The organism is Cohnella suwonensis, assembly GCF_042655365.1.
In the GTDB taxonomy this organism is placed as follows: Bacteria; Bacillota; Bacilli; order Paenibacillales; family Paenibacillaceae; genus Cohnella; species Cohnella suwonensis.
Genome location: NZ_JBHSMH010000055.1, coordinates 1 through 57,671, shown reverse-complemented (window position 1 = coordinate 57,671; position 57,671 = coordinate 1). Strand labels below are relative to the sequence as shown.

The window sequence follows — 57,671 nt, the reverse complement described above, 5'->3', positions numbered from 1 at the left end:
CTGCTGCGGGAAAGAGACATAAGCTCTCTTCAGGATTACATCGATCCGGATCTCGGACTGCGGTTCTCGCCTTCCGTCCATCTCTCCGATACCGATCTCTCGTTCAAGCCGGATCAGCTCCCCGGCTTCAAGGACTCGAAGAAGCGGGTCTGGGGGACGGCGGACGGCAGCGGCGATCCGATCGAGCTCTCGTTCCGGGATTACTACGAGAAGTTCGTCTACAACAAAGATTACGCGGACGCCCCCGACGTCAACGTCGGCAAGTCGCTCGGCACCGGCAACACGACGTTCAACGTAATGGACGTCTACCCGAACGCATCCTACGTCGAGTTCTACTACCCGGGCACGGACGTCGCCGCCGAAGGCATGGACTGGCAAAGCCTGCTCCTCGCGTTCGTGCCCGCGGGAGACGATTGGAGCCTCGTCGCCGTCGTCCACGGCCAGTGGACGATCTGACGCCGATCACTGCGCGCGAAAGCAAAAAAAAGAGGCTGAGTTCAGCGTGAATGTTGCTTACAACTTAGTTGGAATATTTAACTGTAAAATGTGCATGAAAAAAGATACGTGGTAAGGCCTTTGCATGAATTATATGCAAAAGGTGCACTTCATTTTGCGGATTTCAACTGATGCAGGATGAATCTGGTGAATTTAATGTATGTATTACATCTATTTCACCAGATATCTGATTTTTAGCCGAAATAACTGCATGTTTTACAGTTCATTTGTCTGTCATTAAGCCACAACAGAGTGGAACACAGCCAAAAAAAGAGGGTGAACCGAGGACTTCCAAGTCCCTCCCGGTTCAACCTCTTTTTCGTTACGCAGTCGCTTCGGCGGACGCCTTAATGCCGCCCGATTTCCCGAACGTCCTCCGGTAGGAGAGGACGTAGAACGCGACGGACAACAGCGCGAACGCCGCGATGTAGATAAGCAGCATGCCCGCGTCCGACCACATGTCCGAGTAGCGGCCGCTGGAGATGATCGCCCGGAATCCGTCGATCGTATGGGTCATCGGCAGCCAAGCGCTTATGTTCTGCAGCCATTCCGGCGTCAATTCCAGCGGGAACGTCCCCCCGGAGCTCGTCAGCTGGAAGATCAGCAGGATGATCGCGAGGAACCGGCCCGGATTCTGCATCGACGCGGAGAGGAACTGAATGATCGCCATGAACGTTATGCTCGTCAGCACGCTGAACATGAACAGCAGAGGCACGCTTCGGACTTCGAGTCCGATGCCGAGCAGCAGGATCGTATCCGCGATGACGGCTTGAATCGTGCCGACCGTCACCATCGTCAGCAGCTTGCCCGCGAACCAGCTCCAGCCGCTCTTCGGCGTCGCCGCCGGTTCCCTCGTGGAGTACACGACGGTAAGCAACAGCGCGCCCACGAACAAGCCCATGGAGATGAAATACGGCGCCAAGCCCGTGCCGTAGTTGGCGACGCCGCCGTCGTCGACGACGTCCAGCTTCACCGGGCTCGCGAATACGTCCGCCGCGGCGTCTCCGCCCGGAATGCTTCCCGTCTTGTCGGCCGCGTCCGCGAGCTTGCCGGACAATTCTCCCGTGCCGTCCTTCAGCTTGAGCAATCCGTCCGTCATTTGTTTGGCGCCGTCGTCCAGCTTGCCCGAACCGTCCGCTATGCCGCCGATGCCGCCCGTCAGCTCCGTCAGTCCGCCGTTCAAGCGCGACGCGCCGTCATGGAGCGACGTCGCCCCGTCCGCCAGCTTGCCCGCGCCGGCCGAAGACTGCGCCAGGCCCGATGCAAGTCCCTCCGCGCCCGTCGCGATCTTCGCGATGCCGTCTTGCAGCTTATCCGCGCCGGCGGCCAGCGCTGCTTGGCCCGCTTCGGCATCGCCCGCCCCCGCCGCAAGCTGCGCGCTAGCCGCAATCAATTGCTTCAATGCCGCGTCTTCGGCCAATTCGGGATGGGCTTCCGCGTACTGCTTCAACCCCGCCGCAAGCGCTTGGGCGCCTTCGTCGAGCTTAACCGCGCCCGCCGAAGACTGCGCCAGGCCCGACGCGAGCCTTTCCGCCCCGCCTTTGGCTTCCGCGGCGCCTTGCTTCAACGCTTCTCCTCCGGCGTTCAGTCGGTCTAGCCCGCCGACGAGCGATTCGGCGCCCGCCTGCAGTTCCGCGGCGCCTTGATCGAGGGCTTGCGCCCCGCCAGTCAGCGTCCTCGCGCCAGCGTTCAGCGATGCCGCACCGTCCGCCAGCTTGCGCAGATTCTCCTCGATGCGCCGAGCGCCGCTCGTCGCGTCGACGGCTCCTTGAGCAAGCTTGCCCGCGCCGTCGCTCGCTTGGCCGAGTCCGTCCGCCAGCGTCTTGAACTGTCCGAGCACCGCTTGCGCGTAAGCCCGCGTCACTTCTCCGCCCAGCTCGGTTCTCATCTTCTCCACGGCGTTCTTGCCGATCTGAGAAGCAAGGTAGTTGGAGCTGGCGTTCGGCAGGAAGACGATTTCGGCTTGCGTCGGCTTGGCAGACGTTAACGTCGCCGTCTTCTCCGAGAAATCGGCGGGGATCTCGATCGCCATGTAATACGTATGATCCTCCAACCCTTGACGCGCTTCCTCGACGCTCACGAAGCTATATTCGAAGGCCGCGTCCTCCTTCAGCTTCTTCGCGAAATCCGCTCCGATATGAATCGCCTTCCCGTTCGATTCCGCTCCCCGGTCGGAATCGACGACCGCGACCGGCAACCGGTCCAGGTGGCCGTACGGATTCCAGAACGCTCCGAGGAACATCCCGCTGTACATGACCGGAATCATCAGCATGGCGATCATCGGAACGAGCAGCTTCGGATTGCGACCGATCGCCGCCAATTCTTTGGCGTATTGTTTGAGTCCATTCATTTCCCAACACCCCCTGTACGTTATGACTATTTTGTTCATTTGGTCATTCAAGGACGAAAAAAACGCGGAATCCCCTTCCGGGATCTACTCCGCGGCTAGCCCGTTCATTAAATACAACTGGATCAACACGGCGACCCGTTCCTTCGGTAGCGGCGTCCGGTCGGACCGGTCCGCCCATTCCGTCGCGAGCGCCAAGTACAGCTTGATCATGACGAAAGCGGTTATTTCCGGATCGCACGGCTTCAGCTCGCCCTTGTCGATACCGATCTGTACCTTCGTCCGAATGTAGCCGACGAGCGCCGACTCCAGCTTGCGCAACCCTTCCAAAGCCATCGGCGTTCCCATGTCGCGCACCTCATGCGCCATCTTGACCGCTAACTGGTGTCTCTCCCGGTATTCGAGAAGACGATGGAGGATCCGGTTCAGATTGTCAAAGAAAGGCCGGTCCGAATCGTATTCCGCGTCGGCCACGAGCTTCATGTCCCGGATCAGGTTGCCCATGATCTCGTCGAACAGCTCTTCCTTGTTCGAGAAGAACGTGTAGATCGTCCCCTTGCCCACGTTGGCCAGCTTGGCGACTTGATCCATCGTCGTCGCCTTGTAGCCGAACAGCGCGAACGACTGTCCCGCGGCTTCGACGATCTGCTTTCTCCTGTCGACGGACATTCGCGGCAACTCCCTTATCGAAATAGAATTGACCAAAATTCATTTTCGGTCACTCGGTCATTTTCGATTATACGCCCGCTCCCTACTTTCCGCAATACCCGATTTGCTTATGCGCGCCAAGACGCAAAAAACCGCGATCCGTTCCGCTGGGAACGCGACCGCGGTTTATGCCGTTTTTACAGGTGGCTTTGAATTTTCGCTTGCAGAGCGGCTTTGCTTTGCAGGCCGACCAATTTGTCGACGGGTTGACCGTCTTTGAACAGGATCAGCGTCGGAATGCTCATGACGCCGAATTGGCTTGCGAGCTCGGGCTCTTCGTCGACGTTCACTTTCGCGATCGTCGCCGTGCCTTTCAATTCGTCGGAAAGCTCTTCGACGATAGGAAGCTGCATTTTGCAAGGTCCGCACCAAGGTGCCCAGAAATCAAGCAAGGATACGCCTTGCGCTACGTTTTCCGTAAAGTTTTCTTTCGTAATCGCGACTGCCATCTTTACATCTCTCCTATCCGAATGTGGATTCATGAATAAAACCCTATGATGATCGAGCGCTCGGGAGCGCCCGCTCCATCCTCTAGCTTGCCCGGCGAAGGACCGCCTAAGCCTTCGCCTTCGCGGCGATTCTCGACAGCATCTGGCCGATCGTGATCGACTCCAGATACATCTCCAATTGCTGGTCCGCTCCGCAGAATACGGCGTTCATGACGTCCCCCATATTCGAGCCGACCATGCAATCCGACTGAGGATCCCCGCTGCACCAGCTCGGCGCCAGCGAACCGGCGGCGAGCGCCCGGTAGATGTCCGCCAGCGTCACGCCATCCGGTTCTCGGGACAACCGGTAACCGCCTCCCGAGCCTTCCCGCGTGTCGACGAAGCCGTTCTTGCGCAAACAGCTCATCACCTTGCGCACGCGAACCGGATTCGTGCACACGTTGGACGCGATTTCCTCGCTCGACGCCATCCCGTCTGGACGGTGCGCGAGCAAGACGAGGCTATGGACGGCGATGATGAATTCACTGTTCACGACTTCGCCTCCCCGGTGATTACTGTAATAATATCAGTTACAGTTGAGGCTGTCAAGGGGACATCGCCTTGGAATAGTATTTCAGCCCTCAGATCGACCTATTCTTCAAGTCAACGTTTAAAAAGACCGGTTTTCAGCACCGAGAAGGTTGAAAGAAGCTAGGGAATGAGGAGCGGAGCGTAGGCAAAACCTACGTGAGCACCGGAATTCCCGGCTGAAATCAAGATTCGACGCCGAATTAGCCCCCTCGAAATCGCTTCGTGATGAAAAGCGGTCTTTTTAAACCTCCTCTAAAAATCGACGTGATCGGGGTCCGCGCCGAACCTATGATTGGCGTTCAAAGCGTCGATGCGAACGATGTCCTCCGGCTCCAGCCGAAAGTCGTACAAGTCCGCGTTCTCCCGGATTCGCGCCTCGCGGACGGACTTAGGAATCGTGACGACGCCAAGCTGCAAGTGCCAACGGAGCACGATTTGCGCAGGCGTCTTGCCGTATTTGGCCGCAAGCTCCGCGAGCAGCGGCAAGTCAAGCCTCCCTTGCATGAGCGGCCGCCAAGACTGCAACTGAATGCCCTCCTTGCGGCAGAACGCGAACAGCTTCTTCTGCGTGTGGAGCGGATGAAGCTCCGCTTGGTTGACCATCGGCTTGATCCGGCAAGATCCCATCAAATCTTCCAAGTGATGAATATTGAAGTTACTCACGCCGATCGACCGAACAAGCCCTTGATCGTACAACGCCTCGATCGCGCGATACGTTTCCTTATACTTGCCGACGACCGGCCAGTGTACGAGATACAAATCCGCATAGTTCGTGCCGAGACTTTTCAGGCTAGCGTTAAACGCTTTGATCGTTGCGTCGTAGCCTTGTTGATCGTTCCACACTTTGGTCGTGACGAAGATTTTCTCTCGAGGCACGCCCGAAGCCCGCATCGCCCGACCTACGCTTTGCTCGTTCTTATAGATCGACGCCGTGTCGATCAGGCGATAGCCCGCCCGCAAAGCGGCCGCCACCGCGTCCTCCGTCTCCCGGCCGTCCGCCGCTCTCCAGACGCCCAGTCCGAGACGAGGCATCTCCTCGCCGTTCAGCAGCTCAACCGTCGAATCGATTGTCCATTCCATCGCCAGTCCCCCCGACTTTTCCCGATTTTCGCTTTCCTCATTTTAGCACGGCCGATTCCGATCCGCACATTGTATGCCGCCCTCTTATCTGTCATAATGTAAGGCACAGTTTACGAAAAAATCATTCGAGGTGAATCCGATGAAAATCGATGTCTATTCCGATATGGTCTGCCCTTGGTGCCGAATCGGCAAGAAGAACATGAACGACGCGATCGAAGCATGGAGCGGCCAATCCGATCAATCGGTCGAAGTCAGCTATCACGCATACCAGCTAGACCCTTCTCTTCCGGTCGAAGGCTTGCCGTTCGACAGCGTCATGGAGAAAAAGATGGGCGGCAAGGAACGGTTGCGTCCGATGCTCCAGCGCGTCACGGACGCGGGCGCGGCCGTCGGCGTCACGTTTAATTTCGATAACGTCAAGAGAATGCCGAACACCGTGCTAGCTCATCGGATCACGGCGTTGCTGCCGCAAGAAGACGAAGAGCATTGGATCGAAGCCGTCATGAAGGCTTATTTCGAGGACGGACGGGATATCGCCCGGCTCGACGTGCTACTGGAAATCGCCGGCGAACTCGGATTGGACCCCGCCGAAGCGAAAGCGTTACTCGAAAAGGGCGAAGGCCTCGACGCCGTGGAACGCGACCAGCAGTCCGCGCAAACGATCGGCATCACGGGCGTGCCCTTCTTCATCATCAACAACAAGTTCGCGCTGTCCGGCGCTTATCCGTCCGCGCAATTCCTGGAAGCGTTCAAGAAAATCGGCCAGGAAGCCTAAGCTTCGCGATCCGGAGACAGCATCGCCGAGGAAGCTTCGCGCAGCACGTCCAAGAACGCCTCTATCGCGCGGGTCCGAAGATCGCCTTCGCGCGTGAGCACGTGGAAGCTTCGCCTGAACGGCAAGCCTTCTATATCGAGCACTTTCAGGAAGCCGAGCCCGAGTTCCTTGCGTAGCGCCCAGCGCGATTGCAAGGTAACGCCGAGCCCGGCTTCCACCGTTTCTTTGATCGATTGCGTGCTCCCCATCTCCATCAGCCTGGCGGGCCGGAGCGACAATCGCGCGAACAGCTTGTCCGCCGCCGCCCTCGTTCCCGATCCCGGTTCCCGGACGAGCCACGTCTCGGCCGCCAGCAGGGCGGGACCGACCCGCTCCAGCTTGGCGAGCGGATGCCGGGCGCCCGTCGCCACGACCATCTCGTCCTCCGCCAGCTTCTCCACGTCCAATCCCGGCCCGATCTCTTCCCCTTCCACGATGCCGACGTCGAGCTCCCGCCCGCGCACCCGATCCGCGATTTCCGCCGTATTGCCGATCACGACCGATGGACGAATATTCGGATAAGCCTCGTTCAGCCTGGCTAGAGACAAGGGCAGCACGTATTCCCCGAACGTATAGCTCGCGCCCACGGCGATCGGACCGCCCGCGTAATGAAGAAGCTCCTCCAATTTCTCGTCCAGCTTGCGGTAAGAGCTCGCGATTTCCTTGGCATAGTGCAGCGCGATCTCGCCTGCCTTCGTCAGCGAGACGGACTTGTTGTTCCTCTCCAGCAGCTTTGTCTTCAACCGCTCCTCGAGCGAACGGACGTGCTGGCTGACGGCGGGCTGCGTCATGTGCAGCTTCTCGGCCGCCCTGGAGAAGCTCCGGGCCTCGGCCGCTTCCGCGAAAACGATCAGTGATTGGTCCATGCGACGTCATCTCCTCAAGAAAACGGAATACCATAAGTATTTCATTATTATATAGATAATTATAATTAATTTTTCTTATTCATGATAGAGGCGTATGCTGATCTTAACTTCTCCCGTATCGCATCATCGGAGGTGCTCCGCTTACATGTTCACGAAGCCGCTGGCCATCGCCTCTTCCTCAGCGCCGACCCTGCCGTTGCCCAGAATCGCCGGCATTTCGTTCGCCCTGCTTATCGCCTTGTCCGGTTGGGGCTTATCGTATATGCCCGGATTGAACCGGATCGGGCCGCTCGCTTGCGCGTTATTCCTCGCCGCCGCGTACCGTCATCGGTTCGGTTATCCGAGCGCGCTCGCCCAGGGCATCCGCTTCTCTTCCGGCACCCTGCTTCGCTCCGCGATCGTTCTGTACGGCCTCAAGCTGAACGTCGGCGACTTGCTGCATCATGGGTTGCCCCTGCTTGCGCGAGGCGCCGGAACGGTCGCCTTTTCCTTGGCTGCCGTCCTGCTGCTCGGCCGCTGGCTGCGCGCGGACGCGAAGCTGACGGCGCTTCTGGCCGTCGGCACGGCCATCTGCGGCGCCGCCGCCATCGCCGCGGTATCGCCGCTGCTGAAGTCGCGAGACGAAGACACGGCCGTGAGCGCCGGCCTGATCGCGTTAATCGGCACCGGCTTCGCCGCCTTGTACGCCCTGCTTCTGCCTTGGTTGCCTATGAATGCCTCCGCGTACGGTATCTGGTCGGGCTTGACGCTGCACGAGATCGCGCACGTCGCCATGGCAGCCGCGCCGGCGGGTCAGGACGCGCTGGCGGACGGCTTGCTCGCCAAGCTGTGCCGCGTCGCCTTGCTCGTGCCGACTTGCCTCGCCATCGTCGCCTTCCCCGCCGTTCGCGCGCGGTTCCGGCGGAAAGCTTCCGCGGAGTCGGGCGAGCCGGCGAAGGAGAGCCGCTCTCCTTCGGGCAAGAATGCTCGAACGGCGACGTTCCCTTTCCCTTGGTTTCTGTTCGGCTTCGCGGCCGCGAGCCCATTCGGCAGTTACGCGCTTCCCGCGCTCGTCGATTCCACGGATGCCGCGACGTTGCTGCACGGCGTATCGATCGCAACGACGCTGCTCCTCGCCATGGCGATGGCCGGCCTCGGCCTTAACGTCAGCCTGCGCGACTTCCGCAGCCGCGCCCTGCGTCCGTTCGCGGCGATGCTGATCGCCTCGCTGCTGCTGTCGGCGTTGACGTACGTCTCTTTATAACCGAAGAATCCCTTAGCAGAAGCACTCCGGTTCCGAGGGACCCCTCGGGACGTTCCGCTCTTCTGCCTTTTCGGCTGCGGCGCCCTCGAACGAGAGCAACGCATGGGTCGCATGGCTTAGAATCGCGCCCGCCCGAGTCGACGCGGCGACGAGAACCGCCTCCATGATCTCTTCCATCGTTCCTCCTAGCGCTTTGTATTTCCCGACATGCACGTCGATGCAGTAAGGGCATCCGGTTACGTGCGCGACTGCGACGGCAATCAGCTCTTTCGTCTTCCCGGATATCGCGCTTTCTTCGCCGGCTTGATAGACAACTTTCTCGAAATTCAAATACGCCGCCGATGCTTGCGGAGCCAATCGCACCAGGTCGGGAATTAGCTTCAAGTTCTCGCGATCGTAATAACGGGACATCTCTTGATCTCTCCTATCGTTGGAATATCTATTGCCATTCCAGATTAGGGAAGATCTCGCGCGTTGTCCGTGACTTTGTCACGCGAACCGGTCGACGATGTTCCGGAGCGCGTCCCGATCCGCGATTGCGATGCGCCCTCTGCCGATATGGACGACCCCGGACGACGCCATATCCCGAAGCACGCGAGTGACGACCTCCCGGGACGTTCCGATTTCGACGGCGAGACGTTCGTGGGTGACGGAAATCGTATCGTTCGGCGAAGAAGACGCGATCAAATAAGCCGCGATCCGCACCGAAATCGGACGATACGCGACATTCTCGAGCAAATCGGCCAGTTTCGCGAATCGTTCGACGATTTGTTTATACACGAACCGGCCGACCGGTTGGTAAGCGGCCATCCAACCGTTGAACTCCGGCGCGGGAACGAGCAGCAATTCGGTATCCGCTTCTATCGAGACCGATGCCTCGTATTCCACGCCGCCGAGCACGCTCGCCATCATGAGCGGGCAGCATTGCCCGCCGCGCACGCGATATAAGGTGATTTCTTTGCCTGTCGGGCCGTTCCTGTATACTCTAATCGTTCCAGAGACGATAAACATCGCATGCCGGAACAGATGGCCTTCGCGTATCGAATGCGGGGTGTCCGGCGTGGCCGCGACGAGCTCGGCGGTCTGCCAAGCCTCGTGCGGAATTTCGCCGAAACACGGAAATGATTCGAGCAAGCGCCGAAGCTGTACGTCCGTCAATCCTATCATCGCCATGCCCCTTTCGCTCCGTTCGTCTTCGATACGTATTCTGCGCGACGACTCTCTTCCCTTCCTTCTTGAGCATCGTTATCGGAGAAGGACGCGAAAAGACGACCCTCGTCGCCGCGGGTCGCCTTCGCTCCATGTCCTTAAGATTTCTTCCGCTCCGCGACCGTGCGAGCGATCCATACGCCCGCCGCGCCCGCCTGCGCCAATCCGCGGGTCACGCCCGCCCCGTCGCCGCCGCAATAGAGCCCGGCGATCTCCGTCTCCAGTCGCTCGGTCAGCTTCGGCCGCGCGGAGTAGAACTTCGCTTCGACGCCGTAGAACAGCGTGTGCTCGCTTGCCAAGCCCGGCGACACTTTGTCGAGCGCCTCGACCATCTCGATCAGGCTCTTCATCGTGTTGTACGGCAACACGAGCCCGAGATCGCCCGGCACCGCTTCCTTCAGCGTCGGCTCGATGAAGCCTTCCTTTATCCGCCCTTCCGTCGAACGGCGTCCGCGGATGATATCCCCGTACTTCTGCACGATGACCCCGCCGCTCGACAAGTCGTTCGCCCGCTTGCAAATTTCCCGGGCGTACTCGTTCGGCTTGTCGAACGGATCGGTGAACTTATGCGAGACGAGCAGCGCGAAGTTCGTGTTGGCCGACCCGAGCGCCGGATCCTTGAACGCGTGGCCGTTCGCCGCCATGACGCCGCTGTGGTTCTCGACGACGACGTGACCCGATGGATTGCTGCAGAACGTGCGAACCCGGGTGCCTACCGAAGTATTAAACACGAACTTTCCTTCGTACAGATGCTCGTTGATCTCCCGCATGACGACGTCCGACGTCTCGACGCGTACGCCGACGTCCACTTGGTTGTTGACCATCTTGAGCCGGCGCTTCTTGAGCACCTCGGTGAGCCAACCGGAGCCGTCGCGGCCCGGAGACACGATGACCGTATCGGCTTCGATCTCTTCGCCGTTCTTCAGCGCGATGCCCTTCACGCGATGCTCGCCGTTGTCTTTGACCGTGAGCAGGTCCGCGACTTCGGTCTTGAACCGCATGTCGATGCGACTGTCCAGATATTCGCGGATCGACTTCAGAATCTCCAAGTTCTGCTCCGTCCCCAGATGCCGCACTTGCGCGCGCAGCAGCTTCAGGCCCGCCGCGTAGCCGCGATGCTCGATGTCCCGGACGAAATCGGTCGTCGGATCGGTCACGTTCGTCGTCGCCCCGTGTTCGAGGTTGATCTCGTCGACGTAACGGATCAACGAGAGCACTTGCGACGGCGGCAGATAATCGGTCAACCAGCCTCCGAACTCCGTCGTAATGTTGAATTTCCCGTCGCTGTACGCGCCCGCGCCGCCGAAACCGGCCGTGATCGAGCAAGCGGGCAGGCAGCCCGCGAATTCCTTCTTCCCGGCGGGCGGCGGGCAGAGCTCGATTTTATTTTCGAGAATCGGACAATGCCGTTGCTTGATGTCGTGGCCTTTGTCGACGAGCAGCAATTTGAGATGCGGGGACGTTCTCGTCAGTTCGTAACAAGTAAAAATACCCGCGGGTCCCGCGCCCACGACAATGACGTCATAATGGCTCATTCCTTGTTTCCTCCTCGTATGCCCATAACCGCCGGAATGCGCAAAAAATCCCGACTAACGATGGGTGTGGGTGTCCCACATCCGCCGTAGTCAGGAATTTGAGGTTCCTGGTAGAGACCCTGGCCCGTATCGCCGGGATATACGAATGGATGATTGCTGCGTTGATTGGTTCGTTTCCATTACGTAGATTATCGCATTTAGACGTACAAGTCAATGGGAGTCGGTTGTGATCATTCGTGAATTGTATGACCGATTATTTTAAAGATGGATAACCCGTCCAGAATGGAGGTCAAAATCCGAACATTAAACCCCGATGCAGCCTTTACCGCTTCTTTATCCTCCCGAACCGATCGCCTCAGCCCGTCTCCGCCAGCCGCACGTCCACGGTCACCTGAAGCGACTGGCCGGACGTGCCGCGGTAGATCCCTTTCACCGGCACGATATCCGTATAGTCCCTGCCGTGGCCGAGCTTCACGTAACGCCAATCGATCAGGTTGTTGTTCGTCGGATCGATGCCTTGCCAGCCGACCCCCGGAATGTACGCCTCCACCCAAGCGTGAGACGCTTGCTCGAAGTCCGCGTCCCGCCCCTGCAAATCGCCGACGAAGTGGTAGCCGCTGACGTAACGGGCCGGAACGCCGCGCAGTCTGCACACCGCGATCAGCAAGTGGGCGAAGTCTTGGCAGACGCCGGAGCCGATGCCGACGAGCTCTTCCGCGGTCGTGTTCACGCCGGTCGAGAATGGCTTGTACTCAAAATCGCCGTAGATCGCGCTCGCCGCGTTGCGAAGGAAGCCGAACACCCCTTCGTCCTCCCCGCGTATGCCGAAGGCGTAAGACTCCACCGGCGCCGAGAAGCTCACGTAAGGCGTCTGCAACAAATATTCGGCGTTGTTGTCGATGAAATCTTCGCTTCTCAGCCGGTTCCACGCTTCCTCCGGCCCCCACGCGGACTTCCAGACGACGTCTCTGTCCCTCGTCACGACGGTCGAATGGGAGGTGATCGTCAGCTCCTTGTGCGGCGCGAACGCCGTAAACGAATGAACCCGATTGCCGAAATAATCCTCGTAAGACTGAAGCTGCACGTTCGGCTCGACGATGAGCCGGTGCTGGTAACAGGCTTGCCGTTCGTCCGTGCGCGGCGAAAGCCGGATTTCATTGACACTGTCCGTCACCTGCGAGTCGTAGCGGTAACGGGTTACGTGGCAGATGTCTAGTTTCATGCCATAACCTCCCGTCCGGGTGAAAAAAAGGTGCGGGCCACCGCTTCCCCGAGCTGTATATTCGTATGGAGCAGCTGTTGCAGCACGCCCGAGAGCGAATCGAACGTAATGTCTCCCCGGTCGAGCCAACCGAGCTCCGAGCGGGCTTTGCCCGCGAGCCGGATCATCCGTTCGAGAGACGTGCCCGTCTGATCTGCGTGTCCTCGCATCGCCTTCAGATGCTGTTCGAAGCCCGCGAGGGAGAAATGGATCGACCGCGGAAACGTCTCCTGCAGCACGAGAAACCGCGCGACATCTTCGAGGGTAATATCCTCCGGATCCAATCTACGGAACGCCTCGAAGCCGCCTGCGGACTTCAGCAGCGCGATCGTATAGGAGTAGGACGCTTTCGGTTGTCCCGGAGCGATCCGGCTGATCGATTGAAGCAGGCGGATGACGTTCTCCGAGCGTTCCAAGTATCTGCCGGATTCGAGCATATGCCAAGACTCGTCGCGCGGGGCGATCGACACCGCCGTACCCTGGAACGCCGCGAGCCCTTCTTTCAATCGTTGGAAAAACCGATGAGGCGACATCTGCATGATCTCGTCTACTTGTACCGTCTTCAGCCATAGATAGTAGCCGTTAAGCAGATTCCACAGCTCCGCGGGCAACTGCTCGCGGATTTTCTTCAGGTTGTCGCGGGCGAGCGCGACGCACGTAAGAATCGAATTCGACTGCGTGGCGTCCAGCGTCAAAAAGTGCAGCACCTCGCGTTCGCTATACGCTTCGTGACGCTCCTCGTAAGAAGCGCAATCCCCGATCGCCTCCGTGATTCTGCGCCACGTTTTCTCCGAATCCCCTTCCGCATCCTCCCGAAGATGGTAATTAACGTCCAGCAGCCGCGCGTGATTTTCCGCCCGTTCGGTATACCGTCCGATCCAGAACAACGATTCCGCGATCCGATCCAGCATGCGATCCACTCCTTCTTCTTAATTCGCGAGCACCCAAGTATCTTTGACTCCGCCGCCTTGCGAAGAGTTCACGACGAGGGAGCCTTCCTTCATCGCCACGCGGGTTAAACCGCCCGGAAGCACATGCACGTTCCTGCCGTCGGCAAGCGCGAAGACGCGGAGATCGATATGACGGTGGGTCAAGCGGCCGTCGAGGCAGATCGGGGAGGTGGATAGCTTGATCGTCGGCTGGGCAATGTAATTGTCGGGATTTTCCCGGATTTTGGTCGCGAACAGCGCCCGTTCCTCCTCGGTAGAGGCGGGACCGATGAGCATGCCGTAACCTCCGGAAAGCGAAGTTTCCTTGACGACCATCTCACCCAATCGCGCGAGCACGTGCTCCCTTTCGTCCCGCCTGCTCATCATGTACGTCGGAACATTGTTCAGGATCGGCCGCTCGTTCAAGTAGTACCGGATCATCTCGGGCACGAACGTGTAGATCGCCTTGTCGTCCGCGACGCCCGTTCCCGGAGCGTTGGCGATCGTAATGTTGCCGAAGCGGTAAGCGTTCATCAGGCCGGGAACGCCGAGCATGGAATCCGGGCGGAACGCCAGCGGATCCAGGTAATCGTCGTCGATGCGCCGGTACAGCACGTCGACTTTCTTGAGGCCCGACAGCTTGCGGATATAGATTTTATGATCGCGGCAGACGAGATCTCGTCCTTCCACGAGCTCGATGCCCATCTGTTGCGCGAGGAAAGTGTGTTCGAAATACGCGGAGTTGAAGCTCCCCGGCGTCAACAGCGCGACGACCGGCTCCGCCTTGTCCGTAGGCGCCAGGTTGCGCAGCGCCGAACGGAACTCGTGCAGAGAGCGCTCGATGCCCTTGACCGGTTGGGAGAAGTACAATTCGGGGAAATCGGTCGTCATGATCGAACGGCTCTTGAACACGTAGGAGAAGCCGGACGGCGAGCGCAGATTGTCTTCCAGCACGTAATAATCGCCTTTGTCGTCGCGGATCAGGTCGATGCCGGCCGCCGTCACGTACGTGCCGCCGGGGACGGGAAGCTTCATCATCTCCGTCCGGAAATACCGGTTCGCGACGACCATCCTGCGCGGGACGAGTCCATCCTTCAGAATGCATTGTTCGTTATAGATGTCCGCCAGGAACGCGTTCAGCGCTCGCACCCGTTGCCTCGTTCCTTGTTCGATCGTTTCCCACTCGTCTCCCGGTATGATTCGCGGAATCAGGTCGAAGGGTATCGTTCGCTCAAGCCCGTCCGGTTGATCCCCGCCGGACAAAGTGAACGTGATCCCTTCCTCCAGCAACCTGCCGTTCATCTGCTTCTGCCTCGACTGGCGTTCTTCCGCCGTCATGCGGGACAATGTCCGGTGAACTTTACCGTAATGGGCGCGCACCTGGGCTCCGCTGTACATTTCGTCGTAGAACCGGGAGGGAGGCGTCGTGACGGACGCTTCGTTCATGATTTCCATGCGGGGTGCTCCTTCTCCCTGATTGGGTTTTACTGTAATCATATGCCTCGGTTATATACATGTCAATAATGTTTACACTGATCCGCCTCATGTTTTTGTATAATTAACACATATATTACATAGTAGGTTATGTCAAAGATAGATATACTCCTTCTTGAAAATTGAATCGGTTCAGGAACATATGTTACAATAGATAAGTTATTCCTACCTGCTCACTCGAGCAAACAGAAAAGAGGGTGATTTTCACCCATGAACCCGCGTCGCGTCAGGCAAGACCATATACATTCGAAATCAAGCTTCCGGCCCTATAGCCGGAAGCTTGATTTGTTTTTTGCGCGAGGCAAACATTATTAGCAGGGGGAATCATTGTGGCGGATAAGCACACTTCCGGACTGACCGCGATATGGATCAGCTTGATCAGCAACGTTTTTCTCACCGTCATGAAGGTTACGGCCGGCCTTCTTCTATCCAGTCCCGTGCTGCTCGCCGACGGCGTGCACAACGCGGGCGACATTATCGCGACGGTAGCCGCCCTCACTTCCTCGATGGTCTCGAAGAAACCCGCGGACGACGATCATCCGTACGGACACGGCAAGGCGGAAGTCGTCGCTTCCGCGTTCGTGGCCATCGTGCTCGTCATCGCCGCCCTGTGGATCGGCTATCAATCGATCGGCGCCTTGTTCGAGCCCCCGGAAGCCGAGAATTGGTTGGCGCTCGGCGCCGCGGCGGTATCCCTCGTCTGGAAGCAGTGGCTCTACGTCTATACGCTGCGGGTGGGCAAAGCGACGAACAGCAAAAGCGTTCTGGCGACCGCCTACGATCACCTGGCCGACGTCTACGCATCTCTCGCGGCGGTCATCGGGATCGGCATCGGCTTGCTCGGCGATCAATTCGACTGGCATTGGGCCGCTTACGGCGACCCGGTGGCGGGCATTATCGTCTCGCTCCTCGTCTTGAAGCTGGCCGTGGAGATCGGGCGCGATTCCGTCGACATTCTAATGGAACGCAATGTCGCGACGGAGAAGCTGGCCCAATACGAGGCGCTTCTTATGGCTGTCGAACACGTGAAGCGTATCGACCGCGTCCGCGCCCGCGAGCACGGCCATTACGTGACGGTCGACGTACGCGTCGGCGTCCCGGGGGCGTACACGATCCAGCAAGGCCACGACATCGGCCGCATGATCAAGCAACGGATTATGGACGCCGACCCGGACGTCGTCGAAGTGATGGTTCATCTGAACCCTTGGTACGAGGGCGAAAAGTAGCCGTCGCCTTGCTCGGCAGCCCTTAGTAGCGCTGTGCTACTTACGAAACATCGGAAAAATCAAAAAAAGACGGAGGTCGGTTAGCCGACTTCCGTCTTTTTAACATGCGATATGCGATTGACGATTAACCCACCTTGTTGTACGTCATGATCCAGATCGAGCCGGCGACGATAGTCAGCACGATGATCAAGCCGAGGATAAGCACCATCAAGTTCCAACGCGGTTTGCCCTCTTCCTTCAAGTGCATGAAGTAGAACAACTGGACGACGAACTGCAGTACCGCCGCGATCAGAATGACGACCTTGGCGGCCGTACCCGTCAGCACGTCGTTCATCACGACGATCAGCGACACCGCGGTCAGGACGAGGGACAGGACGAAGCCGATGACGTAAGACTTAAGCGATCCGTGCGCTTCGTGGTTATCGTGCGCGTCATGGGCGTCGTGCGTCCCGTGAGCCGAATGCTGCGCCATCTTACATCACCCCCATCAGGTAGACGATCGTGAAGACGAAAATCCACACGACGTCGAGAAAGTGCCAGTACAAGCTGACGATGTTCACTTTGCGGCGCGTGACGGAATTAATGCCGCGCCGGCTAAGCTGCAGCATGATCGCTACCATCCACACCAAGCCGACCGATACGTGAAGTCCGTGCGTGCCGACGAGCGTATAGAAAGCGGACCAATGGGCGCTCGTGGAGATTTTCGCGCCTTCGTCGACGAGCTTCAGGAATTCCGTGATTTCGAGCGTGACGAAAGCCGCGCCAAGCAATACCGTAACGGCGAGCCATGCGATCAAGCCTTTCTTGTCTCCGCGGTTCATCGAGAACACCGCAAGTCCGCTCGTGAAGCTGCTCGTCAGGAGGATGAACGTCTCGGCGATGACGCCGGGCATTTCGAACAACTCGAATCCGGTAGGTCCGCCGGCCGTATTGCCCTCCAGTACGACGTACGTCGCGAACAGGGTGCCGAACAGAATACAGTCGGTAATCAGGAAGATCCAGAAGCCCATCATCCTGAGCGCTTCGAGATCGTGATGCCCGTCATGGGAGCCATGATCGACCGTATGCGATTGCGCCATTAGACAGCCCCCCTCGCCGCAGCTTCCGTGCGTTTGATTTCGTCGACCGGAATGTAGTAGTCCGTGTCGTAGTTAAACGAATGATACAGCATGCATCCGGCGACGCCGACGAGTCCCGGAATCGCGATGAACAGCCAGTCGAACACGAAGCCGAATCCGACCATGAACCAGCAAGCGGACATGAGGAACGGAATGGCCGAGTTTTTCGGCATGTGGATCGGCTCCAGCGCGGGCTTCGGTTTCGGCGCCCCGCCGGCGGCGATCCGTTGCTTCTCGACCCACCAGTCGTCCTTCTCTTCGACGCTCGGCGTCGTCGCGAAGTTGTACATCGGGGCCGGCGAAGGAATCGTCCATTCGAGCGTGCGTCCGTCCCACGGATCCGCGGGCGCCTTCTCCATGAACTTGATGCTGTGAAGGATTTGCCACACTTGGAACAGGAAGCCGATGCCCATCAGGAAGCCGCCGATCGTCGACGTCAGATTGAGCTCGAACCAGCCTTTATCCCAGCCGTAAGAGCTGACCCGGCGCGTCATGCCCATCAGGCCGAGCACGTATTGCGGCATGAAGCAGACGTAGAAGCCGATGTTCCAGAGCCAGAACGCCCATTTGCCGAGTTTCTCGTTCAGCTTGAAGCCGAACACTTTAGGCCACCAATAGTACAAGCCCGCGAAGTAACCGAACGCCACGCCCCCGATCAGCACTTGATGGAAGTGGGCGATCAGGAAGTAGCTGTTGTGGAACTGGAAGTCCGCCGGCGCTACCGAGAGAAGCACGCCCGTCATCCCGCCGACGACGAAGCACGGGATGAAGCCGAGCATCCAGAGCATAGGGGTCGGGAAACTGAGCCGCCCGCGGAACATCGTGAACAGCCAGTTGAACACCTTGACGCCGGTCGGTATCGCGATCAGCATCGTCGTGATCGCGAAGAAGGCGTTGACGTCGGCGCCCGAACCCATCGTGAAGAAGTGATGCGCCCAAGTGAAGAAAGAGAACAAGCTGATGCTCATGAGAGCGAACACCATGGACTTGTAGCCGAACAGCCTTTTCTTCGAGAACGTGGCCACGACCTCCGAGAAGATGCCGAACGCCGGAAGAATGACGATGTACACCTCGGGATGACCCCACATCCAGATCAAGTTGATGTACATCATCGGATTGCCGCCGCCGTCGAGTGTGAAGAAGTGAGCGCCTAGATAGCGGTCGATGAACAGAAGCGCCAGCGTCACGGTCAGAATCGGGAACGCCAGGATGATCGTCAAGCAGCTCGAGAGTACCGACCAGACGAACATCGGCATTTTCATGAGCTTCATGCCCGGCGCCCGCATTTTCAGAATCGTGACGATGAAGTTGATGCCGGTCATCAAGGAGCCGATACCGGAAATCTGAATGCCCCAGATGTAGAAGTCCTGCCCGACGCCCGGGCTATGCGACATCTCCGAGAGCGGCGGATAGGCAAGCCAGCCCGCGTCCGGCGAGCCGCCGATGACGAAGCTCATGTTGAACAGCATCGCGCCGAAGAAGAACAGCCAGAAGCTGAGCGAGTTCAGGAACGGATACGCGACGTCGCGCGCCCCGATCATGAGCGGCACGACGAGGTTAAACAAGCCGAACATGAGCGGCATCGCCATGAACAGGATCATGATGACGCCGTGCGTCGTGAAGATCGCGTTATAGTGTTCCGGCGATAGGAATTCCATATTCGGAACGGCCAGCTGCGTCCTCATGAGGAGCGCGTCCATGCCTCCGCGGAAAAGCATGAGGAGCGATGCGATAACGTACATGATGCCGATTTTCTTATGGTCGACGGACGTGATCCATTCGCTCCAGAGCCATTTCCACTTCTTGAACATCGAGAGCGCGGACACGATCGCGACGACCGTCAACACGATCGCGACGTCCGCTCCGTAGATGAGGGGATCGCCCGTGACGAAGAAGTCGGAAGCGAAATCCTTAATGTTGTCCCACATGGTTGCACCTTCCTTTCTCTATTGGTTGTTCATCATTTGTTCGTGTTCTTCCGGCGTCATCGACGACATGTCGTGCATGTCGTGCTCGCCGGAGGTCGCGGCGGCCTCGCCGGAGCTAGCGTCGTGTTGGTGCTCCGTCGATTGGGCGCCTTCGGTAGAGCCGCCGCCGTGTTCGTGGGCGCCGTATTTGTGCACGATCCGTTCGAACAAGCCTTCCGGAATCGAAGAGTACGTCGTCACTTCGGACACGCCGGGTTTGGAGAGTTCGTTATACCCTTCGTCCGTCAACGCGGGAGACGAAGCTTTGACGCTTGCGACCCAGTCGTCGAATTCCTGTCGGGACGACGCTTTCGCCGTGAAGTTCATTTTGCCGAAGTCTTTTCCGCTGAAGTTCGCGCCCATGCCCATGTAGTCGCCGGGTTCGTCCGCGATCAGATGGAGCTTCATCTCCATGCCGGACATCGTGTAGATCTGTCCGCCGAGCTGCGGAATCCAGAAGGAGTTCATCGGCGCGTCGGACGTCAGACGGAATTCGACCGGCACGTCTTCCGGGAACTGCAAGTAGTTCACCGTGGCGATGCCTTGCTCCGGATATTGGAACAGCCATTTCCAGTCAAGCGACGTCACCTGGATAACGATCGGCTTCGCTTCGTGCTCGAGCGGCTTGGACGGCTCCAGCTTGTACGAATAGTTGATCGTGACCGCGGCCAAGATGGCGATAATGACGATCGGAATGCCCCACCAGATCGTTTCCAGCTTCGTGCTGTGCTCCCACTCGGGATCGTATTTCGCCGCTTTCGCGGATTTCCTGTCGTGACGATATTTCCAAACGATATAGAAGGTCAGTACCAGTACGGGTATGAGCACGACCAAACATAATAGAGACGAGATCAAAATCAAATCCAATTGATGCTGCCCGATTTCGCCTTTCGGATTCAGCACCACGACGCCGTCGCCGTCGCAGCCCGTCAGCACCGCCGTCATCGCGATCCCGGTCGCCGCGGCCAGCATCCGCTTGAGCCCTTTCACCATGTGCATCTCCCCCATCCTCTTGCTGCGGAAACCGCCGAATTTCGTCCGAATCGCGGCCGAATGACTACGACTTGGCCGGCGCCGAATTACAGCGTTCCCTCTCATGCTTCCAACATATCAGAAAGCCGGACGAAGTTCCGCACAGTTAACAAAGGCGACAAATATCCGTTGAAATTTCGCAATAGAATGTTCACGTCTTCGACACATTGTGAAAAAAAGAACATACGTGGGTTCTTTTGCTATAGCCGAACTTCCCGTCAAAAGTAAACAAAGCCCCTATCGTCGGGGCCTTGTCTATTTTTGCGGTGACCGCGCATGTTATATTTTAAATTTTCCGATCATGGCGTGTAATTCCTGAACCAGGTGGCTCAACGAGTTCGCGGAGGAAGTAATTTCTTCCATGGACGCCAGCTGTTCCTCGGAGGCAGCGGCCACGCTTTGCGCATTATCAGATGCGTCCTGCGCGATACGGGCCAGCTGTTCGACAGTAGCCGTTACTTGCTCGCTGCCGGCGGACATTTGTTCCGAAGCGGCAGAAACCTCTTGTACTTGGTCGGCCACTTGCTCCATCTGCGTTAGAATGTCATTGAATAACTCGCCCGTTAGCTGCACGGCTTTGGTTCCTTCATGAACTTCCCTCGTTCCCTGCTGGATCGAAGATACGGCGCGCTGCATTTCGGACTGGATCGTTCCGATCATCGAGGATACCTGGTCGGCGGCTTGCAAAGTCTGCTCGGCTAATTTCCTTACTTCTCCGGCTACGACCGCAAACCCCCGTCCATGCTCTCCCGCCCTTGCCGCTTCGATCGCCGCATTGAGCGCCAGCAAATTCGTTTGCGCGCTGATTCCGCTGATGACATCGATAATCTTTCCGATTTCCTGCGATTGTTCGTCCAGCGTAACGAATATATGCGCGGAATGATCGACGGAATCACGAATGAATTCCATTTGTTTGACCGTATTTTGGATGATTTCGTTGCCCTGCTGCGTTTTGTTGGATACGATAAGCGACGATTCGGAGACGGCGGATGCGGATTCGGCGATTTTCTGGATTCCCTCGGCCATTTCCCCCATCGCCCTGGCCGCTTCCTCGGAGCTTTGCACCTGCGTCTCCGCTCCTCCCGCAACCTCCTGCATCGACGCCGTAATCATCTCGGTAGCCTTGCTTGTTTGCTCCGCGCTCGCCATCAGCTGCTCGGAGGTGGAGGCGACATTCAGGGAGTGGCCCGATACTTCGCTTAACATTTCTTTGATCCGTTGGATCATCGTATTAAATTGCTTAGCCATTTGGCCGAATTCATCCTTGCTCCCGGACGATAAGGTTTGCGTGAAATCTCCTTCGGCGAGCGTGACGGACAATGCTTTCACCTTTTTGATATTTTGCGTAATAAACCAGCTGTAAATAATAATCGTAGCAATGATTACGGCGATCCCGATCAAGCTGACGATCAACAGCGTTTTCAGTAGTTTATGCAACGGAGCATTTAACTCCTTATCCGGAATAACAAGCAGCAAGGTCCACTCCAATTGCGGTATTTTCTTATAATAGACGTGGTTTAGTCCCTTGTCGTCCGAATATGTCGCCTGTCCGGACGCGTTGCGCAACAAAGGGTCGGACAACGCGGCAAACGACGGATTGGGATCCTGATCGACTTTAAGCTTCATGATCTTATCCCGTTCCGGGCTCGCTATATAATTATTGTTACGATCGAGCAGAAGCGCCCATCCGGTGCTTCCGACCTTCGTATGCTCCACAATGTCTTGAATCGTGACTAGGTCGATATCCGCCGTCACTACGCCTAGCAATTGTTTCTTAGCGTTGTAAGCGGGAACGGCGGCTGTAGCCATCGTCACATCGGTGGTCGCGTCATAATACGGAGCCGTATACGCCGTAGCGCCGGATGCGTTCGCGCCTGTTTTATACCACTCCTGGTTCAGATAATCGTATTCCGCCGCACTGTAATCTTGCGTGAATACAATCTTGTCTTTATCTTTATATCCGTACGTAGATACATATTTCTTGCCGGCCTCGTGACGGTCGGGTTCGAAGAAAATACCTAAACCGAACGTGTCGCCATTGGATTGTAGCGCGTTCCCGATCATAGCGTCATACTGATCAAGCGAGAATTCGGAAGCAAAGTTTTCGATTGTTCTCGCGAATACTTCAGCCGTCTTGCCGTGGGCAATAAACCGATTGTCGAGCTGTTGGATCGTTCCGTTGAGCTGCTCGGCCATCGTCCTCTCTATCTGATCCTGAATCATCGTTCTTGAATTTAAATAGGATACCATTGATACGCCGATTAAGGTTAACAGCACCAGGGGTAAAATCGTTAGCATTGTTTTCATTCGAATAGTCTTCATCTGAACCCCTCCATGTAGTCAGTATACCTTTGTCGTACAAACTGCCTGATCATTGTGTGTTAGACATTATTAGACATGAATCGACATATTCCTTCAAGACTTAGTCCGATTGAACTAATTATATTTTCTGAAAACGTTGTCTTAACCTATGTTTAACATAGAAACGAAATGAATCGTAAAAGCAAACAGCTCTAGCAGAAGGAACCTTCTGCTAGAGCTGTTTTAATTTATTATCTTCGCTGCAACATTATTTACGCTGTTTCATTCGCAGGCTGAGAAGGCTCTTGGTTTCTTTGCATGAGCGGTGCGATGACGCCGAACAGCAGGATTTGGCTGCCGCCGACCAGAAATCCGATGCCGACCATCAATCCGAGGTTGCGGTCGTTGAATTGGGACAGGTTCATGATGCAGCAAATGATTCCCGCTGCGATGACGACCATCGCGACCCACTTCAGCATTCTGGACATTTCTTTGTTCATGGCGAGGGTTCCCTCTCTCTCTTGAAAGCGCTATATGTGAACATTTTAGCACAGCTATGTGTCAAAATAAAGGCAAAGTTCACCGGTTCGACAAAAATAGGCGCTTCATCTAACCTTCCACGAGAGAGCGGCCCGCATCCGCTCTCTACTCGGCCGCCTTCGGAGCTTCCGACGCCGATTCCGAGGCCGTCACCGAGCCCGACTCGACGACGGTCGTCCCGCCCGAAGCCGCCCCGCCTTCCGCTGGCTTATCGCCGTTAGCTTTGGCCGCTTTCTCCTGCGCGATCGCTTCCGTCAGCATCTGCTGTCCCTGCGATTGCAGTTCGTCCAGCGCTTCGGCTACCGTTTTCTTGCCGTCCTTGACCGCCTGCATCGACTGCTGCTGCACGCCCGAGAAATTCATGAAAAACTGCTGCGGCAGCTTGTCATAATTGGCGTAAAGCGGATTCTCGATCGGCTTCAAGCTATAGAATGCCGCCATATGGTGCGTTCCGCTTCCGTCATCGAGATATTTCGTTCGGATCGGGAAGCCTCCGTTCATCATCGACTTGGAAGTCACGCGCGCGAAGTCGTCCCCGGTCACGTAACTGAGGAAAGTCCACGCCGCCTCCGCGTTCGGCGACTTCGCGTCGATCGCTAAGATCTGGTACAGCGACATGCTCGTCGTTTCGTCCGGGCTCTGCGGATTGACCGGCACCGTGACGAGGTCCCAATTCTGGACGCCTTTGTCCTTCAGCCGGCTGTCCTTTTCCTTCAATTGTTCCATCATATAGTTGCCCTCGATCAGCATCGCCACTTTGCCCGCGATAAACGGATCTTGGAGCAAGTAATCCTCGTACGTCGCTCCGTTGGCCGCCTGGTTCGGATCCTGCGTGTAGAGGGTTCCCGACTTGATCGCTTTGTCCGCCGTTTCGAAAGCCTTTTTCCAAGAATCCGTGTTTAACGTCAGCTGTTTCGTCGTCGGATTAATGTAGGTCAATCCTTGCGACGATCCGATCATCATGCCGAAATTATACAAGTCCGTCTGATAGCCGACCTTCATCCCGTAGACGCGGTCTTTGTCCGTCCCCGTCGTCGGGAACCGTTGCGCGAGCTGCAGGATTTGTTCCCACGACATCTTGTCTTCCGGCAAAGGAACGCCGTATTTCTGGAATAAGTCCTTATTATAATAGATGGCTTGACTATAAAAACTCGGCGTGAGCCCGTACAGCTTGCCGCCCCCGACCGACTTCAAGTAATCGACGACCCCGGGCACGACGCCCTCCAGATCGTACTTATCTTTCTTCATGAACGCGTCGAGATCGTAAAGCTTGCCCTCCTCGGCTCTCTTCTTCAACGCGGTCGGATCGAGCATCAGAATATCCGGCTTCTGCTCCGCGATGAAATCTTCCTGCGCCTTCTGCATGTCTTTGCCCTCTTCGTACTGGATGCTTTGCGTCGATACGACTTGAATGTCGATATTCGGATACAAGGCCGAGAACAGCATGCCGTATTGTTGGTAAAAACCTCTTTCGTCGTAATACATGACCTTCAGCGTCGTCTTCGCGTCCTTGTCGGTCTTGTCGCTTCCCGCGCTGCAGGCCGACACCAGACTGGCGCTCATCGTAAACACGACGGCAATCGCCGCCAAACGAGGAATTTTCATAACCCCACGCCCTTCTCTTATTTTCGAATGTCCTGCCACCTACGGCCCCCAATCGCCTAAGAAAATCATTGATTTACATATCGTACCATGCAAGGATGTGAATAGTTGTTAAATTTTTCTTAAAAGTTCCTACAGACAAAAACCCCAACTTTAGTCGGGGTTCAACATGAACTCGCGTCGGTTCCTTCACTTCTCCGCGATCCGTTATGATGAAATCAACAAGTACAATTAAAGAGCAAGTTCAAAGGAGAACGCCATGAATAAGCAACAATTCATCGATAACCTGGGCCGGCATTTCTCGTCGTTGCCCGAACAAGACCAACTCGCGATCTTGCGCGACTACGAAGCCTATTACCAACAACGGCAGCAAGACGGACTGACCGAAGAGGACATCTCACGCGAACTCGGACATCCGCTTACGGTCGCCAAGGACGCGTTGTTCGCGGCGCCGCCGGCTACCTCTTGGACGGAGCCGCCGATGCCGCCTTTGCCTCCGTTTCCCGCGGCGCCTCCGGTTTATCGGACGGCCGGCGGCAAGCCGGACATCGCAAGGCTGGTCGGCGTGACGATCGCCCTCTTCTTCTTGAACGTCATCCTGGCGGTCCCGCTGATCGCATCCGTCTGGTCCGTCTTCGTCTCCTTGTGCGCGGCCGCCCTGTCGGTCATGCTGTCGCCGGTCGCGCTCGCCGTCGAAACCGCTTGGTACGGCGACTACGATTCCCACAAGCTCATGTTGGCCCTCGGCATGGTCGGCGTCGGCATGTTGCTGGCGGGGCTTGCGCTTCCTGTCGGGAAACTGCTGTACAAAGCCACGAAAGGTTACATCCGTTGGAACTATCGTACATGGAGAGGAAAATCGTAAACGATGAAAAAATTTTGGTACTTCACCGCGTTTTGTTTGATCGTCATCGGAGCGGCGGGAGCCCTTACCTATGATTGGAAATCGAGCGGAGGCGATCTGGCCGAGTTCGAGAAAGAATGGACGTTTTCGTCGAGCGATTTGCGCAAGCTGGAGATTTCGAGCGATTACGACGTGTCCGTGAAGTTCGTGAAGAGCGAGGACGGCCGCAATACGATTACGTTGAACGGCAAAGGCACGGAGAAAATGGTAGAGAATACGAAGTCGACCGAGATCGCCGACAAGTCGCTTAAGCTCGACCTTACCCGCATGCCCAAGAAATATATCAACTTCTTCGATTTCGGCTTCCGTAACGCGAAAGAAGAACTCGTCGTCGCCTTGTCCGACGACGCCTTGCTCGACTCGCTGCGAATCAAGCTCGACTCCGGCAACATTACGGTCGACGACGCTTCGCTCGTCCGCCTCGCGGAAGCGAACCTGTCCGCCGACTCCGGCAACGTCTACGTGAACCGGTTCAAGGGCGAGCGCCTGTCCGTCGACGTCGATTCCGGCAACATCACCGGCGACGAAGTGTCCGCGAACATGACGGCATCCGCCGACTCCGGCAACATCAAATTCGAGCACGCGGCCGGCATCGCCCGCCTGTCCGTCGATTCGGGCAATATCAAGCTGTATAAGCTGGATACCGCGAGCGCGGATCTCTCCGTCGATTCCGGCAACGTCTTCGTGGAAGTGCCGGCCGCCTTCACCGGTTCCTACGACTTGAGAGCCGACTCCGGCTCCGTTCGTTCCCCCGATTCGAAGAACGAGACGACCGATTACGTGAAAGTCAGAACCGACAGCGGCAACATCCGCGTCGAGCAACGTTAATCCCGCAATTATTCGGACAATGACAGGAGGTAATCGCTTGTCCTCCCTACTATCTGGCGCGACGATCGCCTTCGCCGCTTTATGCCTGGCCGTCGCTTGGATCGCCGGCAACAAAGCCTACCGGCTCGCTTACGGCGGATCACCCGAACGGCTGGAGCGCAAAGCCAGCAAGCAGCTCGCATGGGCCGCTTATTCCACGACGCCGGCACTCCCTCTCCTCGCGGCCGCGGCGTCGTTCGCCAGCGCGTCGGAGCCGATGCTCCGGGAAGAACGCGCGGCGATGATCCAATTGCCGCTGGCCGCGATCGGCCAGCTCGCGATCTGGCTGATCGCGGTGCCGGCCTTGTCGAGGCTGCGCCGGGAGGCGCGCGCGGCTTCCGGCGGGGCCATGCCGAAGGCTCTTCGTCTTCGAGCCGCACGAGCCCGCCTTTACTTGCCCTTCAGAACGGCAGCCGCATCGTCCGGCGCCATTCTTTATTTCTCGTTCTTCCAGCCGTCGTCGTTCCATGCGCCCAAGCTGATCGGTCCATTGGCGGTTGCGGCCGCAACCGTCGCTTCCTTGTGGATCATCGGTATCCGAAGGGGAAGAAGGCTGGCCGACGACGATCGGAAAGTTCAGAAACCGTTGTCCGCCGCGTATTTGCCCCAATTCGGCCGGCTCCCGTCCGAGTCGGATATCCCGTATGCCTCCGACAGGCCCCAGGACGTAAACGCTTTGCCCGACTTCTCGGCCAGCGCGGGATCGGCGGCAAGGGCGGCAAGTCCTTTAGCGAGGAAGTAGGGCGTCTCCGATTGCAGGAAATGGACGTCCTTCTTCCCGCCCTCCCGCCAGTTCATCTCCGTCACTCCGAAATGGTCGAGCATTTCTTCCGAACGCAGAAATCCGGGCGTTACCGATACCGCCGCCACGCCGTAAGGCCGCAATTCGGCCGCTTGGGCTTCCGCCAGATGGATAGCCGACACCTTCGCCAGGCTGTAAGGCAGGTTGCCGCGGTATCGATAATCGTAGCCGTCCGTCACTTCCACGATCAGCCCGCTCCGCCGCCGCGCGAGAAGCGGCGCCCCGTAATAACTCGTGATCATGTGGGAGTGTACCGCCCGCTTCTGCATCGTCAACGCTTTGTCGAGCGAACCTTCCCAGAACGGCGTGCCCCATTCAGACAGCTTCTCGCCGCCCCAGACGTCGTTGACGAGAATGTCCAACCTTCCGTTCTGTTCCCGCTCGATTCGCTCGAACAAAGCATTCACCTGCTCCGGTTCCGTATGATCGACCCGCGCCGCGATGCCGACGCCGCCCGCCAGCGTCACCCGTTCCGCCGTCTCCTCGATCGTCTCCCGCCTCCCGATATCCGAAGGCGCGCCCCTGACGCTTCTACCGGTTCCGTAGACGACGGCCCCGGCGGCGCCCAGCATCTCCGCGATCGCCCTTCCCGCTCCTCTCGTCGCCCCCGCGACGACCGCTACTTTTCCTTCTAAAGGTTTTGTCATCCGCCTCGCTCCTCCTTTGATCGCCCGCCGTTTCGTTTCCGCATGGCTAAGCTTTCCCAGTATAACCTCGCCAATATGACAACCTCTGTCTTATATCGATGGTATAATCGTAACATTCCGAACGGATCCGATCGTAGAAGGAGAAAGACGAATGAAAGCGGATCGCTTGCTGAAAATTCTAATGCTGCTGCAGAACGAAGGGAGACTGACGCTCCGGGAGCTCGCGAACCGCCTGGAAGCGTCCGAACGGACCATTCACCGCGATATGGAGGCTCTAAGCGCCGCAGGCATTCCCGTCTACGCCGAAAGGGGCTCGCGGGGAGGCTGGTTGTTGTCCGAAGGGTACCGCAGCCGGATGACGGGGATGACGACGGGAGAGATTCGTTCGTTGTTGCTCCTGCAGGCGTCCAGCGTCGTGAAGGATCTCGGCTTGACGGAAAGCGCGGACGAAGCGATGGGCAAGCTGCTGGCGGCGCTCCCCGCGACCGCCAGGCAAGACGCCGACATCGCGCGGCAGCGCATCCACGTAGACGGCGCGGGCTGGCGAAACGCGCCGGACACTTCCCTGCTCGGCGTCGCTCAGAAGGCCGTCTGGGAACAACGGCTTCTACGCATCTCCTATCGCTCGCGCGATGCCGCCGGGCTCTCGGACCGAGTCGTCCTTCCGCTCGGCCTCGTGGCCAAGTCGCGAATCTGGTACATGATCGCGCAAGCCGAACCCGATGGCGAGCTTCGCACGTTCCGGATCTCCCGGTTAGCGGGCGCGGAACTGCTGGACGAGCGATTCGATCGGCCCGAGCCGTTCGATCTCGAAGCTTATTGGGAGCAATCGACGAAACGGTTCGTCGCCGACCTTCCCCGCTATCCCGCCAAGGTGCGGATCGCCGCTTCGCGATGGGACGAATTCGTCCGGGAAGCCTACGTCAACGTGACCGGGCAGGAAGAGCGGGGACGCGAAACGGACGGACGCGCGGGCTGGGTGGAGGCGAACGCGGAGTTTCACACGGAGGAGCACGCGCAGAAAGTGCTGCTCGGTTACGGGCGCGACGCGAGGGCTTTGGCGCCCGAATCGCTGCGCGCCGGCATTCTCGAAGAACTGACCGCCGCGATCGCGGCAATGGAAGACAACCCGGAGGAGGAAACGGCATGGATCAAAGAATAGAGCCATCGGAAACGATCGAGTCGATGCTAAGAAAAGCGATGCAAGATCATTACCTCTCTTATCTCGAAAGTCTGTCGCTTCCGGAATTCTCGGTCGAGACCGTCGACGGCGCCACCATGCTCTCTTCCGCCTTCGTAACGGCGCTGAGCAACCGGGTGCTGAAGACGAGGACGTCGGAGGAAAGCTTGCCTGCCCTCCTTGCGAACGTCGTCGGACGTTACCGGTCGCGCAACGTTCCGTTCATGTGGACGGCATGGCCGGCCGACCTGCCGACCTCTCTGCCGGAGCGCTTAAAGGAACATGGATTCTCGGGAAGCGCCGCGCTACGGGGAATGGCTCTGGAGACGGGGCGGCCGAGGACCGGCGAAGAGCCTCCTTTGCCGGAAGGCTTCTCGATCGAGCGTGTCGATACGCGGGAAGACATGATGACTTTCGCCTCCGTCGCGCAGGCCGGCTACGGGTTCGACGAAGAAGCCACGAAAGGCATTTTCCATCTTTTAAGCCCGCTCGTTGCCGAAGGCGACAAGGGAAGCAACTTCGTCGGCCGAATGAACGGCATGGCCGTCGCCACGTCGAGCCTGATCCGCGTAGGCGACGTCGCGGGCATCTACTACGTGAGCACGCTGCCGGAAGCGCGCGGGCTGGGGGCGGGCATCGCGGTTACCCGGCGGGCGATCGCCGAGGCCGAAGCGCTCGGCTGCCGATGGACGATTCTGCACGCGAGCGACATGGGTTATCCCCTATACGCGAAGCTGGGCTTCTTCGACATCGGAGTGATGGAACGTTTTACGCTAAAATGATTTCCAGCCTTTTCGTCGTTTCCAGTTGCAGAACCGCCCCTTTCGAGAACCGGACGGGACGGCGGAACAGAGACCCGTCGTAGACGAACGTGTGATACTCGCCGCCTTCGCCCATCGGACATACGGCCGGTCCCAAGGCGGCGATGTCTTCGTAGAACGACTCGTCGAGCTCCCTGCCCAGCCACCGTTCGGATAAAGCCTTGTCGCTCGTCCGAATGACGATCGCGCGGTAGCCCGATTCCACGAACGTCCGCAACGCGGCCAACGTGCCGTCCGGCCTCATCCACAGCGGATACAACGCTTCGATGCCGGCGGCCGCCGCCACGCCCGTCCCCCAGTCCCTGTGCTCCGGCATGAACAAGTCTCCGAACGCGATGGCGCCGAACCCGAATTCGGACGCGAGTTCCTTCAGCCGCGCCTCGTAATCCGCCGTATACGTGTCGAACGTGCACGCGATGAAAAGGGCGGGAATGCCGAGCGCCTCGGCCTGTGCCCGGATCGCCTCCGCCCGCTCGCCATGGCCGAACGTCCTGCCGATTTCCTTCGGCACCGTCGTCAACAGGCAAGCGATCTCGTACCCGTCCCGCACGAGCTTGTCCATCGTCATGCAGCTGTCTTTGCCGCCGCTCCAGGAGAGCGCGACCTTCTTATTGACCATTCCGATCGCCCTTTCCCGGACCGCAATCCTCACGCGCTGACGTCCGAAGTGCCGCTGAACCGTTAGCGCGACGTCGCGAAAATTCAAAACCGGCTTGGCGCGTTATCCGCGCGCAAGCCGGTTTTTTGGGCCGGACCCGTTAAGAGCTTGCCCAACTGTGAATTTCGAGAAAGTACGCGATGAATTGGTCCGACGTCATCGGCCTTCCGGTATAGAAACCTTGTATCCGGTCGCATTGCAATTGCTGCAGCCGTTGAAGCTGTTGCTCCGTCTCGACGCCTTCGGCCGTTACCGACAAGCCGAGATTGTGGGACATCACGATGACCGCCTTCGCGATCGCGTCGTCGTCGGAATCCTCGATCATGTTCAGGATAAACGCCGGATCGATTTTGACGATATGCGCCGGCAGCTTCTTCAGCCACAGAAGCGAAGACTGGCCGATGCCGAAGTCGTCGATCGCGATCTTCACTCCGATGTCGATCAATTGGTGGAGCATCTTCACGCTATGCTCCATGTTCTGAACGGCCGTATGTTCGGTAATCTCCAAGCAAAGGTTATACGGCTCGATGCCCGTGCGCTCCAGCACCCGGCGCACGAGATCCGGAAAATCATCCTGTTCGAATTGAAGCGCAGAGATGTTGACCGAGATGACCAGCTGGGGCATCCCCGCGCGAATCCATCTTTTGCATTCCGCGCAAGCTTGCTCCAATACCCACTGGCCGATCGGCACGATCAGGCCGGTTTCCTCCGCGAGCGGAATGAACTCGCCGGGCTGGATCGTCTCGCCCCCCGGCGCGTTCCAGCGAAGAAGCGTTTCCGCCCCGTACACTTTGCCCGTCGAGAGCGAGATTTGCGGTTGAAAATGCAACGTGAGCTCTCCGCGCTCCTGCGCGTATCGTAATCCGTTCTCCATATTAAACCTCTCTACCCGCTTTGAACTGAGCGCCGGTTCGTAGATTTCAAATCGGTTGCCGCCGTTTTCCTTCGTATGGTACATCGCGAGATCGGCGTCGCGGATCAACGTATCCGGATTGGCTTCGGCTTCGGCGCATTCCGTCGGATACAAACTCGCGCCGATGCTCGCGGACAAATGGAAGGACTGGCCTTCCAGAATAAAAGGCTGGGCCAACGCGTCCAGCATCTTTTTCGTCACGGAAGAGACGTCGCCGACCCCTTCGATCCTCTTCAGCAGCACGATGAATTCGTCCCCGCCGAGCCTCGCGATAATATCGTCCTCGCCTACGCAATCCCGAAGCATATGCGCCGCCCGCTGAAGCAAGCAATCGCCAGACTGGTGGCCGAGCGTATCGTTGACGATCTTGAACCGGTCCAGATCGATCATCAGCACGGCCAACCGGCCGCCGTCCAGATCCCGTTCCGCCATCGCTTGCCTCAACTGATCCTTGAACCGCAACCGGTTCGGCAATCCCGTCAACGCGTCCTGGTAGGCTAGCTGCGTGATTCTCTCTTCGTTCGTCTTCTTCTCCGTCACGTCCGTGATCGAACCGATGATCCGGATCGGCATACCCGATTCGTCGTACAGGATATCTCCGGCGAGAAACAGCCATAAGTGCTGCCCGTCGGTCGTCCGGAACCTCAGTTCCACTTGGATCGGCCGATCCTTCTGGAACGGCCGCATGAATTCGAGCCGGAGCCTCAGCTGATCGTCCGGGTGAACGAGGTCGACGAACGCCTGCGGCGTGTCCAGCAGCCTTTCGGTCGCTCCGCTCATCATATGATGGGCGCGTATCGTCCACTCGATCTTGTCCGTCGTCAGGTCCCAGTCCCAGATGCCGTCGTTCGTCGTCCGAGAGACGATCTCCAGCTTCTCGGCCATCGAGCTAACTTGCTTGAACAAGAGCTCGCGCTCGAGCGCGACGGCGAGAATCGTGAAGCTATGCCGCGAAAGATCGTTCGCCACGAAATCGTCCATCGGATCGAGCGGACCGACAAGAGCGATATAGCCCCAATTCTGAAGCTCCGAGCGTACCGGATGCAGCACGACGAATTCTTCGCCGCCCGGACCCGCGCCGGGAGGCAAATACTCGACCGGAGGAAAGCGTTCCAACGGCACCTCGAGACCTGCGGGAGGCACCCGGTCGCCCCTCTTGCTGAACGTCTGCCGGACGACGAGCCGTCTTCCGCCTTTCCCGTCTTCTTCCCAGAGCGCCAGGCAGCCCCAATGAAAGACGCTCCAGAACAGCTTGGAGATGTGAATCTTCTCGTCTTTCGTCGCCACGATCAGGCCCTGGGTCATTTTATAATTGTTAACGGTTACGTTATGCAGCGCGATTCGCATCTTCGATAGATTATTCATATGGAAGTCTAAGCCTTCCTTCGAGGCGAGCGACCGGCTCTCCTCGCACCCGCAAGACTTTCGAACGACGAGCCCGGCCGGAACGAACGTCTCGGCCGCCTCCGGCTTGCGCCCCGCGATCAAGTCGAACGCTTTGGATACCGCTTTCCTGCCCATTTCCCGGAACGGTTGCCCGACCGTCGTCAACGGAGGATAGTTCAACCCGGCCTGATGAATGTCGTCGTATCCGATCACCGCGAAGTCGTCCGGTACGGAATATCCGCGCGAATTCAAGTAATCGATCGCTCCCAGCGCGTTCAAATCCGTGCCCGCCGCGACGGCCGAGAACGGAACGCCGGTCGCGAGCAGCCGCTCGGCCGCCCGCTTGCCGCTCTCCAGCAAATTATCGGCGGCGCGGACGGCGAGCCGCTCGTCCGCTTCGATGCCTCTCTCCGCAAGCGCATCCAAATATCCGTTGTATCGCTCGTGCAAATCGTATTGCTGCGTATGTCCGATGAAAGCGATGCCGCGATGCCCGTGATCGATCAAGTGCAGCACGGCTTCCTTCATGCTCTCCCGGTTCGAGACGAGCACCGACCCGCCGCGCGGGTAGGGAGAAGGGAAACCGATGCAGACGAACGGCTTCTCGCCGTTCGCGAGCATCTCGAGAAAAGCCGCGCTCGCCGAAGGCAAGATGAGAATCCATGCGTCGACGAGATCGAACGATACCGGCTCTTCGAGCGCGACCACGCCAAGCTCGTCGTCCGCCACCTGAATGGCGAACAACTCCGAATTCCTTTCTTTAACCGCTTCGTGGATATGGGGCAACAGCCGCCCGTAATACTCTCCGTCGAGATAAGGAGCGATCACTCCGATCCGGTAACCCTGAGCCATTCAGCTCCCTGCCTTCTCTATGTAGGTCGATTGTTATCATGTAAAGACAAGCTTCAACATTCCGCACCGAAAATCCTCCAGCATTCGCCGACTTTCGGTAAAAAGTCCCGTTTTCTTCGCGGCACCCTCGGTCTTATTTCCCTTATCGGAATATCTTGCTGTCGCCGAGAGTTTTCGGTCCGATTCTCTTCGTCGCGGACGGTACCGAATCCGGGGAGGAATATCCCGAAGGCATCGCTACGCGAGACGTCGCAACGGCATAACGGCGAAGCCGGATGTTGCGCGCCGGCTTTGCGTTTCGCTATGATGAGAAAACAAACCCATGGGAGAGGAGACGTGAATCGATGAAGGCGTTGATCGTAGGAGCGGGAGCGATCGGGGGATACGTCGCGGCGCGGATGCTGGAAGCCGGTGCGGAAGTGACCCTACTGGCGCGCGGGAAACGCAAAGAGCAACTGGAGGAGCATGGATTGATCGTCCGCAGTCCTAGCGGAGACTACGAGGGGCGTCCGTCCGCAATCGCTTGGGGAGAACCCGCGGGTCCATTCGACTTGGCGATCCTTGCCACCAAAGCTTACGGGCTTGACGAGGCGCTGGAAAGGCTTCGTCCTTACTTGAGCGAACGGACGGCGATCCTGCCGTTCTTGAACGGAATGAAGCATATGGAGCAGCTTGCCGAAGCGTTCCCGGAACAACCGTTGCTCGGCGGCGTCGCGCGTATCGAGATTACGCTGGACGAGGACGGCGCTGTGCGGCACTTGGCTCCCTATCACTCTTTTACATACGGAAGGTTCCGCTCGTTCGACGACGGGCATTACGCCGAATTGCGGCGGATGCTGTCCGATATCCCTCTCTTCTCGGAGAAAGAAGATATCGAAAGCGATATGTGGGAGAAATACGCCTTCATCAACGTGCTCTCCGGCCTTACGACGCTGTTCCAAGCGCCGGTCGGCGACATCCGGGACGCGGGAGCGGGCATGGAGTCGTTCCGCCGCGCATTCGCCGAGACGAACGCCGTTATCGCCGCCGCGGGCGGCCGCCTGGACGCCGGATTGCCGGACAAGCAGCTCCGGATCGTCGCGGGCATGTCGCGCGTCAGTACGACCTCGATGCTGCGCGACATGCAAAACGGACTCCCGACGGAGTCCGCTCACCTGCAAGGCTATATGATCGAGCTGGCCCGCAGCCACGGCTGCGATGTTCCGCTGCTGGAGATCATCCGGCAGCGACTCGAGATCTACGAGAGAAACAGGGCGTAGGGTTCGAGAGATTAGAGTCGGCAGGTCGTATGCACACGAAGCGAAGTAAGCGATTCACGACATCGTCCTTACGAACTTTCTCGACGACCTCGGACTCCCTCGTGGAGTCCGCTTGTCTTTCCTGCCCGCGCCCGCCTCACGTCGCCTCGTTGCCCGCCAGCAGCCGCTCCGAGTGTTCGTCTCCCCAAGCTTTCATGCTGACGATAATCGGAGCGAACGTCCGGCCGAAGTCGGTGAGCGAATATTCGACCTTCGGCGGCACCTCCATGTACACTTCGCCCGGAACGGGGAGGAAATGTTATCCGACTCGGCTTATGTTCAGCGCATGATGAAGGACGTGCAACAGTTGCCTCCCGAAGCGGCCGCAGGCAAAGAAAAGCTGTATCGCAAATTTCTCGAATCCGACTTCAAGCTGACCAGCCGGGAAGGCGCGGTCGCGGACTGGGCAGCCAAGCAGACTTACATCGCCCTCGGCAACATGATGACGGCGGCCGCGCTCATCGGCATCGATTCCTGCCCGATGGAAGGGTTCGAGCAAGACCCGATCAACCGGATTTTACGGGAAGAAGGCATTAACGACGGGGGGTCTTTCCACCTCGTCAACATGGTCGCCTTCGGATACCGCGTACGGGATCCGCGTCCGAAAACGCGTCGCGACATCGGCGACATCGTGTCCTGGGTCGTGTGAGGGAACTCGCGCGGGGGGAGGGCCGACTGACTCTCGAAGTAGCGGATAACATTACCGGGTACCGCTATTTCGCGTGATTCGGCATATTCGGGCAAGATAAGACGATGCGATAACGCTATGCCCCGGCAACTTGCGCCAATGCATCGTCTAGCGCGCGAATAGAGCGATACGATCATCTTATTTTCTATCGGGAACAGTATTCCCTGCGGATAGGATGATGCCATCACTCTATCCGACGATGAGCGTACGACCGCGAAGCAATCGCAAGACAAAAGAGCGCTCCCGATCGTCCGCGCAGGACCCTGGGAACGCTCTTTCGGTTGAATCTATCCAAACGCGGTTGTTCGGACGGCTTACTCCGGCATCCAGCCCAATTCGTCCAGCATGACCTTGCCCGGTCCGTCGTTGAAATAGAAAGTCACTTCGGACCATTCTTCCGGATCGAATTCGCCGTTCTCTTGCGCGAACCGTTCCAGCGGCAGCTCGTACGTCTGGTAGACGGCTTCTTCCGCGTCTTTGAACTTCCCGTCGGAAAGCTCCGCCTCCATGCCCGGCAACCACGTGAAGCTCGTCGCCGCTTGGGGCTCCGTATCCATGAATTCGTTCAAGGGCAGCCGAACGGCATGGCCGAGTTCGTCCTTCACCTCGACGTCGATCGATAACGGCTCTTCCGCCTTGACGCCCGCCTCGTCCGCGACGTCCTCGGCCATGTTCGCCAAGGAGAACACGAGCACGGGATCGTCCGCGATGCCGGCGGCGGCAGCGTCGCTGAGCCGCACGGCGTACCGGCCCTCACGGTCCCACGCGAGCACGACGCCGCCGTCTCCTTTGCCTTCGCCTTGACGATCCTGAGCGTCGACATGCCGCCAATCCGTCAGGTTCGAAGCTTCCGCGGTCACTCCGTAAGAAAGCTCCTCCCGGTCGGAGCCGCCGAAGTCGGCGAGACGCCGGAAACCTCCGCTCTCGTACTGGTTAAAGTACCTCGTGTCCGGCAAGAAGCCGAGCCCCGTCCGGTAATCTTGGAAAAGCCGGTCGTATGCCTCGTCGTCCGTCAACGAGGCTTGCAGGAACGCGGACACGTATGCCTTGGCGATATGCCGCTGCTGTTCCGGCTCCAGCAGCCCTTCGGGACGGATGAACAGCGCCGTCGGCAACGAGTTGTCCGATAATCCCCAATCCGTGTTGAATTGGCTATGGTTCGCATCCTCGATATAAAGGGAGGCTTTGAACGGCTCCTCTTCCTCCGCCGTAGCGCCGCCCGTGAACGAAACCCTTCCGTACTGCCGGTCCCCGTAAAAATTGACGATGTCTGCGTCTTTCGCCCCTTGCAGCGTGAGATACGATATGTCCTTCAGCTCCGAGCGCTTGCCGTCGACGAGCGTATCCGTGGGCGCGAGCTCGACGACCGCCCGCACTTTGTAGCTGTCCGCGGCGGGAAGCCCTTCGTCGTCCGGGTACCACCGCTCCCGGTCGGTCGCCATCGCCGCGGCTTGGCCTCCGCGGGAGTGGCCGAGAAGAGCCGCCCTTTCAAAGTCGATTTTCCCGTAGAAAGGAGACTCGGGATCCGCGGCGAACCGTTGAAGCTGGCCGATATGCTTCAGCAGCAGCCACGCCCGCAGTTCCATATCCCGATCCGGAATGCCGGACCATACGGAGTAATTAAAGAAGTTCTCGTCGATCGAGATCGCGACGAAGCCGCGACTCGCGAGCAGCTCGCCCAAGTACCCGTAACCCGCGTCGGAGAATTTCTCCATCAAGTGATTGCCGTGCACCATGAGGACGACGGGGAACGGTCCGGCACCGTCCGGCATCCATACTCTGCCGTTCAGCGGCAGTTCGGACTCGTCGAAGCCCCAGAACTTCTCGCGAAGCCAAGGCCAGCTATCGATGTAAGCCGACGCGTCGACGACGTCCGATATCGCCGTCGTTTTCGCGCCGTACTCCGGGCGTTGCTTGTCCGTCCCGCTTCCGTAAGTAAACGACCTCACCGCGTACTCGCCGGGCGTCGACGGATCGGAAACCGCGTCGTACCCCGCCGACAGCACGTACGCGCCGTCCTTGCCATTACCCGCGTCCGTGCCGCTCTGCATGGCTGGAAATCCCGCTAACGCGTAAGCGATCGACAGCGCCGCCAATGCCGACGCCGCGATTCGGGCGCGCGGCATGCGGGCGATCGCTCCGGCGAGCAAGCCCAAACCGAGCGCGGTCAGCGCGGCTGCAGTCGAGTAGAACGCGGCGCCTTTCCAGCCGAATTCGGAATAATACAAAATGAACCCAACGACTATACCCGTATAGACGAATCCGCCGATCGTCGCCCGCGGCGCTTTCAGGCGCGCGAGCTTGAGCAGGGCGGCAATGATCGAAGACGAGGCGGCATATGCGATCGTATGGAGCGCAACGCCTATCGTCGCGTCGGTCGCCGCGCCGAAGCCCGTCGGCATGCCGAGCGCCGCGAGCGCGACGGCCGCGCCGCCGAACAGCCATAGGGCGGCGATGGCGGCCCGCCAGACGCCCGCGTCCCGTTCGAACGTACCGGATAACCGTTTTCCGTGCCGCCATCGGCCCGATTTATTTTCGGCTTGCCGAGTAAATTCCACATGCATCGCAATCACCTCCGGCTACGCAAGCTGTCCCTTGATTATACCTCTTTCGCCCGTCGCGGAGGGACTCCAATGTTTTCGCTATTCGTTTGTTGCTTCCAGAGCGGCGCGGGACACCGTTATTCCAGTGAAACACGGGAGTTCGAGCATTTTAGCGACGTGGGACACCGTTATTTCGGCGAAACGCGGGATTTCGAGCATTTAGCGGTGTGGGACACCGTTATTCCAGCGAAACAAGGGAGTTCGAGCATTTAGCGGCGCGAGGCACCGTTATTTCGGCGGAACAAGGGAAATCGGGCGTTTAGCGGCGCGAGGCACCGTTATTTCGGCGGAGCCGAGCGGAGCGTAGCGCAAATCTACGCAAAAAAGCGACCCGGAGGCCGCTTTGCTATTCGCCTAACCCACCGCTCAATCGAGCGGCGGCGCTTCGCCGGGGGCGACCCGGCGCACGCCGTTGCCGACGCGGTGGAGCATCTCGCTCATCTCCTCGGGATGGAGGAGCTCGATCGGCGACACGCCTTTCTCGAACTGGAACGAATCCCCCTCGATCAAGACGACGTACCGGCCGTTCAGCCGCGCGATATGGATGTTGTTGCCGTAATCGTCCATATGCCCCTTAATCAGAATATCGTCGAGCCGGAACTTCAGCTCCAAGTCCGGTTGCATTTCGACGATCTGCTTCGTCGCCTCGACGACGTGGTCGTGCGTCCACTTCTCCTGCAGCTCCCGCTTCTCTCCGGCCGCCCAGACGTCGAATTGCTGCTTCTCCTGGCGCATCGCCCTGACTTCCTGCGGCGCATCGGCATACGCTTCCTCCGCGTTCTCGCCTCCGTCCGTCGAATCGAACAACGCCATCGCCGCCGCGATCGACTCCGACTCGCCCGCCTGCCATTTCGTCTCCATGTATTGGTGGACCATGTCCATCACCTGTTCGGCGACGATCTCCGGCTTCGATTTCTCGTAGCTGACGTACTTGAGGAAGTCCTCGAAATACCTCGCGTGCGACGCTTGGTGGATTTTCAGCTCCCATGGCTCTACGATGCCCTCTTCCGGCATATGCGGGTACTGGATCGACTTGATGTTCTTCGCGTTGATCGCCATCTCGACTTGGGAGATCAGGCTTTGCTCGTCCGAGACTCGCGCGATCTTCGATTCGAAGTCGCACTTGAACAGGAACAGGAACGGCTCGTCGAACAGCTCGTTCAGCTTGGCCGTCGCCAGTACGAACGCCCCGCCGCGAACCGAGTTCGTATCCATATAAATGCGAAGCACGTCGTCGGCGAAGTTGTGGAATTCCTGCTTGTTCTCCGCCGTTCTGAGCCGTTGGAACAGGTTGTAGTTCGGATTGCTGTCCAAGTCGTAGCCCGGCTCTACGAGAAAACGCCCAATCTTGGTCGGCACCTGCTCGGACGCGGGATTGATCTCGGCTTTCCGCTTGGCGATCCGCTTGAATTCCCCGTCGAGGAATGCCTTTAATTCGCTGTCCTGGTACTCTTCGTGCGTAAGCGTCTGGTAATGCTTATATTTCTTCGGGCCGTTCGGATCGGCGCCCTCGTTCTGAATGACGAAGAAAGATAAATACTGAACGGCGAATTTCATGATGGAACTTCGGCCTCCCGCGGATCGGAATAGATCGGAATATCGTGACGAAATCGATTGAAACCTATTCGAATCTTATCAGGTTCGCCCCGGCGCGACAACCTCCGAAGGCCGCCGCCCGTGTGGTATACTCTTCCTGAAAATGGAACGAGGAGTTGCCCTCATGCCGGATTGGTCTTATCAAACGCTATTTCGCCCTTTGCTGTTCCGCTTGCCTTCCCGCGCCGCGCGCAACGTCACGTTGAAGGCGATGCGCAGGGTCAGCCGCCTCCCCGGAGGCACGCTCCTCATCAAGACGCTCGGGCACATGGAGCCTTCTCCCCTGCTGGAAAGCCGCGTCGCGAACGTCCCCGTGCCGACGCCCGTCGGCTTGTCCGGCAGCGTCGATCCCGATCGAATCGCCCACCGGGCGCTCGCCCAGTTCGGCTTCGGGTTCATGGAGATCGGCCCGGTCACGTTGTTCCCCGTCGGAAACGGCGAACCGATTCGTAACGATGCGAAGCGACAACTGCTGACCTATCCGAACGAATACGAGAACGAAGGCCTTGTCCGGTTGAAAGAAAGGCTCGGCGAACCGGGCCATGACCTCCCCCGCTTCTTCCGGGCGTCGCCGATGCCGGACTCCTCCGGCGAAGAGGCGGTCGATCAGTTGCGAACGCTCCTGCTGGCCCTCCGAACGGAGAAGACCGCCGGCTTCCATATCGATGCGCTCGATCCCGACTGCGGCGACGTCGCTAACCTGCGCGCGCTCGAGCGCGTCGGCGCCATGATCCGTCGGTTGCGAGCCGAAGACGGCTTTCGCCATCCCGTGTCGCTGCGCGTTCCTCTCGATTATCCGCCTAATGATCTGTATCTATTGCTGTCGCAAGCGGACTTGTCCGTATGGTCCGGATACGTCGTCGGCGAAGCGCTTCGGACGCCGGACGGCGCGGAGATCGGCAAGAGCGGCAAAGCCTATGCCCAGCCTCTCGTCCGCCGATTGAAGGCGCATGCGCTCGCCCATCAATCGATCGTCGCGGGGGCGGGCGTTCACGAGCCGCAGGACGCGCTCGACATGATCGCCGAAGGCGCCGATCATGTCTTGCTCGGAAGCGGTCTCGTCTATGCCGGTCCCGGGCTCCCCAAGCGGATCAACGAAGCGCTGATTTACGAGAAAATCAAGACGGAGCCCGCCCCGGCAACGCCCTCGTTCTGGCGGCACTGGGGCTGGATGCGCCTTCTCGGCATCGGCATGATCGTCGGCGGCATTCTCGCCTGGGCGATCGCCGCCTCGTCGGTCGTCCTTCCTTACGACGAGCGTTTTCTCGAGATGACCCGCGACGAGCTGATCCGCCTTAACGGCCATCTGCTGCACTTCATGTCCCATGACCGGATTACGCTGGCCGGCACGATGATCTCGATCGGCATCCTGTACGATCGGCTTGCCCGATACGGCCTTAGGGACGGCCAGCATTGGGCACGAACGTCTCTTCTGATTTCCGGTATCGTCGGATTCCCCAGTTTCTTTCTCTACTTGGGGTACGGCTTCTTCGATCCGCTTCACGCGGCCGCGGCCGTCGTGTTGTTCCCGATGTTCCTGCTGGCGATGAGGCGCAATCCCGACCGGCCGTTCCGCCGTCCCGTGAACTTGCGCAATAACCCGACGTGGCGGCGCGCGATGTGGGGACAGCTTTGTTTCGTCGTCTTGGGCGCTTCCTTGAGCTTAGGCGGACTCGTCATCGCGACGATCGGCGTAACGAACGTGTTCGTGCCGCAAGATCTCGCGTTCATGGGGACGACCCGGGAAGAGTTGCGGACGGCGAACCCGAACCTGATCCCGCTGATCGCCCACGACCGCGCGGGCTTCGGCGGCGCGCTCTTCTCCGACGCGGTCATGCTCCTCGCCGTCTCCCTATGGGGCATCCAGCAAGGCGAGCGCTGGCTGTGGTGGACGCTGCTCGCGGGCGGCGCTCCCGCGTTCGTCGCCGGGCTAAGCGTGCATTACGGCATCGCGTACACCGACTTCGTGCATTTACTTCCCGCCTATTTCGCGGTGCTGCTCTATATTCTAGGACTGATTCTGCTATATCCGTACATGATGGGGAACCCCTGGCCGACCGAACGTACCCGCGCATGACCTCCGAGATGACGAAATCGTGACGCCGGTAACTACTTCCATTACAACTCCCGCTCGTATACTGACTCTCGACGGTATCGAAGATCGACCGCGCAGTGCACGGCGCGGCGGATCGGAAGAACGTAATCCAAAGGAGACTTATACGAATGAAAACGAGAATGAGAAAATCGATTAAACTGCTGACCGCTTCCGTCCTTCTGTGCGCGTTGACGATTCCGACGCTCGCCCATGCGGCCGAATCGACCCCGAAACCCGCACCCGCCGCGCCCGCCGCCCAGATCGACGCCAAGCTGCAAGTCGAAGGCGGCTTCGCCGCTTTCCAATTCAACAAGCAAGTCGCCGTCTACGACAAGAAAGGCCAGCTATTTCAGACGAAAGGGGCTTACCGCGAAGGCGAGCTGAAAGACTTGTTCGTCATTCCTTACGGCCCGACGCAAGTGCCGATGATTCTGATCAAGCACGAGAAGTACGGTTACATGGTATTCAGCGATCTGTGGCCGAAGTTGGCCAAAGGCAAAGAGAAAGACAAAGTCGATGCTTACTATAGCGGACGTATTCTCTACGCCCCGAGCGACAAGATCGTCAGCAGAACCGGACATCACTACGCGGAGCAGATCGGCGACGAGGTCGTCGCGTATACGGCGAACGATTTCGACAACATCAAGAAAGGCTTCCACGAATCGATCCGCGCCAAAGGCAAGCTGAGAGGCTTGATCCTGTACGATTGCTGCGCCTACTTGGTCGTCGACGACGGCAAAGAGACGCTGTCCATCTATCACGCGGGAGAGAACGGCTCCGAGCTGGCCGGCTCGATCGATTTCAAGTAACCCGCATGAGCGTCCGGCTTCGCGGGGATAGTAAGAGCGTGATCCGCACGATAGGAGGCTCTCTTCCCCATGGACGATACGCATCAATTCGTCGAGAAGCTGCACGATACGCAGCGGAAGGACAAACGTAACAGGGAACGTCAAGGCCGAGGCAACGAAGGCGAGAACGCCAGCTCGAAACTGCCGGGCAAGCAGCATAGTACGAACAAGTAAGATATTCCAAGCAAAAACGCCTTCGGCGTCCTCTGGGCGCTGAAGAAGCTTTGCGGAGACGATTCAGAAATGGATATGCGTGAAACTTATACATTCTGAATTGTTAAACGAAGACCCCCGCGATCAATGTATCAATGTCGCGGGGGTTTTCTCTCGGGATGGCAATGACCGCGTTCCATCTGCCGAGATGGCTTGGCCGAACCCCGAATAAGCTCCCGAGAGCGGCTTTTCCATATCATTGCTTCTTTAGTCGTTCTCCATCTGAAGCTCGAAAGAGAAGTTCGCCGGATCCCCTTCGCACTGCGCCAACGTATACATCGTCCCTCGCTCCGTCTTCGAGTTGTCGATGCCCTTGCAGAACGATCTCGTGCGGTTCGGGGAGCCGAACTTATCCATCGTCGTATCGGTCGTATAGACGATCGTCCCGCCTTCGAACAGCAAGTCCTGGAAGATCGGGTCGCCCTCGTCCGTATAGGTGACGACGTGCGCTTCCGCGGGTTTCCCTTCCCCGAAGTCCAGCAAGAAGTCGAGCCAGCGATCCGTATTCGCAAGACCGCTAGGCGATCTCACGATTTCACCGTTGGCCGCAGCTTGCTCGGAGCGATAGTCGATCGCCCCTACAAGCTTCCGCAAAGCGTCCGCGTCAGCCTCGCCGATCGTGAAACCAGTCCCCGTATCGGACACGAACGTGTACATGCCCTTCTTTCCTTCGCTCGCGCCCAGCCATAGATGAAGCTCCCGCATCTCTCCGCCCTCGTCCGTCAAGACGAGATCGTATTCCGGATTGGCGACGTCGAGCATGCCGTCGATCCGCTTGGCGTTCTCCGCCGCGCGAACGAACGCCTCGACCTCCTCCACTTCCGAGAACCTTCCGAGTACGGCTGGATATACGCTGCCGAACTTCTGCGAACGGCTCACGGTCGCCGTCGTCGGGGCGAACTCGCTCCAATCCGTTTGCGCCGTTTCGCTAACCGTTCCCGGAAGTTCGCTCGCTTGTCTCGACGGCGCCGACGATTCGCCCGCTCCCCGTTCCTCGCCGCGCTCGCCGCAACCGGCGAGCAAAGCCGCCAACCCGATCGCCATGACGATCGCTTTCCATTTGCCCATGCGCATCCGCTCCTTGATGCTTCTAACGGGAAAAGGGCATTCTAAGTTGCACTTGCGCCGTCCCGGCCGTCGACATAAAGCAAAAACCCCTGCGCCCGAAGGCGAGGGGAAAGGACGATCCGGCGTATTTCCGAAGTTAGTGCTGCGGTCGCGTATCGGCCAAACGGACGAGCATGTGCGCCAAGCTATGGCGTTCGTCCTTCGTGCCGACCTTCCACAGCTCGGAGAGCAATTGCTCTTCGTGGTTGCGCGGCTCCTCATGGCTTGCGAGATAATCGGCGACCTTCTGGGCGATGGTCGCGATCTGCTCTTCGCCCATCCCGATGCTCTCGGCCATGCTGATGCGTTTCTTCAGGTACGTTCTGAACTCGTCGAAATCCTGAAGGATACGTTCTTTCTCGGAAGCGCTGATTTTGGAAATCGCGTTTTCCACTTTGCTTGCGTCGACATTTCCGTCTTTGTTAACGACATGGTTGAGTTCGGACACGGGATAGCCTCCTTGCGATAAGTGATGGTACATCGAACAGTATGCCCGATCATCCGCCAAACGAATCGCTTCGGCAATCGCCTTCATTCTTCCCGATCTTACAACCCTTGATTCGTCAGCTTCGATACGTCGAAAACGCTGATTTTGCGTTGCGTCTTGTCGTCGTACAACCAAGGCTCGCGCACGTGGTCCACGAAGAGAACGCCGTTCAGATGGTCGATCTCGTGCTGGATGCAGCGGGCCAGGAACCCTTCGCCTTCCATCGCGACCCGTTCGCCCTGACGGTTAAGCGTCGTGATCTTCACGTGGTTCGCCCGTTTCACATAGCCATGGTACCCGGGGAAACTCAAGCAGCCTTCCGCTCCTTCTTGCTCGCCGCTCATCTCCAAGATCTCCGGATCGATGAGCTCTATCAAGCCTTCGCCGCAATCCATGACGATGACCCTTCTCAGGATGCCGACCTGCGGCGCCGCGAGTCCCGCGCGTCCTTCGGAAGCGTGCAGCGTCTCCCCCATGTCGTCGAGCAGCTTCAATATTTTGGGCGTCATCGCTTCCACGGGCTTCGCTTTCTTGCGCAGGATCGATTCGCCGAAAGGTACGATATTCAATACGGACATGCGTTCATGCCCCTTTCCTCTGCATTTTCCGCGCCTACTATATCATAATGCGGCAATCCCGACAACCGTTAAGATCGGGCGCCGGAATCGCCGCTTCTCCATTCCTCGGGCAGCAGGCGGGAATACGGAAGCTTCCGGTATCTGTCGTCGATGAGCAGCAACTTGCCCGTATCGCTCTCCGACCGGATGAGCCGGCCTCCCGCCTGGAGCACTTTGTTCATGCCGGGATACACGTAGGCGTAATCGAAGCCGTTCCGGCCCGCCGAATCGAAGTGGCTTCGGATCAGATTGCGTTCCGGCCCGAGCTGCGGCATGCCGACGCCGACGACCGCGACGCCGTTCAGCCGGTCGCCGACCAGGTCGATGCCTTCCGAGAAGATGCCTCCCATGACCGCGAATCCGATCAACGTGCCCTCCCCGTCCGCGTCGAACGAGGCGAGGAAGCTCTCCCGTTCCTCCTCCGCCATTTCCGGTTTCTGGAGCATCGTCCGAACGCCGTCGATATCGTCGAGCCCGGCCGAATAAGCCTCGAAGACGGCGTTCATATACTCGTACGAAGGGAAGAAAGCCAAATAATTGCCGGAATGCGCCTCCGTCATCCGGAGCAGAGAGCTCGCCACCGCGCCCTTCGTCCGGTCGCGGTCGGCGTAACGGGTCGACAACGGAATGACGGAGACGTCCCATTGTTCCTTGGCGAACGGAGAGCCGAGCGTCAGCGAATAATCGGCCTCGTCGGCGCCGAGCATATCCATGTAATAATTCAGCGGCGTCAGCGTCGCCGAGAAGAACACGTGCGCGCGGAAGCCTTTGCCGGCCTTTTTGAGCGCTTCCGAAGGGTTCATGCAGAACATCTTCGTTCGCTCCTCGCCCCGACGGAACGTCGAATACGTTACGTAGTGGCCGTCGTATAGCTTTCCGATGCGCTGGAAGGCTAGCGCGGAGAAGTACGCATCCGTCAGCGCCCGAACGTCCGCGTCCGCGTCGATCGACAAATTCGCCGTCGAGCCTTCGGCAAGCGCGCGTTCGGCCGAAGCCGCGAACGCGTCGACGAGGGCCAGCAGGTCATCGGGACGCTCGGCCCGCGTTTCCATTTCTCCCTCCGCGCCCATGGCTTGCTCCGCGAATGCCTTCCTCCGTTCCACGAACCACTTGTTGATCGCTTTGGCCGTTCTTTCGACGTCTTTGCTTACGCACTTGAAGGCCCGCCCCAGCTCCAAGAACGCGCGCTTGTCCAAAGCGGCCGAATACATCGCCCTGCCCCGGTCCACGAGGTTGTGCGCTTCGTCGATCAACAACGCGCTCCCGTTCTTCTGTTCCCCCGACATCCGCTTGAAGGCCACTCTCGGATCGAACACGTAATTGTAGTCGCAGATGACGGCATCCGCTCCGTAGGCGACGTCGAGCGAGAACTCGAACGGACATACCCGATGCTTGCGCGCGTAAGCTTCGATCACCGGACGGGTGACCAGCGCCTCGTTGGCCAGCAGCTCGAGCACCGCGCCGTTCACCCGATCGTAATACCCGTCGGCGTACGGGCAGCTTTCCCGGCGGCAATCGACCTCGTCCTGAAAACAGATTTTCTCTTTCGCGGTGAGCGTCACCGAGCGCAGCTTCAAGCCCTGGCTCGCCATCAACGCCAACGCTTCCTCCGCTGCCGTTCGCGTCAACGTTCGCGCCGTCAAATAGAACAACTGCCCGAGCTTCCCGCTCCCGATCGCCTTGATCGCCGGGAACAGCGTCGACGCCGTCTTGCCGATGCCCGTCGGCGCCCTGGCGAACAGCTTGCGGCCTTCGTCGATGGCCTTATAGACGGCGCCGACCAGCTTTCTTTGCCCTTCCCGGTAGGAAGGGAAAGGAAAACCGAGCCCGGCGATGCTCTCGTCGCGGTCGCTCCGGTTCCGCAGCAGCATTCGGGCGTAGGGCACATACGCTTCCGCGACTCCCCGCGCGAAAGCCGCCAGTTCCGCCGCCGTAACGTCGCGCTCGAACCGTTTTTGCTCCTTCGTTTCGACTTGTACGTACGTCAGTCTTGCGCGAAGCCGTTCCGCCCCGCTTTCAATGACGTACATATAGGCGTAGAACAAAGCCTGAGCCCAGTGGACGGGAACTGCGTCCTCTTCCGTCATCTCCGCGACGTCGCGGGACGTCGACTTGATCTCGTCGATCGTCGCGATGCCATCCTCGCCCGCCAACAAGCCGTCGCATCTTCCGTCTACGACGAGAAGCAAATCGCCGAGCGCCATTTTCGCCTGCAGAATGACCTCTTTTCGATCCGCATCGCCGTATTGCTCCTGGATTTTCCGATGGGCCATCGTTCCTTCCGTCATCGCGCTCGCCGCCCGAAACCCGACGTCGATGCTGCCGCTTAAATACGCGTACTCGACTAACGTTCTCACCGAGACCGTCAACGTTTTTTCCATCGTAAGAACCCCTCGACATCGAACATTCGTTCTACCATTCTAACACATTTCTGAATACCTCGAACCTCAGCCCAGTAAAGGAGTTCGGAATCTTCCCGTCGAATGATTGGAATATGATGAAAAAAAGAAAAATCTTAGCGATTATCGGACTGTTCTTGCTTTTCCTGACCGGCGTCCGACTGATATGGATCGCGCTCCAAGCACCCCCGGCCCAGACCGAAGCCGGCAACGGACAATTGGATTTGCGGAATTGGGATTTCTCCTCGAAGCCTTTGCTCTCGCTGAAAGGCCAGTGGGAGTTTTATCCCTATCAACTGATCGATCCGAAAAACGCGACGGAAGACGACGCCGCAATCGTCCGGCTCCCCGGAGGCTGGACGAAGAGCTTGTCTTCCGATAACGCCTACACTTTGGGCTACGGTTCTTATCGCTTGCGCATAATGGTCGATCCGAACGGCAAACAAACTTTCCGCATTCGGGTGCCGGCGATCTCTACGTCTTCCTCCTTGTTCGTGAATGGACGGTTGCTTGCCCAATCCGGTCAACCTGCCGAACGCGCGGAAGGGTACACTGCCGGCAACGTACCATACTCCGCTTCGTTCGCCGCCGACCGGGGCGTCGTCGACATCGTCCTTCACGTCGCCAACTTCGACGATCGCTTGATGGGCGGGATCCTGCAGCCGATCAAGTTCGGAACGGAAGAGGCCGTGAACCGCGCTCACTGGTTCTCCGTCGGGACGCAACTGGCCGTTATTTTAATTTTGTCAATGCATGCGATTTACTCGATTATCCTCTACTTCATCGGCGCGAGGGAGAGGGCGTTGGTCTATTTCGCTCTATTGATCGTCAGCGCGATCGTCACGATTCTCATCGACGACGACCGCATTTTGCAGGCGTGGTTCCATGTCGACTACGAGTCGAACTATAAGCTGTACTATCTTTCCTTCTTGAGCGTCGCCGTATTTATCCTGATGTTTTTCAAACAATTGATGCCCCCGTTCTTCATTCTGAAAGCCGCTCCCGGATATGCGGCTTCGTGCGGTCTCTATGCCCTGTTCGCCCTGTTCCTGCCGGTCCGGTTGCTTACTCAGACCGATATTTTGCATACGCTGCTGGTCGCTATCCCTTTTCTGATCGTTCCCGTCCTTATCGTGCTTGCCGTCAGAAGAGGCCATCCCGATGCCGTCTATTTGATGCTTGGCTCGACGGCGCTGATGTCGAACCTCATATGGGGAATTATCAAAAACGCAAGCCCGATCGAAATCGGCTACTACCCCTTCGACGCGTTGGCCGCCTTCGTCGCTTTTGCGTTGTTCTGGTTCAAACGCTACTTCCGAAACGCCGCCCAAGCTGCCCGGCTGACGGCGCAATTGCAAGCGGAAGACAAGCTCAAAGACGAATTCCTGGTCAATACGTCCCACGAATTGAGAAATCCGCTTCACGGCATTTTGAATATTGCCCAAGCCGTCTTGGAGAGCGACAGCCGTCAGGACGAAGAGCGAAATCGGGCTCGCATGCGGCTTCTCGTATCCGTGGGCAAGCGGATGTCCTTTTTGCTGAACGACCTGTTGGACCTGACCCGGCTCAAGGAAAATCGCATCCGCTTGCAGCCGACGAGCATCCGGCTCCAGGATTTGGCCGCGGGCGTGCTGGATATGATCCGATTTATGACGGAAGGGAAGCCGATCGAGCTCGTCAACGATATTCCGGAGACGCTGCCTCCCGTTCTCGCGGACGAGAATCGACTGATCCAAATTTTGTTTAATCTTCTTCACAACGCGGTCAAGTTCACCGATGAAGGACAAATCCGGATCGATGCGTCGGCGATGAACGGAATAGCGACCGTACGGATCGCGGATAGCGGGATCGGAATGGACGAGGAGACGCAGAGCAAAATATTCCGCCCCTACGAGCAAGGCGGCATCGAGTCGTCTGCCGGCATTGCCGGGATCGGGCTCGGATTAACGATCAGCAAGCGGTTGGCGGAGCTTCATCAAGGCGATCTCGCGGTCAGCTCCGCTCCGAACCGAGGATCGGTCTTCAGCTTTACGTTGCCGTTGTTCGATTCAACCGATTCGCAAGAGGCCGCGCGCGACGCCCGGACTCCCGTTCCGTTGGTCGTTGCTGAGACGGCCGCCGCCCGGGAGGAACCTCTATCCGGACACGGCGATTCCGCTTATGACGCCTATATAGATGCAGACAGGCCGCGTATACTTGCCATCGACGACGACCCGGTTAATTTGAACGTGCTCGTCGGCGTGCTTTCCCCGGATCGCTACGAGATCACGACCGCTACGGGCGGCGCGGAAGCCATATCGCTTCTGAACGACGGGACGTGGGATCTCGTCATATCGGACGTCATGATGCCCCGAATGTCCGGCTATGAAGTCGCCCAAGCCGTCCGAGCCCGTTTCTCCCCCTCGGAGCTGCCGATTCTGCTTCTTACGGCGCGCAGCCGAACGGAAGATATCGAAGCGGGGTTCCGGTCGGGAACGAACGATTACATCACGAAGCCGGTCGATGCGCTCGAGCTCAAATCCCGCGTGCGGGCTTTGACGGAAGTGGCCCGGGCCGCGCGCGTGCAGACGCGCATGGAAGCCGCCTGGCTTCAGGCTCAGATCCAGCCGCATTTTCTGTTCAATACGTTAAACGCCATAGCCGCGCTCAGCGAATTCGATAACGACCGCATGCGAAACCTGCTCGGCGCGTTCGGAGACTATTTAAGAGCCAGCTTCGACTTCCGCAATTCGGATCGGCTTATCCCGTTGCTTAAGGAGCTGGAGCTGGTTCGCGCGTATTTGTTCATCGAGCAGCAACGCTTCGAAGACCGCATTCAGGTCGTATGGGAGATCGAAGACCGATTGCCGCTGCTACTCCCGCCGCTGTCCATTCAGCCGCTTGTCGAAAACGCTATTCGGCACGGGCTGTTGAAGCGCGATCGAGGAGGAACGATTCGAATCCGGATCGCCCATTTCAAAGAGTACGCGGAAATTTCCGTTCAAGACGACGGCATCGGCATGGACGAAAATACGTTAAGCCAAGCGCTCGCCAAACCGCAAACGACGACCGGACGAAAAAGGGGAGTCGGGCTGGTCAATACGGACCGCCGCTTGAAGCAGCTGTACGGCGAAGGGCTGCGCATCGTCAGCGCCCCGGGCGAAGGCACTACCGTTTCTTTTGTCGCGAGTAAATAAAGCGACGGAAAAAGGAAGGAAAGGATCTCAAATTCCACCGCTATGTGGAGGATGAGATCCTTTGGTTCGACTTATTTGAAAAACCGCGGCAAGTAAGGCTTGTTTTTCTCCAGCATTTCGTCCAGCAATATTTTCGCTACGCGGACGGAAGGAACGAGCGGGTGGGCCGCCATCGCCTGCAGCGCGATGCCGCGGTTTCCGGTAATGGCTGCTTCGATCGTCAGCCGCTCGTACGTCTTCACGGCGGCGATCAAGCCTTTCGCCTGTTCGGGCACTTTCGTGACCGGCAGCGGCAATGGACCTTGTCCCGTGACGACGCAGTTTACTTCGATCGCCGCGTCTTCCGGCAGGAAGTCGAGCACTCGGCCGTTGGCGACGTTCAGCGTCTGAATGTCGCGGCGATCGTTGCGCAGCGACACCATCAGGTTTACCGCCGCTTCGGAGTAATAGGCGCCGCCGCGTTGCTCCAGCTGCTTCGGTTTCTCTTGCAGATCCGGATCCTTGTACAGCTCGAACAATTCGTCCTCGACCCGCTTCACGACTTCGGCGCGGGTGCCGTTCGCCTTCAAGGAAGCGAGCTGGTCTTCGAGCATGGCGTCCTGCATGTAGAAGTATTTCAAGTAATACGACGGGAAGCCGCCGAGCGTGCGAAGGAATTCGGGATCCCATTCGGTCGCCGGCACGTTCTTGCCGGAGTATTCCTCGCGCTTGTCGAGCAGCTCGGTCAGCTTGTCTTCGCCTTCGATCTCGATGCGGGTCACCCAGTGCAAATGGTTCAGTCCGACGAACTCGGTGTAGATGCGTTTCGCTTCCACCTCGTACTTCTTCGTGAGCCACTTGTGAAGGCCGATCGGCGCGTTGCATAGGCCGATGCTCTTGACTTTGGAATGGCGCGCGATCGCCTCGGTCACCATGCCGGCCGGATTCGTGAAGTTCAGCAGCCACGCGTTCGGCGCGAGCTCCTCGATGTCTTTGCAAATGTCGAGCAGGACGGGAATCGTGCGGAGCGCCTTCATCATGCCGCCCGGGCCGGTCGTCTCTTGGCCGATAATGCCGTGCAGGTTCGGGATGCGTTCGTCCCACTTGCGCGCTTCGAGCAGGCCGACGCGCATCTGCGTGGAGACGAAGTCCGCGCCATCGATCGCTTCGCGGCGGTCAAGCGTCAGGCGGACGTCGATCGGCAGACCGGACTTGACGACCATCCGCTTCGCGAGCTCGCCTACGATGTCGAGCTTGCGCTTGCCTTGCTCGATGTCGACGAGCCACAATTCGCGTATCGGCAGTTCTTCGTAGTGTTTGATGAAGCCTTCGACGATTTCCGGCGTGTAAGACGATCCTCCGCCGATGACGGCGATTTTCAATCCTTTTGCCATAATGCAATCCATCTCCTCGATGAGCAGTCGTTCAAAAGGTCCGATTTTGATCACGAAGTGAATCAGGAAGCTCCGAACTTTTTGAATTCCATTCATTTAGAAATTTAAGCGTGAGCGAATTCCGATACGGTGCGCAGCTTCTCGTAGATCCCTTCCGGAAGCGCGATGCCGCTCGCTTCCACGGCGAGCCACACGGCGCCGACGACCGGCTCTACCGTCAGCCGGGCGATCCGCGCGCCGGGTGCGACGCCCTTGACCGCTTCCTCGACGTAGGAACGAATATATTCGCCTGTGCCACGGACGATGACGCTTCCCGCAAGCACGACGTCGAACGTCTCGTTCTCGAGCCCCAGCCTGCGGATGACGGCGGTCGCCGACTTGCCGAGCTCCACGCCTTGGCTCCGGAGAATCTCGGTTGCCACGGCGTCGCCTTGCTCCGCCGCCTCGAACAGCAGCTTCGTCAGGCGGGAAGGCGGATATTTCTCGTGATCCAAGTAATCGTCGTACATGACCGCGACGCTCTCGTAGCCCAAGTCCGCGAGCACGAGCTCCGTCAGGAGCGTCGGCCGCTCGCGGCCGTCCCAAGCGCGGATGACGGAGCGGAACGCTTCGACGCAAAGCGAGCCGCCGCCGCCGAAGTCCCCGTACGGATAGGAGAACCCGCCGCACTGGAAAAACGTTCCCGCCGGGTTGACGCCGGCGCTGTTCGTGCCGGTCCCGCAGATCAGGACGACGCCGTACGGCCGGTCGGTTCCCGCCCGCATCGCGATCATCGTGTCGCAATTGATGTCGTACCTCGGAAATCCGATTTCCTCGATCATCGGCCGCAGAGTGCGATAGTCGATCTCCCTGTCGGCGCCGGCCAGACCGAAGTACGCGAATTCGATGTCCGGCTTCGAGAGGCCCGCTTGCGCCAGCGCCGTCTCGACCGCCTCGCGAATATTGTTCTTCGCGGTCTCGTAGCCCGTCTGGTGATTGCCGTTGCCGCTATGGCCTTTGCCTACGATATTTCCTTGCTCGTCGACGATTAACGCGTACGTTTTCGTGCCTCCGCCGTCGACTCCCAAATAATATTTCAAAGCAATCACTCCTGATGACTACTCTTATGTTTTGCGTGCCGTCGATTCTCTCACGATAAGCTCCGGTTCCATCTGGATCGTGACGCTTCGCTTGGCCGAATCGTTCATGACGCCGAGCAGCAGCTCGACCGCCGCGCTTCCGATTTTCTCGGCCGGCTGGCGCATCGTCGTCAGCATCGGACGCAATTCCGAGGCGAGAACTTGATCGTCGAAGCCGACGATGGACAAGTCCCTCGGAATGCGTATGCCTTCGTTCTTGCAGGCGTCCATGACGCCGAGCGCGATATAGTCGTCCGCCGCGAATACCGCCGACGGCATTTTCCCCGATTCGATCCATTGCTTCGCGATCCGGTAGCCCGACGAAATCTCGAACGTGCCTTTCTCGATCGAGTAAGGCGTCAATCCCGCTTCTTCGAGAGCGAACAAGAAACCCCGTTCCCGCTCTTTGCTGCTCAAAAACGAGCTCGAACCCCCGATATGCGCGATCTCCGTATGGCCGAGCTCGATCAAGTGTTTCGTCGCCTCGTAACCGCCTTTGTAATTGTCGACGATGACGGAGGTCACGGAAGAATTCCGCTGCGAGTTATCGATCATGATGAAAGGAATTTTCTTCTTCTTCAGCTCCATGACGTACTCGTCCTCTTCGAGAGGAGACAGCAAGATTATGCCGTCGACGCGGTCTTCCTGAAATAACGAACGGTGAAAAGCATCGTCGTATCGGTTCGATATCGACAACGCCAGGAAATAGCCGTGTCCGGCGAGCCTGTCGTTCACTTCCTTGACGACGGCGTCCAGGAACGAATCGTGAAGCGTCGTCAGCGTCAAGCCGATGATGCCCGTCTTGCCCCTTGCCAAGCTGCGGGCGGAAGCGTTCGGATGGTAATCCAGCTCGCGCATCGCTTGCAGCACCTTCTCCCGGTTGGACTGCCGGACGGAAGACGAATTATTGAGAACCCTGGATACGGTAACGACGGATAATCCCGATTTCTTGGCGACGTCGAATATGCTTACCTTCATGAACGGACGCTCCCGTGCGATATGAGCCACGGCGAGACGAAGAAGAAGAACCATCGTCCTTCGCGCCTGCTTTTCTTCGTGGACTTCAACCTGCGTATCCCCCTTCGATCGTTCGGCCGTCTGCGATGCGAGTTTCTTTGTCCGTTTTCATTAAGTTTAATCGCTTTAACTTTTGGGGGTAAAAATGAATCGCTACTTTTCCGGCGGATCGAAATAGATACGTTTGGGACGACTTAATTCCAATCCGTTACTTCGCCCGCCTCCGCATGCCTCCGGGGAGCTCTTGTTCACTTTAAAGTTAAAGCGATTAAACTTTGTGATCATTATAATACGAGGCCTTAAGCGTTGACAAGGGTCAAATTGGAGCCTAACGGATGCGTTTCGTAAAGTTTGTCGACGGTGCACAACCAAGCGTCCGGGCGGCAACCGATTATTTGCGGTTGCCCGATAAAAAGCGTTCGTTTCTTCCGCCGACGAAAAAAATCCGCGCAGCGATCGGCATCTCCGCATTCGCCGAACAAACAAAAGCCGCCCGGCGACTCCGGACTGTCGAGAGAGTATCTTTCGACGGATGAATCATTCGTTATTCTCCCGCCTACCTCGCTTGACCGTTAACGCTCCGAAAAGCCAGACAACCTGCAAATGTGCAGTTCGTTTGGCTTTTTCTTCAAATACATCATAGTCAACCTGCAAATCTGCAGTTTGTTTGCCCGTTTTCGCGTAAAAGAGGCCCTTTCGAATCCACCAACTGTAGTGGATGCAGGTTGATGTGTCGAATATCCGATTTGAGCAGGATCAACCTGCACTTTTGCAGTTTGTTCGGAACGGAAGCGCCTTGTGGCGACATCCGATCCCCAGCGATTGCAGCGCAATTCGCCTCGGCGACTCTCCCCTCCGCTTACGCGCGGCTGAAGCCTTCTTCGCGCAAATACTCGAGCGCTTCCGTATACTTCTCGAACGCCATCTCCAGGTTCAGGCCGGAGAACAAGTAATACATGCCGTCCTCGAATTTGAGCGTCAGCTCGGCCTTCTCGGCGTCGAGCCACTTCTCCTCGTCGCCCTCCGTCCAAGAATCGGGTCCCGTCAGCGATTCGATCGATTCCTTCACGAGCGCGCGGAGCTCCTCTTCGCCGAATTCGCGAACGTTCACGTAACCTTTTTCGTCGAAATCCGCCCCTGCGATGTACCCCGCGAACACGTACCCGTTGCCGTTCGGGTGAAAATGGTACCCGACGTTCTTCTTCTCTTCGATGCTGCGCTCGTAGTGGAAGTTCACGCGTCCCATCGATACGTTCCGGCGTTCCAGTTGGGGGAACGACTCCATGATCGCCATCTTTTGCTCGAAACTCAACATAGGCTCAACGTCCTTCTCATTTATTATTAGGCAAGCAAAAACGCCTTCTGCGTCATCTGGAAGCCGGAGTAGCTTTGCGGAGGTATCAGACGAGTATAAAGCGACCGCCATTTATTCTTTCTGATATTCCAAGCTATCCGGCGCGGCCAGGCCCGGAGACAGCGGTTCGCCGCCGTCTTGCGACGTGAAACGGGCCTCGATCTTCTTGCTGATCCACAGCGAAGCGCCCACGAACGCCACGACGTACAACAGCTCGAGCGGACGCTCGATGAACCGCCCGAAGTCGTGCCCGATGATCGATACCGACATGACCATGATCGCCTTGCCGAACACGATCGCGATCAGGAACGAGCGAAGCCGCATCCTCGCGACCGCGGCCGCGATGTTGATGACGACGAACGGCCCGACGGGGAACAGGCTCAACAGAAATACGTAACTGAACGCGTTGGTGCGCACCCATAGCAGGCTCTTCTGCACTTTCGGCTTCCGCTCCCATCTGACGAAGTAGGGATGCCCCGCGATCCGGCGCACGATGAGGAACGTCGTGAGACAACCGGCGACGATGCCGAGCCACGAGTATAGGAATCCCAGCCACAAGCCGTAGACGGCCGCGTTCACTCCGACGATCAGAATGGTGGGCAAAGGTGGCACGAACGACTTCATGAACGTCAGCGCGATGCCGGGGAAGGGGCCGAACGCCCGGTAATGCTCAAGCAGTTGCTTCAGGTTGTCTTCCGTCACGTTGGACAGAATGTCCGTCAGGCTCATGGACCTCGCATCCGTTTCCTCGTCCGAATTGGCGTTAATGTAGGCATTATACCATTCCTTCGGGCGAGTTGCTCGGTTTCGGTGATGGGAAGCGGCCGCGGGACATAGGTTAGGATGACGCGATTCGGCGGATGAGACTCGTCGGATGAAGGGCTCGGGACGAGGTTCGGTGGACGAAGGGTTAGGGATGAGGTTCGGCAACCGGACTGTGAAAAGTTACGGCGGATGAAGCGGAGTTTGGAAAAAAGGGGGCAGGCGTCGCATGAGCGCCATCTATCTCGGTAATAACCGTTTGTTGTGCACGACGGAATACGGGGGGACGGCTTGTTCTGCCCTCGGACGACTTAAGCGTCACGCCCGAGATCATTCTGACGGGCGCGCTCGAGCTTCCGCTAACGAGATACATCCAAAGCAACGTACGGCGAGGCGACCGGGTGCTGGACATCGGCGCTAACATCGGCTATTTCTCCGTCTTGCTCGGAATGCTCGCCGGTCCGGAAGGAAGCCTGTGGGCGTACGAACCGCACCCTCGGTTAGCCGGGTTGTTGTTCGACAACTTGTCTATCAACTACTTGCACGACCGGACGGAGACGGTCGCTGCCGCGGCATATACATTACCGGGAGAGCTTAAGTTCTTCGCCTCGCAGCGATTTCTCGGCAATAGCAGCATCCGCGCGCCGGGCGATTTCTACTTGCGCCATTACAACGACGAATTCGCCGAAGTCGCCGTGGAGGCCGTTCGGCTGGACGACAGGGTGGACGATTTCGGCTCGCTCGACTACGTCAAGATCGATATCGAAGGCGGTGAGTACCGCGCCTTTCTCGGCATGTAGAAACTGCTGACGACGCGCGTTCGTCGGCTCGTTATCGAGCTCAACCGCCAGATGCTCGGGGAAGATTGGGAGCCATTCGGCCGCTTGCTCGAGAAGTACCGGGACGCGCACGGCAAACGCTTCGCGTTGCTCTCGGCGGAAGGCGCATCCGTACCGGTCGCGTTGGAGGAGCTGCTCGCGAGGGGGAGCTACCCTTATGTGTTGGAGGCCACTGAAAAAGTCCATTTCCGCTAAAAGGTACAGACTCTCATTAATTTGAGGGGGCTGTGCCTTTTTCTTGTATAATTAAAGTATTATGTTGGAA

Annotated in this window: 49 protein-coding genes, 1 pseudogene and 1 riboswitch (1 of these 51 running past the window's edge); of the genes and pseudogenes, 16 read left to right on the top strand and 34 right to left on the bottom strand. The window is 58.3% G+C overall.

From position 1 onward, the window contains the following. Positions 1-456 carry the 3' portion of a hypothetical protein gene (locus ACFPPD_RS16585; RefSeq protein ID WP_209749949.1) on the top strand. The gene continues 252 nt to the left of window position 1, outside the view, so 456 of the gene's 708 nt are visible here — the last part of the coding sequence; its start codon lies off the left edge, out of view; the stop codon is at positions 454-456. Positions 457-817: 361 nt separating this feature from the next. On the opposite strand, the gene ACFPPD_RS16580 is transcribed toward ACFPPD_RS16585, so the two are convergent. From ACFPPD_RS16580 to ACFPPD_RS16560, 5 genes are all read right to left on the bottom strand, one after another. Then, the gene (locus ACFPPD_RS16580; RefSeq protein ID WP_209749948.1) at positions 818-2,845 is read right to left on the bottom strand and encodes a YhgE/Pip family protein; all 2,028 of its coding nucleotides are present in this window, start codon (positions 2,843-2,845) and stop codon (positions 818-820) included. An 84-nt stretch (positions 2,846-2,929) separates the two neighbouring features. Then, a complete protein-coding gene (locus ACFPPD_RS16575; RefSeq protein ID WP_209749947.1) occupies positions 2,930-3,511 on the bottom strand; it encodes a TetR/AcrR family transcriptional regulator in 582 nt (193 codons plus the stop codon). A gap of 176 nt (positions 3,512-3,687) precedes the next feature. Beyond that, the gene (gene trxA, locus ACFPPD_RS16570) at positions 3,688-3,999 is read right to left on the bottom strand and encodes a thioredoxin (protein ID WP_209749946.1); all 312 of its coding nucleotides are present in this window, start codon (positions 3,997-3,999) and stop codon (positions 3,688-3,690) included. A gap of 106 nt (positions 4,000-4,105) precedes the next feature. Further along, positions 4,106-4,531: an RrF2 family transcriptional regulator gene (locus tag ACFPPD_RS16565; protein ID WP_209749945.1), complete on the bottom strand. Its 426-nt coding sequence runs from the start codon at positions 4,529-4,531 to the stop codon at positions 4,106-4,108. Between the two features lie 290 nt (positions 4,532-4,821). Then, positions 4,822-5,649, bottom strand: coding sequence for an aldo/keto reductase (locus ACFPPD_RS16560; protein ID WP_209749944.1), 828 nt, complete (start codon positions 5,647-5,649; stop codon positions 4,822-4,824). A gap of 139 nt (positions 5,650-5,788) precedes the next feature. On the opposite strand from ACFPPD_RS16560, the gene ACFPPD_RS16555 reads away from it, so the two are divergent. Beyond that, positions 5,789-6,424 carry a DsbA family oxidoreductase gene (locus ACFPPD_RS16555; RefSeq protein ID WP_209749943.1) on the top strand — a complete coding sequence of 212 codons (636 nt, stop codon included), beginning with the start codon at positions 5,789-5,791 and terminating at the stop codon, positions 6,422-6,424. On the opposite strand, the gene ACFPPD_RS16550 is transcribed toward ACFPPD_RS16555, so the two are convergent. After that, positions 6,421-7,329, bottom strand: a complete 909-nt coding sequence (locus tag ACFPPD_RS16550) for a LysR family transcriptional regulator (protein ID WP_209749942.1) — start codon at positions 7,327-7,329, stop codon at positions 6,421-6,423. The genes ACFPPD_RS16555 and ACFPPD_RS16550 overlap by 4 nt on opposite strands. A 145-nt stretch (positions 7,330-7,474) precedes the next feature. Here ACFPPD_RS16550 and ACFPPD_RS16545 point away from each other — a divergent pair, with 145 nt between their 5' ends. After that, positions 7,475-8,572, top strand: coding sequence for a YeiH family protein (locus ACFPPD_RS16545; RefSeq protein ID WP_209749941.1), 1,098 nt, complete (start codon positions 7,475-7,477; stop codon positions 8,570-8,572). Positions 8,573-8,584: 12 nt separating this feature from the next. Here the strand turns inward: ACFPPD_RS16545 and ACFPPD_RS16540 are convergent, their stop codons facing one another. The 6 genes from ACFPPD_RS16540 to ACFPPD_RS16515 form a co-directional block, all read right to left on the bottom strand. After that, entirely contained in the window at positions 8,585-8,983 is a 399-nt protein-coding gene (locus ACFPPD_RS16540; protein WP_209749940.1) for a carboxymuconolactone decarboxylase family protein, read from the bottom strand. A 78-nt stretch (positions 8,984-9,061) separates the two neighbouring features. Beyond that, a complete protein-coding gene (locus tag ACFPPD_RS16535; RefSeq protein WP_209749939.1) occupies positions 9,062-9,745 on the bottom strand; it encodes a Crp/Fnr family transcriptional regulator in 684 nt (227 codons plus the stop codon). Positions 9,746-9,879: 134 nt separating this feature from the next. Beyond that, a complete protein-coding gene (locus tag ACFPPD_RS16530; protein ID WP_209749938.1) occupies positions 9,880-11,316 on the bottom strand; it encodes an NAD(P)/FAD-dependent oxidoreductase in 1,437 nt (478 codons plus the stop codon). A 67-nt stretch (positions 11,317-11,383) separates the two neighbouring features. Beyond that, positions 11,384-11,481, bottom strand: a riboswitch (purine riboswitch). 190 nt (positions 11,482-11,671) lie between these two features. Then, on the bottom strand, positions 11,672-12,538 hold the full coding sequence (locus ACFPPD_RS16525; protein ID WP_209749937.1) for a transglutaminase family protein: 867 nt from the start codon (positions 12,536-12,538) through the stop codon (positions 11,672-11,674). Beyond that, entirely contained in the window at positions 12,535-13,488 is a 954-nt protein-coding gene (locus ACFPPD_RS16520) for an alpha-E domain-containing protein (RefSeq protein ID WP_209749936.1), read from the bottom strand. Before ACFPPD_RS16520 ends, ACFPPD_RS16525 begins: the two co-directional genes overlap by 4 nt. Before the next feature lie 18 nt (positions 13,489-13,506). Next, complete coding sequence (locus tag ACFPPD_RS16515) at positions 13,507-14,961, bottom strand: circularly permuted type 2 ATP-grasp protein (RefSeq protein ID WP_209749935.1); 1,455 nt, start codon at positions 14,959-14,961, stop codon at positions 13,507-13,509. A 368-nt stretch (positions 14,962-15,329) separates the two neighbouring features. Here ACFPPD_RS16515 and ACFPPD_RS16510 point away from each other — a divergent pair, with 368 nt between their 5' ends. Then, positions 15,330-16,226, top strand: coding sequence for a cation diffusion facilitator family transporter (locus ACFPPD_RS16510; RefSeq protein WP_209749934.1), 897 nt, complete (start codon positions 15,330-15,332; stop codon positions 16,224-16,226). 124 nt (positions 16,227-16,350) lie between these two features. Here the strand turns inward: ACFPPD_RS16510 and cyoD are convergent, their stop codons facing one another. From cyoD to ACFPPD_RS16475, 7 genes are all read right to left on the bottom strand, one after another. Continuing rightward, positions 16,351-16,698: a cytochrome o ubiquinol oxidase subunit IV gene (gene cyoD, locus ACFPPD_RS16505; protein WP_209749933.1), complete on the bottom strand. Its 348-nt coding sequence runs from the start codon at positions 16,696-16,698 to the stop codon at positions 16,351-16,353. Position 16,699: 1 nt separating this feature from the next. After that, entirely contained in the window at positions 16,700-17,305 is a 606-nt protein-coding gene (gene cyoC, locus ACFPPD_RS16500) for a cytochrome o ubiquinol oxidase subunit III (protein WP_209749932.1), read from the bottom strand. Further along, entirely contained in the window at positions 17,305-19,272 is a 1,968-nt protein-coding gene (locus ACFPPD_RS16495; RefSeq protein ID WP_209749931.1) for a cbb3-type cytochrome c oxidase subunit I, read from the bottom strand. The genes cyoC and ACFPPD_RS16495 overlap by 1 nt, the downstream gene beginning before the upstream one ends. Positions 19,273-19,290: 18 nt before the next feature. After that, positions 19,291-20,304, bottom strand: coding sequence for a ubiquinol oxidase subunit II (gene cyoA / locus ACFPPD_RS16490; protein ID WP_209749962.1), 1,014 nt, complete (start codon positions 20,302-20,304; stop codon positions 19,291-19,293). Between the two features lie 318 nt (positions 20,305-20,622). Further along, positions 20,623-22,665 (bottom strand): methyl-accepting chemotaxis protein, encoded by a 2,043-nt coding sequence (locus ACFPPD_RS16485; protein ID WP_209749930.1) that lies wholly within the window; start codon positions 22,663-22,665, stop codon positions 20,623-20,625. Positions 22,666-22,916: 251 nt separating this feature from the next. Next, on the bottom strand, positions 22,917-23,144 hold the full coding sequence (locus ACFPPD_RS16480; protein WP_209749929.1) for a hypothetical protein: 228 nt from the start codon (positions 23,142-23,144) through the stop codon (positions 22,917-22,919). A gap of 145 nt (positions 23,145-23,289) precedes the next feature. Continuing rightward, positions 23,290-24,789, bottom strand: a complete 1,500-nt coding sequence (locus ACFPPD_RS16475) for an ABC transporter substrate-binding protein (RefSeq protein WP_209749928.1) — start codon at positions 24,787-24,789, stop codon at positions 23,290-23,292. 256 nt (positions 24,790-25,045) lie between these two features. On the opposite strand from ACFPPD_RS16475, the gene ACFPPD_RS16470 reads away from it, so the two are divergent. Both ACFPPD_RS16470 and ACFPPD_RS16465 read left to right on the top strand, forming a co-directional pair. Then, on the top strand, positions 25,046-25,651 hold the full coding sequence (locus ACFPPD_RS16470; RefSeq protein WP_209749927.1) for an HAAS signaling domain-containing protein: 606 nt from the start codon (positions 25,046-25,048) through the stop codon (positions 25,649-25,651). Between the two features lie 3 nt (positions 25,652-25,654). Continuing rightward, entirely contained in the window at positions 25,655-26,518 is an 864-nt protein-coding gene (locus tag ACFPPD_RS16465) for a DUF4097 family beta strand repeat-containing protein (RefSeq protein WP_209749926.1), read from the top strand. 615 nt (positions 26,519-27,133) lie between these two features. On the opposite strand, the gene ACFPPD_RS16460 is transcribed toward ACFPPD_RS16465, so the two are convergent. Further along, the gene (locus ACFPPD_RS16460) at positions 27,134-28,006 is read right to left on the bottom strand and encodes an SDR family oxidoreductase (protein ID WP_209749925.1); all 873 of its coding nucleotides are present in this window, start codon (positions 28,004-28,006) and stop codon (positions 27,134-27,136) included. Positions 28,007-28,157: 151 nt separating this feature from the next. On the opposite strand from ACFPPD_RS16460, the gene ACFPPD_RS16455 reads away from it, so the two are divergent. Then, on the top strand, positions 28,158-29,168 hold the full coding sequence (locus ACFPPD_RS16455; RefSeq protein WP_209749924.1) for a helix-turn-helix transcriptional regulator: 1,011 nt from the start codon (positions 28,158-28,160) through the stop codon (positions 29,166-29,168). Continuing rightward, positions 29,153-29,968: a GNAT family N-acetyltransferase gene (locus tag ACFPPD_RS16450; RefSeq protein WP_209749923.1), complete on the top strand. Its 816-nt coding sequence runs from the start codon at positions 29,153-29,155 to the stop codon at positions 29,966-29,968. Before ACFPPD_RS16455 ends, ACFPPD_RS16450 begins: the two co-directional genes overlap by 16 nt. Here the strand turns inward: ACFPPD_RS16450 and ACFPPD_RS16445 are convergent. Further along, positions 29,955-30,659, bottom strand: a complete 705-nt coding sequence (locus ACFPPD_RS16445) for a Dph6-related ATP pyrophosphatase (RefSeq protein ID WP_378082660.1) — start codon at positions 30,657-30,659, stop codon at positions 29,955-29,957. The genes ACFPPD_RS16450 and ACFPPD_RS16445 overlap by 14 nt on opposite strands. A gap of 106 nt (positions 30,660-30,765) precedes the next feature. Beyond that, on the bottom strand, positions 30,766-33,816 hold the full coding sequence (locus ACFPPD_RS16440) for an EAL domain-containing protein (RefSeq protein WP_209749922.1): 3,051 nt from the start codon (positions 33,814-33,816) through the stop codon (positions 30,766-30,768). Positions 33,817-34,160: 344 nt separating this feature from the next. Between ACFPPD_RS16440 and ACFPPD_RS16435 the strand changes: the two genes are divergently transcribed. After that, the gene (locus tag ACFPPD_RS16435) at positions 34,161-35,075 is read left to right on the top strand and encodes a ketopantoate reductase family protein (RefSeq protein ID WP_209749921.1); all 915 of its coding nucleotides are present in this window, start codon (positions 34,161-34,163) and stop codon (positions 35,073-35,075) included. Between the two features lie 136 nt (positions 35,076-35,211). Here the strand turns inward: ACFPPD_RS16435 and ACFPPD_RS16430 are convergent. Next, positions 35,212-35,352: pseudogene (locus ACFPPD_RS16430) on the bottom strand (winged helix-turn-helix transcriptional regulator); the annotation flags it as partial. Positions 35,353-35,370: 18 nt separating this feature from the next. Between ACFPPD_RS16430 and ACFPPD_RS16425 the strand changes: the two are divergent. After that, a complete protein-coding gene (locus ACFPPD_RS16425) occupies positions 35,371-35,763 on the top strand; it encodes a nitroreductase family protein (RefSeq protein ID WP_209749919.1) in 393 nt (130 codons plus the stop codon). 353 nt (positions 35,764-36,116) lie between these two features. Here ACFPPD_RS16425 and ACFPPD_RS16420 read toward each other — a convergent pair whose 3' ends face one another. Both ACFPPD_RS16420 and ACFPPD_RS16415 read right to left on the bottom strand, forming a co-directional pair. Beyond that, on the bottom strand, positions 36,117-38,366 hold the full coding sequence (locus ACFPPD_RS16420; protein WP_209749918.1) for an alpha/beta hydrolase family protein: 2,250 nt from the start codon (positions 38,364-38,366) through the stop codon (positions 36,117-36,119). A gap of 405 nt (positions 38,367-38,771) precedes the next feature. Further along, positions 38,772-39,962, bottom strand: coding sequence for a DUF3900 domain-containing protein (locus tag ACFPPD_RS16415; RefSeq protein WP_209749917.1), 1,191 nt, complete (start codon positions 39,960-39,962; stop codon positions 38,772-38,774). Between the two features lie 163 nt (positions 39,963-40,125). On the opposite strand from ACFPPD_RS16415, the gene ACFPPD_RS16410 reads away from it, so the two are divergent. The 3 genes from ACFPPD_RS16410 (at position 40,126) to ACFPPD_RS16400 (ending at position 43,118) form a co-directional block, all read left to right on the top strand. After that, positions 40,126-42,078 carry a dihydroorotate dehydrogenase gene (locus ACFPPD_RS16410; protein WP_209749916.1) on the top strand — a complete coding sequence of 651 codons (1,953 nt, stop codon included), beginning with the start codon at positions 40,126-40,128 and terminating at the stop codon, positions 42,076-42,078. 146 nt (positions 42,079-42,224) lie between these two features. Further along, the gene (locus ACFPPD_RS16405; RefSeq protein WP_209749915.1) at positions 42,225-42,905 is read left to right on the top strand and encodes a hypothetical protein; all 681 of its coding nucleotides are present in this window, start codon (positions 42,225-42,227) and stop codon (positions 42,903-42,905) included. A gap of 69 nt (positions 42,906-42,974) precedes the next feature. Then, positions 42,975-43,118, top strand: a complete 144-nt coding sequence (locus ACFPPD_RS16400) for a DUF4023 family protein (protein WP_209749914.1) — start codon at positions 42,975-42,977, stop codon at positions 43,116-43,118. 246 nt (positions 43,119-43,364) lie between these two features. Here the strand turns inward: ACFPPD_RS16400 and ACFPPD_RS16395 are convergent, their stop codons facing one another. The 4 genes from ACFPPD_RS16395 to ACFPPD_RS16380 form a co-directional block, all read right to left on the bottom strand. Further along, the gene (locus tag ACFPPD_RS16395) at positions 43,365-44,225 is read right to left on the bottom strand and encodes a DUF4362 domain-containing protein (protein ID WP_209749913.1); all 861 of its coding nucleotides are present in this window, start codon (positions 44,223-44,225) and stop codon (positions 43,365-43,367) included. Positions 44,226-44,361: 136 nt separating this feature from the next. Beyond that, positions 44,362-44,712 (bottom strand): DUF3243 domain-containing protein, encoded by a 351-nt coding sequence (locus ACFPPD_RS16390; protein ID WP_209749912.1) that lies wholly within the window; start codon positions 44,710-44,712, stop codon positions 44,362-44,364. Between the two features lie 98 nt (positions 44,713-44,810). Then, the gene (gene def / locus ACFPPD_RS16385; RefSeq protein WP_209749911.1) at positions 44,811-45,329 is read right to left on the bottom strand and encodes a peptide deformylase; all 519 of its coding nucleotides are present in this window, start codon (positions 45,327-45,329) and stop codon (positions 44,811-44,813) included. Between the two features lie 68 nt (positions 45,330-45,397). Further along, positions 45,398-47,749 carry a helicase C-terminal domain-containing protein gene (locus ACFPPD_RS16380; RefSeq protein ID WP_209749910.1) on the bottom strand — a complete coding sequence of 784 codons (2,352 nt, stop codon included), beginning with the start codon at positions 47,747-47,749 and terminating at the stop codon, positions 45,398-45,400. A gap of 113 nt (positions 47,750-47,862) precedes the next feature. On the opposite strand from ACFPPD_RS16380, the gene ACFPPD_RS16375 reads away from it, so the two are divergent. After that, on the top strand, positions 47,863-50,943 hold the full coding sequence (locus tag ACFPPD_RS16375; protein ID WP_378082656.1) for a hybrid sensor histidine kinase/response regulator: 3,081 nt from the start codon (positions 47,863-47,865) through the stop codon (positions 50,941-50,943). A gap of 71 nt (positions 50,944-51,014) precedes the next feature. On the opposite strand, the gene ACFPPD_RS16370 is transcribed toward ACFPPD_RS16375, so the two are convergent. The 5 genes from ACFPPD_RS16370 to ACFPPD_RS16350 form a co-directional block, all read right to left on the bottom strand. Beyond that, positions 51,015-52,316, bottom strand: coding sequence for a 6-phospho-beta-glucosidase (locus ACFPPD_RS16370; protein WP_209749909.1), 1,302 nt, complete (start codon positions 52,314-52,316; stop codon positions 51,015-51,017). Between the two features lie 104 nt (positions 52,317-52,420). Then, complete coding sequence (locus ACFPPD_RS16365; RefSeq protein ID WP_209749908.1) at positions 52,421-53,395, bottom strand: N-acetylglucosamine kinase; 975 nt, start codon at positions 53,393-53,395, stop codon at positions 52,421-52,423. 24 nt (positions 53,396-53,419) lie between these two features. Continuing rightward, positions 53,420-54,412 (bottom strand): LacI family DNA-binding transcriptional regulator, encoded by a 993-nt coding sequence (locus ACFPPD_RS16360; protein ID WP_209749907.1) that lies wholly within the window; start codon positions 54,410-54,412, stop codon positions 53,420-53,422. 898 nt (positions 54,413-55,310) lie between these two features. Continuing rightward, positions 55,311-55,766 carry a hypothetical protein gene (locus ACFPPD_RS16355; protein ID WP_209749906.1) on the bottom strand — a complete coding sequence of 152 codons (456 nt, stop codon included), beginning with the start codon at positions 55,764-55,766 and terminating at the stop codon, positions 55,311-55,313. Between the two features lie 111 nt (positions 55,767-55,877). After that, a complete protein-coding gene (locus tag ACFPPD_RS16350; RefSeq protein ID WP_209749905.1) occupies positions 55,878-56,534 on the bottom strand; it encodes a TVP38/TMEM64 family protein in 657 nt (218 codons plus the stop codon). Between the two features lie 434 nt (positions 56,535-56,968). Here ACFPPD_RS16350 and ACFPPD_RS16345 point away from each other — a divergent pair, with 434 nt between their 5' ends. Then, the gene (locus ACFPPD_RS16345) at positions 56,969-57,367 is read left to right on the top strand and encodes an FkbM family methyltransferase (protein WP_209749904.1); all 399 of its coding nucleotides are present in this window, start codon (positions 56,969-56,971) and stop codon (positions 57,365-57,367) included. Positions 57,368-57,418: 51 nt separating this feature from the next. Continuing rightward, entirely contained in the window at positions 57,419-57,601 is a 183-nt protein-coding gene (locus tag ACFPPD_RS16340) for a hypothetical protein (RefSeq protein ID WP_209749903.1), read from the top strand. Positions 57,602-57,671 lie beyond the last annotated feature (70 nt).

What these genes read in the sequence shown, in the direction of transcription:
- ACFPPD_RS16560 (WP_209749944.1), bottom strand. Translation starts at nt 5,649, where the DNA reads ATGGAATGGACAATCGATTCGACGGTTGAGCTGCTGAACGGCGAGGAG.
- cyoA (WP_209749962.1), bottom strand. Translation starts at nt 20,304, where the DNA reads ATGGTGAAAGGGCTCAAGCGGATGCTGGCCGCGGCGACCGGGATCGCG.
- ACFPPD_RS16530 (WP_209749938.1), bottom strand. Translation starts at nt 11,316, where the DNA reads ATGAGCCATTATGACGTCATTGTCGTGGGCGCGGGACCCGCGGGTATT.
- ACFPPD_RS16400 (WP_209749914.1), top strand. Translation starts at nt 42,975, where the DNA reads ATGGACGATACGCATCAATTCGTCGAGAAGCTGCACGATACGCAGCGG.
- ACFPPD_RS16340 (WP_209749903.1), top strand. Translation starts at nt 57,419, where the DNA reads ATGCTCGGGGAAGATTGGGAGCCATTCGGCCGCTTGCTCGAGAAGTAC.
- ACFPPD_RS16355 (WP_209749906.1), bottom strand. Translation starts at nt 55,766, where the DNA reads ATGTTGAGTTTCGAGCAAAAGATGGCGATCATGGAGTCGTTCCCCCAA.
- trxA (WP_209749946.1), bottom strand. Translation starts at nt 3,999, where the DNA reads ATGGCAGTCGCGATTACGAAAGAAAACTTTACGGAAAACGTAGCGCAA.
- ACFPPD_RS16425 (WP_209749919.1), top strand. Translation starts at nt 35,371, where the DNA reads ATGTTATCCGACTCGGCTTATGTTCAGCGCATGATGAAGGACGTGCAA.
- ACFPPD_RS16455 (WP_209749924.1), top strand. Translation starts at nt 28,158, where the DNA reads ATGAAAGCGGATCGCTTGCTGAAAATTCTAATGCTGCTGCAGAACGAA.
- ACFPPD_RS16580 (WP_209749948.1), bottom strand. Translation starts at nt 2,845, where the DNA reads ATGAATGGACTCAAACAATACGCCAAAGAATTGGCGGCGATCGGTCGC.
- ACFPPD_RS16475 (WP_209749928.1), bottom strand. Translation starts at nt 24,789, where the DNA reads ATGAAAATTCCTCGTTTGGCGGCGATTGCCGTCGTGTTTACGATGAGC.
- ACFPPD_RS16370 (WP_209749909.1), bottom strand. Translation starts at nt 52,316, where the DNA reads ATGGCAAAAGGATTGAAAATCGCCGTCATCGGCGGAGGATCGTCTTAC.
- ACFPPD_RS16495 (WP_209749931.1), bottom strand. Translation starts at nt 19,272, where the DNA reads ATGTGGGACAACATTAAGGATTTCGCTTCCGACTTCTTCGTCACGGGC.
- ACFPPD_RS16470 (WP_209749927.1), top strand. Translation starts at nt 25,046, where the DNA reads ATGAATAAGCAACAATTCATCGATAACCTGGGCCGGCATTTCTCGTCG.
- def (WP_209749911.1), bottom strand. Translation starts at nt 45,329, where the DNA reads ATGTCCGTATTGAATATCGTACCTTTCGGCGAATCGATCCTGCGCAAG.
- ACFPPD_RS16350 (WP_209749905.1), bottom strand. Translation starts at nt 56,534, where the DNA reads ATGAGCCTGACGGACATTCTGTCCAACGTGACGGAAGACAACCTGAAG.
- ACFPPD_RS16460 (WP_209749925.1), bottom strand. Translation starts at nt 28,006, where the DNA reads ATGACAAAACCTTTAGAAGGAAAAGTAGCGGTCGTCGCGGGGGCGACG.
- ACFPPD_RS16380 (WP_209749910.1), bottom strand. Translation starts at nt 47,749, where the DNA reads ATGGAAAAAACGTTGACGGTCTCGGTGAGAACGTTAGTCGAGTACGCG.
- ACFPPD_RS16555 (WP_209749943.1), top strand. Translation starts at nt 5,789, where the DNA reads ATGAAAATCGATGTCTATTCCGATATGGTCTGCCCTTGGTGCCGAATC.
- ACFPPD_RS16360 (WP_209749907.1), bottom strand. Translation starts at nt 54,412, where the DNA reads ATGAAGGTAAGCATATTCGACGTCGCCAAGAAATCGGGATTATCCGTC.
- ACFPPD_RS16525 (WP_209749937.1), bottom strand. Translation starts at nt 12,538, where the DNA reads ATGAAACTAGACATCTGCCACGTAACCCGTTACCGCTACGACTCGCAG.
- ACFPPD_RS16410 (WP_209749916.1), top strand. Translation starts at nt 40,126, where the DNA reads ATGCCGGATTGGTCTTATCAAACGCTATTTCGCCCTTTGCTGTTCCGC.
- ACFPPD_RS16405 (WP_209749915.1), top strand. Translation starts at nt 42,225, where the DNA reads ATGAAAACGAGAATGAGAAAATCGATTAAACTGCTGACCGCTTCCGTC.
- ACFPPD_RS16535 (WP_209749939.1), bottom strand. Translation starts at nt 9,745, where the DNA reads ATGGCGATGATAGGATTGACGGACGTACAGCTTCGGCGCTTGCTCGAA.
- ACFPPD_RS16545 (WP_209749941.1), top strand. Translation starts at nt 7,475, where the DNA reads ATGTTCACGAAGCCGCTGGCCATCGCCTCTTCCTCAGCGCCGACCCTG.
- ACFPPD_RS16575 (WP_209749947.1), bottom strand. Translation starts at nt 3,511, where the DNA reads ATGTCCGTCGACAGGAGAAAGCAGATCGTCGAAGCCGCGGGACAGTCG.
- ACFPPD_RS16520 (WP_209749936.1), bottom strand. Translation starts at nt 13,488, where the DNA reads ATGCTGGATCGGATCGCGGAATCGTTGTTCTGGATCGGACGGTATACC.
- ACFPPD_RS16450 (WP_209749923.1), top strand. Translation starts at nt 29,153, where the DNA reads ATGGATCAAAGAATAGAGCCATCGGAAACGATCGAGTCGATGCTAAGA.
- ACFPPD_RS16485 (WP_209749930.1), bottom strand. Translation starts at nt 22,665, where the DNA reads ATGAAGACTATTCGAATGAAAACAATGCTAACGATTTTACCCCTGGTG.
- ACFPPD_RS16550 (WP_209749942.1), bottom strand. Translation starts at nt 7,329, where the DNA reads ATGGACCAATCACTGATCGTTTTCGCGGAAGCGGCCGAGGCCCGGAGC.
- ACFPPD_RS16395 (WP_209749913.1), bottom strand. Translation starts at nt 44,225, where the DNA reads ATGGGCAAATGGAAAGCGATCGTCATGGCGATCGGGTTGGCGGCTTTG.
- ACFPPD_RS16440 (WP_209749922.1), bottom strand. Translation starts at nt 33,816, where the DNA reads ATGGCTCAGGGTTACCGGATCGGAGTGATCGCTCCTTATCTCGACGGA.
- ACFPPD_RS16375 (WP_378082656.1), top strand. Translation starts at nt 47,863, where the DNA reads ATGATGAAAAAAAGAAAAATCTTAGCGATTATCGGACTGTTCTTGCTT.
- ACFPPD_RS16435 (WP_209749921.1), top strand. Translation starts at nt 34,161, where the DNA reads ATGAAGGCGTTGATCGTAGGAGCGGGAGCGATCGGGGGATACGTCGCG.
- ACFPPD_RS16465 (WP_209749926.1), top strand. Translation starts at nt 25,655, where the DNA reads ATGAAAAAATTTTGGTACTTCACCGCGTTTTGTTTGATCGTCATCGGA.
- ACFPPD_RS16480 (WP_209749929.1), bottom strand. Translation starts at nt 23,144, where the DNA reads ATGAACAAAGAAATGTCCAGAATGCTGAAGTGGGTCGCGATGGTCGTC.
- cyoC (WP_209749932.1), bottom strand. Translation starts at nt 17,305, where the DNA reads ATGGCGCAATCGCATACGGTCGATCATGGCTCCCATGACGGGCATCAC.
- cyoD (WP_209749933.1), bottom strand. Translation starts at nt 16,698, where the DNA reads ATGGCGCAGCATTCGGCTCACGGGACGCACGACGCCCATGACGCGCAC.
- ACFPPD_RS16415 (WP_209749917.1), bottom strand. Translation starts at nt 39,962, where the DNA reads ATGAAATTCGCCGTTCAGTATTTATCTTTCTTCGTCATTCAGAACGAG.
- ACFPPD_RS16420 (WP_209749918.1), bottom strand. Translation starts at nt 38,366, where the DNA reads ATGCATGTGGAATTTACTCGGCAAGCCGAAAATAAATCGGGCCGATGG.
- ACFPPD_RS16540 (WP_209749940.1), bottom strand. Translation starts at nt 8,983, where the DNA reads ATGTCCCGTTATTACGATCGCGAGAACTTGAAGCTAATTCCCGACCTG.
- ACFPPD_RS16515 (WP_209749935.1), bottom strand. Translation starts at nt 14,961, where the DNA reads ATGGAAATCATGAACGAAGCGTCCGTCACGACGCCTCCCTCCCGGTTC.